The sequence below is a fragment of the Streptomyces lacaronensis genome, assembly GCF_047337785.1.
In the GTDB taxonomy this organism is placed as follows: Bacteria; Actinomycetota; Actinomycetes; order Streptomycetales; family Streptomycetaceae; genus Streptomyces; species Streptomyces lycopersici.
The window spans coordinates 3,297,732-3,354,382 of sequence record NZ_JBLHDK010000003.1; the positions used below are offsets into that span (position 1 = coordinate 3,297,732).

At 72.3% G+C, this 56,651-nt stretch carries 49 protein-coding genes (2 of these 49 cut by a window edge); 23 read left to right on the top strand and 26 right to left on the bottom strand.

Going from position 1 to position 56,651, the window contains the following annotated elements; translation table 11 throughout:
• Positions 1–323, top strand: partial view of an SIR2 family NAD-dependent protein deacylase gene (locus tag ACMTAK_RS13960; RefSeq protein ID WP_413806539.1) — the final stretch only. The gene continues 430 nt to the left of window position 1, outside the view; 323 of the gene's 753 nt are visible here — the last part of the coding sequence; the start codon falls outside the window, past its left edge; the stop codon is at positions 321–323.
• Positions 324–338: 15 nt separating this feature from the next.
• On the opposite strand, the gene ACMTAK_RS13965 is transcribed toward ACMTAK_RS13960, so the two are convergent.
• Complete coding sequence (locus tag ACMTAK_RS13965) at positions 339–842, bottom strand: methylated-DNA--[protein]-cysteine S-methyltransferase (protein ID WP_413806540.1); 504 nt, start codon at positions 840–842, stop codon at positions 339–341.
• Positions 843–961: 119 nt separating this feature from the next.
• Positions 962–2,437: an AlkA N-terminal domain-containing protein gene (locus tag ACMTAK_RS13970; protein WP_413806541.1), complete on the bottom strand. Its 1,476-nt coding sequence runs from the start codon at positions 2,435–2,437 to the stop codon at positions 962–964.
• Positions 2,438–2,619: 182 nt separating this feature from the next.
• Between ACMTAK_RS13970 and ACMTAK_RS13975 the strand changes: the two genes are divergently transcribed.
• From ACMTAK_RS13975 to hemC, 5 genes are read left to right on the top strand one after another with little or no spacing between them, the layout of a single operon-like run.
• A complete protein-coding gene (locus tag ACMTAK_RS13975; RefSeq protein WP_413806542.1) occupies positions 2,620–3,039 on the top strand; it encodes a CU044_2847 family protein in 420 nt (139 codons plus the stop codon).
• Between the two features lie 5 nt (positions 3,040–3,044).
• On the top strand, positions 3,045–5,270 hold the full coding sequence (locus ACMTAK_RS13980) for a VMAP-C domain-containing protein (RefSeq protein WP_413806543.1): 2,226 nt from the start codon (positions 3,045–3,047) through the stop codon (positions 5,268–5,270).
• 46 nt (positions 5,271–5,316) lie between these two features.
• The gene (locus tag ACMTAK_RS13985) at positions 5,317–6,357 is read left to right on the top strand and encodes an AAA family ATPase (protein ID WP_413806544.1); all 1,041 of its coding nucleotides are present in this window, start codon (positions 5,317–5,319) and stop codon (positions 6,355–6,357) included.
• A 3-nt stretch (positions 6,358–6,360) separates the two neighbouring features.
• Complete coding sequence (locus ACMTAK_RS13990) at positions 6,361–10,710, top strand: SAV_2336 N-terminal domain-related protein (RefSeq protein WP_413806545.1); 4,350 nt, start codon at positions 6,361–6,363, stop codon at positions 10,708–10,710.
• A 30-nt stretch (positions 10,711–10,740) separates the two neighbouring features.
• Positions 10,741–11,673, top strand: coding sequence for a hydroxymethylbilane synthase (hemC, locus tag ACMTAK_RS13995; RefSeq protein ID WP_413806546.1), 933 nt, complete (start codon positions 10,741–10,743; stop codon positions 11,671–11,673).
• Between the two features lie 40 nt (positions 11,674–11,713).
• Here the strand turns inward: hemC and ACMTAK_RS14000 are convergent, their stop codons facing one another.
• Both ACMTAK_RS14000 and ACMTAK_RS14005 read right to left on the bottom strand, forming a co-directional pair.
• A complete protein-coding gene (locus tag ACMTAK_RS14000) occupies positions 11,714–13,126 on the bottom strand; it encodes a phytoene desaturase family protein (protein WP_413812878.1) in 1,413 nt (470 codons plus the stop codon).
• 47 nt (positions 13,127–13,173) lie between these two features.
• The gene (locus tag ACMTAK_RS14005; protein ID WP_413806547.1) at positions 13,174–14,001 is read right to left on the bottom strand and encodes an inositol monophosphatase family protein; all 828 of its coding nucleotides are present in this window, start codon (positions 13,999–14,001) and stop codon (positions 13,174–13,176) included.
• 299 nt (positions 14,002–14,300) lie between these two features.
• Here ACMTAK_RS14005 and ACMTAK_RS14010 point away from each other — a divergent pair, with 299 nt between their 5' ends.
• The 9 genes from ACMTAK_RS14010 (at position 14,301) to ACMTAK_RS14050 (ending at position 24,080) form a co-directional block, all read left to right on the top strand.
• Complete coding sequence (locus ACMTAK_RS14010; protein ID WP_413806548.1) at positions 14,301–15,182, top strand: transketolase; 882 nt, start codon at positions 14,301–14,303, stop codon at positions 15,180–15,182.
• Positions 15,179–16,150 carry a transketolase family protein gene (locus tag ACMTAK_RS14015; RefSeq protein WP_413806549.1) on the top strand — a complete coding sequence of 324 codons (972 nt, stop codon included), beginning with the start codon at positions 15,179–15,181 and terminating at the stop codon, positions 16,148–16,150. Before ACMTAK_RS14010 ends, ACMTAK_RS14015 begins: the two co-directional genes overlap by 4 nt.
• Positions 16,137–17,774, top strand: a complete 1,638-nt coding sequence (locus ACMTAK_RS14020) for an FGGY-family carbohydrate kinase (protein ID WP_413806550.1) — start codon at positions 16,137–16,139, stop codon at positions 17,772–17,774. The genes ACMTAK_RS14015 and ACMTAK_RS14020 overlap by 14 nt, the downstream gene beginning before the upstream one ends.
• Positions 17,771–18,559 (top strand): SDR family oxidoreductase, encoded by a 789-nt coding sequence (locus ACMTAK_RS14025; protein WP_413806551.1) that lies wholly within the window; start codon positions 17,771–17,773, stop codon positions 18,557–18,559. The genes ACMTAK_RS14020 and ACMTAK_RS14025 overlap by 4 nt, the downstream gene beginning before the upstream one ends.
• 43 nt (positions 18,560–18,602) lie before the next feature.
• On the top strand, positions 18,603–19,616 hold the full coding sequence (locus ACMTAK_RS14030; RefSeq protein ID WP_413806552.1) for an ABC transporter permease: 1,014 nt from the start codon (positions 18,603–18,605) through the stop codon (positions 19,614–19,616).
• Positions 19,617–19,669: 53 nt separating this feature from the next.
• Positions 19,670–20,635 carry a sugar ABC transporter substrate-binding protein gene (locus ACMTAK_RS14035; protein ID WP_413806553.1) on the top strand — a complete coding sequence of 322 codons (966 nt, stop codon included), beginning with the start codon at positions 19,670–19,672 and terminating at the stop codon, positions 20,633–20,635.
• A gap of 25 nt (positions 20,636–20,660) precedes the next feature.
• Positions 20,661–22,166, top strand: a complete 1,506-nt coding sequence (locus ACMTAK_RS14040) for a sugar ABC transporter ATP-binding protein (RefSeq protein ID WP_413806554.1) — start codon at positions 20,661–20,663, stop codon at positions 22,164–22,166.
• Positions 22,167–22,235: 69 nt separating this feature from the next.
• A complete protein-coding gene (locus tag ACMTAK_RS14045) occupies positions 22,236–23,261 on the top strand; it encodes a sugar-binding transcriptional regulator (protein WP_413806555.1) in 1,026 nt (341 codons plus the stop codon).
• A gap of 51 nt (positions 23,262–23,312) precedes the next feature.
• Positions 23,313–24,080, top strand: coding sequence for an SDR family oxidoreductase (locus ACMTAK_RS14050; protein WP_413806556.1), 768 nt, complete (start codon positions 23,313–23,315; stop codon positions 24,078–24,080).
• Positions 24,081–24,108: 28 nt separating this feature from the next.
• On the opposite strand, the gene ACMTAK_RS14055 is transcribed toward ACMTAK_RS14050, so the two are convergent.
• The 7 genes from ACMTAK_RS14055 to ACMTAK_RS14085 all read right to left on the bottom strand — a co-directional run bounded on the left by ACMTAK_RS14055 (position 24,109) and on the right by ACMTAK_RS14085 (position 33,843).
• Positions 24,109–25,599, bottom strand: coding sequence for an MFS transporter (locus ACMTAK_RS14055; protein WP_413806557.1), 1,491 nt, complete (start codon positions 25,597–25,599; stop codon positions 24,109–24,111).
• Positions 25,600–25,703: 104 nt separating this feature from the next.
• Positions 25,704–26,741 carry a methyltransferase gene (locus ACMTAK_RS14060; protein WP_413806558.1) on the bottom strand — a complete coding sequence of 346 codons (1,038 nt, stop codon included), beginning with the start codon at positions 26,739–26,741 and terminating at the stop codon, positions 25,704–25,706.
• 217 nt (positions 26,742–26,958) lie between these two features.
• The gene (locus tag ACMTAK_RS14065) at positions 26,959–27,960 is read right to left on the bottom strand and encodes a TIGR03842 family LLM class F420-dependent oxidoreductase (protein WP_413806559.1); all 1,002 of its coding nucleotides are present in this window, start codon (positions 27,958–27,960) and stop codon (positions 26,959–26,961) included.
• Between the two features lie 14 nt (positions 27,961–27,974).
• Positions 27,975–29,378 carry a dihydropyrimidinase gene (hydA, locus tag ACMTAK_RS14070; protein ID WP_413812879.1) on the bottom strand — a complete coding sequence of 468 codons (1,404 nt, stop codon included), beginning with the start codon at positions 29,376–29,378 and terminating at the stop codon, positions 27,975–27,977.
• On the bottom strand, positions 29,375–30,754 hold the full coding sequence (locus ACMTAK_RS14075) for an aspartate aminotransferase family protein (RefSeq protein WP_413806560.1): 1,380 nt from the start codon (positions 30,752–30,754) through the stop codon (positions 29,375–29,377). The genes hydA and ACMTAK_RS14075 overlap by 4 nt, the downstream gene beginning before the upstream one ends.
• Complete coding sequence (locus ACMTAK_RS14080; protein WP_413806561.1) at positions 30,751–31,593, bottom strand: nitrilase-related carbon-nitrogen hydrolase; 843 nt, start codon at positions 31,591–31,593, stop codon at positions 30,751–30,753. The genes ACMTAK_RS14075 and ACMTAK_RS14080 overlap by 4 nt, the downstream gene beginning before the upstream one ends.
• A 609-nt stretch (positions 31,594–32,202) precedes the next feature.
• The gene (locus tag ACMTAK_RS14085; RefSeq protein WP_413806562.1) at positions 32,203–33,843 is read right to left on the bottom strand and encodes a serine/threonine-protein kinase; all 1,641 of its coding nucleotides are present in this window, start codon (positions 33,841–33,843) and stop codon (positions 32,203–32,205) included.
• A gap of 165 nt (positions 33,844–34,008) precedes the next feature.
• Here ACMTAK_RS14085 and ACMTAK_RS14090 point away from each other — a divergent pair, with 165 nt between their 5' ends.
• The 3 genes from ACMTAK_RS14090 to ACMTAK_RS14100 are packed head-to-tail and all read left to right on the top strand — an operon-like array spanning position 34,009 to position 36,513.
• A complete protein-coding gene (locus ACMTAK_RS14090; protein WP_413806563.1) occupies positions 34,009–34,440 on the top strand; it encodes a MarR family winged helix-turn-helix transcriptional regulator in 432 nt (143 codons plus the stop codon).
• Positions 34,437–35,906, top strand: a complete 1,470-nt coding sequence (locus ACMTAK_RS14095) for an MFS transporter (RefSeq protein ID WP_413806564.1) — start codon at positions 34,437–34,439, stop codon at positions 35,904–35,906. The genes ACMTAK_RS14090 and ACMTAK_RS14095 overlap by 4 nt, the downstream gene beginning before the upstream one ends.
• 49 nt (positions 35,907–35,955) lie before the next feature.
• Complete coding sequence (locus tag ACMTAK_RS14100) at positions 35,956–36,513, top strand: isochorismatase family protein (RefSeq protein WP_413806565.1); 558 nt, start codon at positions 35,956–35,958, stop codon at positions 36,511–36,513.
• Between the two features lie 96 nt (positions 36,514–36,609).
• On the opposite strand, the gene ggt is transcribed toward ACMTAK_RS14100, so the two are convergent.
• Entirely contained in the window at positions 36,610–38,502 is a 1,893-nt protein-coding gene (ggt, locus tag ACMTAK_RS14105; protein WP_413806566.1) for a gamma-glutamyltransferase, read from the bottom strand.
• A 160-nt stretch (positions 38,503–38,662) separates the two neighbouring features.
• Here ggt and ACMTAK_RS14110 point away from each other — a divergent pair, with 160 nt between their 5' ends.
• The gene (locus tag ACMTAK_RS14110) at positions 38,663–39,418 is read left to right on the top strand and encodes a hypothetical protein (RefSeq protein WP_413806567.1); all 756 of its coding nucleotides are present in this window, start codon (positions 38,663–38,665) and stop codon (positions 39,416–39,418) included.
• Between the two features lie 91 nt (positions 39,419–39,509).
• Here ACMTAK_RS14110 and ACMTAK_RS14115 read toward each other — a convergent pair whose 3' ends face one another.
• On the bottom strand, positions 39,510–40,262 hold the full coding sequence (locus ACMTAK_RS14115; RefSeq protein ID WP_413806568.1) for an ABC transporter permease: 753 nt from the start codon (positions 40,260–40,262) through the stop codon (positions 39,510–39,512).
• A gap of 373 nt (positions 40,263–40,635) precedes the next feature.
• On the bottom strand, positions 40,636–41,415 hold the full coding sequence (locus ACMTAK_RS14120; protein ID WP_413806569.1) for an ABC transporter ATP-binding protein: 780 nt from the start codon (positions 41,413–41,415) through the stop codon (positions 40,636–40,638).
• Between the two features lie 90 nt (positions 41,416–41,505).
• Here ACMTAK_RS14120 and ACMTAK_RS14125 point away from each other — a divergent pair, with 90 nt between their 5' ends.
• From ACMTAK_RS14125 to ACMTAK_RS14135, 3 genes are all read left to right on the top strand, one after another.
• The gene (locus ACMTAK_RS14125) at positions 41,506–42,168 is read left to right on the top strand and encodes a TetR/AcrR family transcriptional regulator (protein ID WP_413806570.1); all 663 of its coding nucleotides are present in this window, start codon (positions 41,506–41,508) and stop codon (positions 42,166–42,168) included.
• Positions 42,156–42,461, top strand: coding sequence for a DUF6204 family protein (locus ACMTAK_RS14130; RefSeq protein WP_413806571.1), 306 nt, complete (start codon positions 42,156–42,158; stop codon positions 42,459–42,461). The genes ACMTAK_RS14125 and ACMTAK_RS14130 overlap by 13 nt, the downstream gene beginning before the upstream one ends.
• A 521-nt stretch (positions 42,462–42,982) precedes the next feature.
• Positions 42,983–44,608, top strand: coding sequence for a CocE/NonD family hydrolase (locus ACMTAK_RS14135; RefSeq protein WP_413806572.1), 1,626 nt, complete (start codon positions 42,983–42,985; stop codon positions 44,606–44,608).
• Between the two features lie 49 nt (positions 44,609–44,657).
• Here the strand turns inward: ACMTAK_RS14135 and ACMTAK_RS14140 are convergent, their stop codons facing one another.
• The 5 genes from ACMTAK_RS14140 to ACMTAK_RS14160 all read right to left on the bottom strand — a co-directional run bounded on the left by ACMTAK_RS14140 (position 44,658) and on the right by ACMTAK_RS14160 (position 48,689).
• Positions 44,658–45,530 carry an amino acid ABC transporter permease gene (locus tag ACMTAK_RS14140; RefSeq protein ID WP_413806573.1) on the bottom strand — a complete coding sequence of 291 codons (873 nt, stop codon included), beginning with the start codon at positions 45,528–45,530 and terminating at the stop codon, positions 44,658–44,660.
• Complete coding sequence (locus ACMTAK_RS14145; RefSeq protein ID WP_413806574.1) at positions 45,527–46,171, bottom strand: amino acid ABC transporter permease; 645 nt, start codon at positions 46,169–46,171, stop codon at positions 45,527–45,529. Before ACMTAK_RS14145 ends, ACMTAK_RS14140 begins: the two co-directional genes overlap by 4 nt.
• Positions 46,172–46,181: 10 nt before the next feature.
• The gene (locus ACMTAK_RS14150; RefSeq protein ID WP_413812880.1) at positions 46,182–47,096 is read right to left on the bottom strand and encodes a glutamate ABC transporter substrate-binding protein; all 915 of its coding nucleotides are present in this window, start codon (positions 47,094–47,096) and stop codon (positions 46,182–46,184) included.
• Positions 47,097–47,112: 16 nt separating this feature from the next.
• Positions 47,113–47,859, bottom strand: a complete 747-nt coding sequence (locus tag ACMTAK_RS14155) for an amino acid ABC transporter ATP-binding protein (protein WP_413806575.1) — start codon at positions 47,857–47,859, stop codon at positions 47,113–47,115.
• 389 nt (positions 47,860–48,248) lie between these two features.
• Positions 48,249–48,689, bottom strand: coding sequence for a DUF6278 family protein (locus tag ACMTAK_RS14160; protein ID WP_413806576.1), 441 nt, complete (start codon positions 48,687–48,689; stop codon positions 48,249–48,251).
• Positions 48,690–48,843: 154 nt separating this feature from the next.
• On the opposite strand from ACMTAK_RS14160, the gene ACMTAK_RS14165 reads away from it, so the two are divergent.
• The gene (locus ACMTAK_RS14165) at positions 48,844–50,655 is read left to right on the top strand and encodes an SGNH/GDSL hydrolase family protein (RefSeq protein ID WP_413806577.1); all 1,812 of its coding nucleotides are present in this window, start codon (positions 48,844–48,846) and stop codon (positions 50,653–50,655) included.
• A 55-nt stretch (positions 50,656–50,710) separates the two neighbouring features.
• Here the strand turns inward: ACMTAK_RS14165 and ACMTAK_RS14170 are convergent, their stop codons facing one another.
• From ACMTAK_RS14170 to ACMTAK_RS14200, 7 genes are all read right to left on the bottom strand, one after another.
• Entirely contained in the window at positions 50,711–51,490 is a 780-nt protein-coding gene (locus ACMTAK_RS14170; protein WP_262705343.1) for an exodeoxyribonuclease III, read from the bottom strand.
• Between the two features lie 42 nt (positions 51,491–51,532).
• The gene (locus ACMTAK_RS14175) at positions 51,533–52,180 is read right to left on the bottom strand and encodes an MBL fold metallo-hydrolase (protein ID WP_413806578.1); all 648 of its coding nucleotides are present in this window, start codon (positions 52,178–52,180) and stop codon (positions 51,533–51,535) included.
• Between the two features lie 134 nt (positions 52,181–52,314).
• On the bottom strand, positions 52,315–53,601 hold the full coding sequence (pcaDC, locus tag ACMTAK_RS14180) for a bifunctional 3-oxoadipate enol-lactonase/4-carboxymuconolactone decarboxylase PcaDC (protein ID WP_413806579.1): 1,287 nt from the start codon (positions 53,599–53,601) through the stop codon (positions 52,315–52,317).
• A gap of 65 nt (positions 53,602–53,666) precedes the next feature.
• Positions 53,667–54,293, bottom strand: a complete 627-nt coding sequence (locus ACMTAK_RS14185) for a hypothetical protein (RefSeq protein ID WP_413806580.1) — start codon at positions 54,291–54,293, stop codon at positions 53,667–53,669.
• Positions 54,290–55,444: an ROK family glucokinase gene (locus tag ACMTAK_RS14190; RefSeq protein ID WP_413806581.1), complete on the bottom strand. Its 1,155-nt coding sequence runs from the start codon at positions 55,442–55,444 to the stop codon at positions 54,290–54,292. The genes ACMTAK_RS14185 and ACMTAK_RS14190 overlap by 4 nt, the downstream gene beginning before the upstream one ends.
• A 297-nt stretch (positions 55,445–55,741) precedes the next feature.
• Positions 55,742–56,599: an ATP-binding cassette domain-containing protein gene (locus ACMTAK_RS14195; RefSeq protein WP_413806582.1), complete on the bottom strand. Its 858-nt coding sequence runs from the start codon at positions 56,597–56,599 to the stop codon at positions 55,742–55,744.
• Positions 56,596–56,651, bottom strand: the end of a protein-coding gene (locus ACMTAK_RS14200; RefSeq protein ID WP_413806583.1) for an ABC transporter permease. It continues 997 nt past the right edge of the window; 56 of the gene's 1,053 nt are visible here — the last part of the coding sequence; the start codon falls outside the window, past its right edge — the gene reads right to left on this strand; it ends in the stop codon at positions 56,596–56,598. Before ACMTAK_RS14200 ends, ACMTAK_RS14195 begins: the two co-directional genes overlap by 4 nt.

Consider the following 56,651-nt stretch of genomic DNA (forward strand, 5'->3'; position numbering starts at 1 on the left):
AGGCGGATCCGGCGTGCCGGGAGTGCGGCGGGATCCTGAAGTCGGCCACGGTGATGTTCGGGGAGAACCTCGATCCGGAGGTGCTGACGGAAGCGGTCGCGGTGGCGCGGGCGTGCGAGATCTTCATCGCCGTCGGTAGCAGCCTCCAGGTTCAGCCCGCGGCCTCGCTTGCCGGACTGGCCGCCGAGCATGGGGCCCGGCTGATCATCGTCAACGCCGAGCCGACGCCGTACGACGAGCTCGCGGACGAGGTCGTTCGCGAGCCCATCAGTGCGGCGCTGCCCGCTCTGCTGGATCGCATCGCGGTGGGTGACGGGGGCTGATCACCGAGTTCGGCGTCAGAAGAGGCCGGGCAGTTCTTGCCGGGCCTCGAACTCCAGCAGCCGCCGCTTGCGGTCCAGGCCACCGCCGTAGCCGGTGAGGCCGCCGGACGAGCCGACCACGCGGTGGCAGGGGACGATGATGCCGATCGGGTTCTTGCCGTTGGCCAGGCCCACCGCGCGGGAGGCGGTCGGCTGTCCGATGCGGTCGGCCAGCCGGCCGTACGACCAGGTCTCGCCGTACGGGATGGCCCGCAGCTCGGCCCAGACGCGGCGCTGGAAGGGCGTGCCGTCCAGATGCAGCGGCAGGTCGAAGTCGGTCAGCTCGCCCGCGAAGTACGCCGTGAGCTGGCGGATGGTTTCGGCGAAGGGGGTGTCGGCCGGGTCGCCGGGGGCACCGAAGGTCTCCTCGGGTGGGCGGTGGCGTTGCTCGACCATGTAGAGGCCGGACAGGTCGGTGCCGGTGGCTACGAGGGTCAGGGGGCCGTAGGGGCTGTCGATGGTGGTGTGGGTGCGGTTCATGGTGTTCCTCGGCGGGGTGTGGGGTGGGCGGCTTCCCGGGGTAACGGGCCGCCGTTTCCTTGCCGGGTGCGGCCCGGTGGCCGGTTCGTGCCCCCCGCGGGACGATCGCCCACAAACGGTCATGCTGCCGGCAGGCGGTTGATGGCGTGGGCCGCATCCGTGGCCCATAGGTATTGGACGGCGTAGGCGCGCCAGGGGCGCCAGTGGGTCGAGTGGCGGGTGAGGGCGCCGGGTGTGGCGGGCAGGCCCAGTTCGGCGGCGGCGCGGCGCACTCCGAGGTCGGTGGGGAGGAAGGCGTCCGGGTCGCCGAGGGCGCGCATCGCGATCACCTCGACGGTCCAGGGGCCGAGCCCCGGCAGCGTGCCGAGGCTCGCGCGGGCCTCGTCCCAGTCGCTGCCGACGCCGAGCGCGACCCGGCCCTCGGCGAGCGCGCCGATCAGCCCGGTGAGGGTGGTGCGGCGGGTGCGGGGCATGGCCAGCTTCTCGGGGTCGAGCCCGGCGAGGGCCTGGACGGTCGGGAAGAGGTGGGTCAGGCCGCCCGCCGGGTCCTCCACGGGCTCGCCGTGCGCCGTCACCAGGCGCCCGGCATGGGTGCGGGCGGCCGCCGTGGACACCTGCTGGCCGAGCACCGCGCGCACCGCGAACTCGTCCGCGTCCACCGCGCGCGGCACCCGCCGCCCCGGGGCCTTGTCGACCAGTGGGGCCAGCTGGAGGTCCGTACGGAGCAGGTCGTCCACGGCGGCCGGGTCCGCGTCGAGGTCCAGCAGCCGCCGGCAGCGGCTGATCGCCCCGGCCAGGTCGCGCAGATCGGCGAGGGAGAGCCGGCAGGCGATGTGGTCCGGCCGGGGGCTGAGGGCGACCACCCCGGGCCCGTACGGCAGCCGCAGGGTGCGCCGGTACGCGCCGTCGCGCCACTCCTCGACGCCGGGGACTGCGGTGGCGGCGAGGTGGCCGAAGAGGTTGTCCGGGCACAGCGGCGCCCGGAACGGCAGCCGCAGGGTGAGCGCGCCGGGCACGCCGGCCCGCGGCCCTCGGCCGGCCCGCTGCCGCAGCTCGGTCGGGGAGAGCGCGAAGATCTCCCGTACGGTCTCGTTGAACGCGCGGACGCTGGCGAACCCGGCCGCGAAGGCGATGTCCGCCATCGGCAGCGCGCTGGTCTCGATCAGCAGCCGCGCGGTCTGCGCCCGCTGGGCCCTGGCGAGCGCGAGCGGGCCCGCGCCGAGTTCGGCGAGCAGCTGCCGCTCGATCTGCCGGGTGCTGTATCCCAGCCGGGCCGCGAGGCCCGGCACCCCGTCCCGGTCCACCACACCGTCGGCGATCAGCCGCATGGCGCGGGCCACCAGGTCCGCCCGTTCGTTCCACTGCGGCGAGCCGGGGCTGGCGTCCGGGCGGCACCGCTTGCAGGCCCGGAACCCGGCCTGCTGGGCGGCCGCGGCGCTGGGGTAGAACCGCATGTTCTCGGGCTTGGGCCCGACGACCGGGCAGCTCGGCCGGCAGTAGATCCCGGTGGTCACGACGGCGATGAAGAACCACCCGTCGAAGCGGGCGTCCTTCGCCTGTGCGGCGCGGAGGCACCGGTCGGTGTCGGTGTGCATGGGTCCAGCATCCGCCAGCGGGGTGGGGGCGGGCTCGCGGGAATCCGACATCGACCTTACGCGGTGGGGCGCGCCCCGTCGCCCCGCGCCCCATGGCCGCGCCCCGTCCCCCGCCCGTCGTTCCGGCGGCGTTTGGTGCGAAGGGGCAGACCGGACGCCTGATGATCGGCATGATGAGGAATGTGACGGAACACCGTGAGATCCCCCTGGCGGACGGCACGACCGTACGGCTGGAACTGGCTCCCGTAGGAGACGCCTCCCCCGAGGAGGCGTACGGCGGCGTCGGTGGCGTCGGCGGCGTGACCCCGGTGGGGCGCGGCGCGCGGGCCGCGGCCACGCTCGCCAACGCCGGTCTGGGCGTCATCCTGCAAGGGCTGGGGCCGGTGCTCCAGGACGTCCACGACGCCGTCAGCTCGGCTCCGCGTCCGCCCCAGGAGTTCACCGTGCAGTTCGGGGTGCAGGTCGGCCAGGACCTCAAACTCGGCATCGTGGGCGCCAACGGGAACGCCAACCTGACCATTTCGGCCACCTGGCGGCCGTCCGAGCGGTCCGAGCCGACAGTACCGGCGGTGCCGCCGTCCCGGCCCGGCCCCGCGGCCTGAAGCCCATGGGGTGGTTCCACGCACCCGGGGTCTCGTCACGGCCCGCGGTGTCCATTCTCGCCAAGGCCGACGGAAGACCGGCGGGCGCGGGCGTCCTGCTGCCGCGCCGCCATCTGCTGACATGCGCTCATGTGGTCAACAGCGCACTGGGAAAGGACATGCTGGCCCCGGACCACCCGGGCCCGATCGCCGTGTCCGTACGGCTCCACGGACCTGAGCACACCGTCGAGGCACACGCCGAGCTGGCGGTCTGGATACCGCCCCGGCCCGACGACGGCGGCCTGGGCGCCTTCGAGTGGAACGGCGACCTCGCCGTCCTGCGGCTGAACGTAAGCCCGCCGCCCGCGATCGAGCCGCCGCGCTGGCACCCGATGGCCAAGCGGCAGCTCGTACGGGCCTGGCACGGCAGCGGTGAGCCCGGGGTGTTCGCGGACGCCGAAGTGAGCGCGTGCGACGGGCGGTTCGGCTACTTCGACGGGGCCGAGCGCGCCCTGGACATCGAACCCGCCTACAGCGGCGGCCCGTTGTGGTCCAACGAGGAGGGCGCCGTCGTCGGGCTCGTCACGGCCAAGCTCCGCGTCCAGGGGACGCTGCGCCGCGCCTGGGGGATCCCCTGGCAGCGCGTGGCGCGGGAGCTGGACGACGCCGGGGCGGGCCACTTGCTGCCCCGGCAGCCCGCGGAGGACATGCGCGACCACCCCGCCTACGCCGAGCTCGTCGCCCTGCTGGACGGGCCGCTGCCGCTGTCCGAGGGGTGGGTCCGCTGCTGCCGTACGGTCGCCCGGCAGTGTGGCCTCGGCCATCGCGCCGACGGCGTGCCCACCGCCGAGGAGTTCGCCCATCTGCTGCTCACCCGGGGGCGTGCGCTGCCCGCGCTGGTCGAGGCGGTGCGCGGCACGGCGGGCCCGGTGGCCGACGACCTCCTCGCCATAGGGCGCCGGTGCGGGCTGCCCAAGCTGCTCTCGCCGGGTGAGCACGAGCGGCTGCTGGTCCAGCTGCGCGCCCTGCCCGCGGCCGCCGCGGCCGGTGTCCCCGGTGCCGTACGGGCGGCGCTGCCCCTGGCGGCCCTGCCCGCGGCCCTGCTCACCGGCGGTGACGGTCACCATGAGGGTCACCACGACGGGGACAGCGGGGACGGCACCGGCCGCGGCGGGCGGTTCGAGGCGCTGATCTCCCATGTGGAAGGGCTGCACGGGGACAGCTCCGCGGGCGACGACGGAGTCATGCCCGCCGTGCCGGGCCTGCTGCGGGCCGTGGAGTTCGTGGCCGCCGGATGCTGCCCGGCGGAGCAGCGTGCCGCGCTGCGGCGATGGAACGCGGCGGTCGCCCGCCGTCTCGGTGTCCATGACGCCGCCCTGATGGACCGCCGCCACGACGCCGAGCAGTGGGCCCGGAACGCCTCCCGGGGCGCCGCGCCCCGCGTCGTGGCCGAGCTGGACCGCTGCGGGGCCGCACCGGGCGGTGCGCCGGGCGGTGCGCCGGGCGGTGCGCCGGTGGCGGCGCGCGAGGACGACCCGGAACGCTACCGGCTGCGGCTGTGGTGCGACGACGGGGACGGGCTGCGCCAGGTGTCGGACGACACCGAACGGCCGCGCGGCGCGCAGGAGGTGGCCCAGGAGATCTTCGCCGCCGTGGGCTCGCTGCGCCGCCCCGATCCCTCGGGGCCGCGGCCCGTCATCGAACTGATCGTGGACCGGGACGCCCTGGAGGTGCCCGTGGACCGCTGGAAGGCCGCAGGGCCGGGAGCGGTGCTCCCCATCCGGCTCGGCACCCCGTACCCCCTGGTCGTCAACTGCCCCGAGCTGCGGGAGCTGAACGGCGGCACGATGCTGGACCAGTGGCGGGAGCGCTGGGCCCGGCTGGATGCCGAGGAGCCCGTGCACATCGACGACGCCACGGCCCCGGACCCGGAGGCGGTGTGCGGTCTGCTCATGGAGCGGCTCACCGCCCGGGTCACCGTCGACGTGGCGGCCCACCGGCGCACCGGTGTGGTGCAGATGTGTCTGGCCGCGGGCGTTCCGGTGGTGCTGTGGGACCGCAGCGGGGAGCAGGGGTCCCCGGCCGTGCACTACGCGGAGGGGGCGAGCGCCGGTCAACTGCCCGAGGCGGTACGGATCTACCGCACGAAGACCCTGCAACGGCCCGAGGAGTACACCGGACGGCCGGTGCTCGCCTGGGCCGATGCCGGGCGGGCGCTGCCACGGCTGGACCTTGTGGACCCCACGGAGTGACCGTGAGACCCGCGGCAGTGGTGAGAGAGACGGCAGGAGGCGCGCGATGTCCGCTGAGGCGGGCCGAGAGGGAGGTTCCCCGATGAATCCGCTTGGAGAGCCCGACTGGCGGCTGTTCCGGGGGGACGGCGTGCCCCGGCACATGGAGATGCCACCCGCCCCGCCGTGGCGCCGCTTCGGCGCCGGGGAACGGGCGGCGCCTGACGGGGCGATCCCCGGCGGGGAGCGGGCGCCGTCCGCTTCCGGTCCGGCGCGCCCGGCGCCGTATCTGATCGAGCCCGAACACGCGGACGTGGTCAACGCGGCCCTCCATCTGCGGCGTCCGCTGCTCGTCACCGGCAGCCCCGGAACCGGCAAGTCCTCGCTCGCGCGGGCGATCGCGCATGAGATGGACCTGGGCGAGGTGCTGCGCTGGCCGGTCAACAGCCGTTCCACCGTGCAGGACGCGCTCTACCGCTACGACGCGATCGGTCGGCTGCGCGAGACGGCCCTGACGCGCGACCGTGGCGAGGCCGAGCCCGACATCGGCAGCTTCGTACGGCTCGGGCCGCTGGGCACCGCGCTGGTGCCGGGCGAACGCCCCCGGGTGCTGCTCGTCGACGAGCTCGACAAGGGCGATGTCGACCTGCCGAACGATCTGCTGACCGTCTTCGAGGAGGGCGAGTTCGAGATCCCCGAGCTTGCCCGGCTGCCGGAGGAGCAGTCGGTGGTGGAGGTGCTCACCGAGCGGGCGGGCGAGCGGGCCACGGTGCGGCGGGGCCGGCTGGTGTGCGAGGAGTTCCCGGTCGTGGTGATCACCAGCAACGGTGAGCGCGACTTCCCGCCCGCCTTCCTCCGCCGCTGTGTCCGGCTGGAGCTGCCCACCCCCGACGAGGCGCGGCTCCGGGCGATCGTCACCGCGCATCTGGGAGACGACGCGCTGGAGGACGTCGATCAGCTGCTGGACGCCTTCCTCCGTCGCCGGGCGGCCCGCGAGCTGGCGACCGACCAGCTGCTGAACGCCGTGTTCCTGCGGGCGGGCGGCATGGATGTGACGGCGGACGGGCTGCTGGAAGCGGTGCTGCACCGGCTGGGCGGGGCGGTGTGACACATGGAGCGGGGCGGCGCCGGGCGGCTCGGGCGGCTTGATGAGGCGGTCGCGGTACTCGCCGCCGGCGGTCTCGAGCTGTCCAGGGAGGAGCTGCTCGACGCGCTCTGGCTGGCCGGACGGCTGCCCGAGGACGGCGCGGAGCGGGCGCCCCTGGCCCGCGCGGTGACCCGCGGCGGGACGGCGCTGCCCGCCACGCGCCCCGGGCCCTCGCCCCGCACCGCGACCACGGCCTCCCCGGCCGCGTCCGCTCAGCGGACCGACCAGCCGACCGACCAGCCGACCGCGCCCGCCCGTACCGCGCGGGCCAACGGCGGCGAGCCCGGCGCCCGGCCGTCCGCCCCCGCCGAAACGCGGCCGGACGACCCGCCGGAGCAGCGCCCGACCCGGACCCCGCCCGGTGACGACCAGCGGCTGCGCGGTCTGTACGGCGGCAGCCAGGGGCCCGGTGCGGAGGGCGCGGTGGGCACATCCGCGGAGGCGCGGCGCGCGCTGCCGCTGCGCGTGCCCGAGGACAAGGCGCTGCATCAGGAGCTCTCCATCGGCCGCGCCCTGCGCCCGCTCAAACAGCACCGCCCCAATCCGCTCAAGCGGGAGTTCGACGAGGCCGCCACGGCCACGGCGCTCGCCGAGACCGGTCTGCCGGACGTGGTGACCCGCCCCGCCCGCGAACGCTGGCTCGATCTCGCGCTCGTCATCGACGACGGGATGTCGATGCTGCTGTGGCGGCGGCTCGCCGTCGAGCTGCACACCGTACTGCGGCGCTCGGGCGCCTTCCGGGTCGTCCGGGTGCTGGGCCTGCGTACGCGCGGCGGCGGCGCACCCGCGCTGCGCACCCGCCCCTACGCCCCGGAGGCGCCCCTACTGCCCACGACGGCGCTCTCGGACCCCTCCGGGCACACGCTGGTGCTCGTGGTGAGCGACGGGGTGGGCGCGGCGTGGCGGAACGGGCGGATGGGCCAGGTGCTGGCGCGCTGGGCGGGGCTGGGCCCCACGGCGGTGGTACACGCGCTGCCGCCCCGGCTGTGGGAGGGTTCCGGGATCCGGACGCGGCGCTGGCAGGTGCGCACCCGCAGACCGGGTTCGGCCAACGCGGACTGGACGGTCGCGGATCCGGTGCTGCCCGCCGCCCTGGCGCGTTTCACGGGGGTGCCGGTTCCGGTGCTGGAGCCGGACGCCGGGCCGCTGGCCGACTGGGCCCGGCTGATCGCCTCCGCGAGCGGTACGGCGGTCCTCCCGCTGCTGGTCCCGCCGCGCGACGGCCCGCGCAATGGCCCGCACGACGGCCCCCGCGCCGCCCCGGCCACCGCCGCCCCCGGCCCAGCCGCCGCCCCGGGCCCCGCCGCCGTCCCCGGCCCCGGCCCCGCCGATGAGCTCGGCCGCCTCCAGCGCTTCCGCGACGCGGCGTCCCCGGAGGCGTACCGGCTGGCGGCCCATCTCGCCGCCGTGGCCCCGCTGCCGGTGCCGGTGATGCGGATGGTGCAGAAAGCGGTGGACGGCCGGAGCGACACCGGACGGCTGGCCGAGGTGTTCCTGGGCGGGCTGATGCGCCCCGTCGAACCGCCCGCCTCGGCGGGTTCGGACCCGCTGCCGCCCGAACACCGCCCCTTCACCTTCACCGACGCGTCCCAGCGGGCGCTGCTGGGCGCGGTGCCGCTGGCGGAGCTGGTCGCGACCAGCCGGCTCATCGGCCGTCGTCTTGAGCAACTGGCGGGCCGCTCCCCCGACTTCCCGGCCTGGCTGGCCGACTCGGGCGGCAGCGACCGGCTCCCGCCCGGCGCCCGGCCCTTCAGCACGGTGGAGCGACGGCTGGCGGCCCGGCTGGGGGCGCCGCCGCGGCCATCGGTGTTCACATCTCCGACGGCGGCGCTGCGGTGGCATCCTCTGGCATCCCGCGATCCGCGGACGCTCGGCCCGTACCGGCTGCGGAGGGCCGGACCGCGGGGCGCGCGCGTGGTGCCCTATCTGGGCCAGGACGCCTACGGCGAGGAGGCCGTCGTCACCGTCGTCCCCGAGCTTCCCGCACCGCAGGCCGCGGCCCTGCTCGGAGTACAGGCGGAGGCACTGCGCCGGATGGACGGCCGCCATGCGCCCCGCCTGCTGCGTGAGGGGCTGGACGAGGACGTTCCCTGGGTGGCGGAAGAGGCGTTCCTCGGCCATCGGCTGCACGACGTCCTTTTCGAGCGCGCCCATGAATGGGACGGGCATACCGCCCTCGCGATCGCCCGGCGGATCGCGGACGCGGTGCGCGTGTGCGCGGCCGAGGGGATGGCGCACGGCGACCTCACCCTCAACACCGTGCACATCGCCGGTGAGGACATCTTCGTGACCGGATGGTCCTCGGCCCGCATCGACGGTGTGCCGTCCCCGACGACCCTCGCGGGCGGCCCGCCCACTCCCGAGGAGAATGTCGGAGAGCTGGGCGACATCCTGCGGTGTCTCGGCGGCGGGGGGCAGTTGTACGCGTACGGCCGGGACAGCTATGACATGCCGCGCTGGAGCGGTGACGCGTGGCAGCCGGTCCGGGACATGGTGATGGCATGCCTGGAGCGGCAGGGCCGCCCGACGGCCGCGCAGGTCTGGGAGTTCCTCACCGACTTCCGACCGGACGCCGGGGCTCCGTCCACGACGCCGCCCCGGTCGGCGTCCTCCGACTCCGATGGCGCTCCCCGGGGCAGCACGGAGCCGGAGAGCGGCCTGCCGTCGTTCGACCGGTACCGGGCCTACCGGAGGCTGGGCGGCAGCCGGGGGCAGGACGTCTATCTGGCCCGTCGATCGGGCACGTCGAACGATGTGGTGGTACGCGTCGCCCCGGGCGCCAGTGGGAAACTGCGGGCCGAGGCGGAGGCACTGCGGCGGATGTCCGGGCACTACACGCCCCGGCTCCTCATCGACGCGTCCTCCGGCAACCCTCCGTGGCTCGTCATGGAATGCGTCCGGCTCCCCGACGGCTCACCGGCCCCACCGCTGTCCACGCTCCTGGGCCGCGGGCCCGACGGCTCGCCCCAGTTGGACCCCGTGCGCGCCGCCACCATCGGCCTCCGTATCGCCGAGGCGGTGAACATGTGCGCGCTCAAGGGCGTCGCGCCCGGGGCCCTTACGGCGGACACCGTGCTCGTCGTCGGCCATACGGTGAAACTCATCGGCTGGACCGGCACGAGCCTCAACGACCGCCGTCCGAATGCCCCCACCGCCGCGGACGACGTCCACGCCCTGGGCGAAATCCTCCGTGCCCTGAGCGACGCACAGCCGACCGCTCAGCTCTTCCAGTCGGAAGCCATATGGCGCGAGCCCCGGCTGATCTCGATCATCTCCGCCTGTCTGGACGACCGGCCGAGCAGACGGCCGTCCGCGGGCCGGGTGGCGGACGTCCTCGTCGAGTGCCTGGCTGCCGCGCCGTCCTCGGCCCCCACCCCACCGCCGGACGGGACACCGGACGCCGGGCCCGCCCCCACGGCGGCTCCCGAGCAGCCGGAGCCCCCTCGCTCCGCCCGCTCCCGCCTGGCCGCGCTCGTGGGGCTCGGCGGGCGGTCGGCCAGGGCGGAGCAGCGACAGCGCAAGCTGGACCTCATCCGTACGCCGCTGCCGTCCTGCCACCGCATCGCGGTGATCAGTCGCCCCGTGAGTGCCGGGCGCACCGTCACGACCCTCGCCCTGGGCGCGGTCCTCGCGGGCGAGCGCCAGGACGGGGTCATCGCGGTGGACGCGATGCCCGGCGGCGACACCCTCAGCCGACGGGTCGGAGGACGGTCCGAGGGGACCGTCCACGATCTGGCCCGCGCAGGTCTTCCCGGCGACGACGCGGACTCCATCCGGCGCTTCACCTCGCGGCTGCCCTCCGGGCTCGAGGTCCTCCTCGGAGACACCGCCCCGATGAGTCTCGTGGGCCGGGCGGCCCCGATTGACGACATCGAGTACCGCCGCGTCATGGCCCTTCTGGCGAGCCACTATCCGATCGTCCTCAGCGACTCGGACACCGCCGCACTCCATGGCAGCATGCGGGGGATCCTCGATCTCGCCGACCAGCTGATCGTCGTCACCACGCCCTCGGTGGAGCACATGAGGAGCGCGCACACGGCCCTGGACCGGATGGCCGAGGACGGTCACGCGGACCTGGTGCGACGCGCCGTCACGGTGGTCAACATGTCGCACGACGTGCCGTGGACCGATCACTACGAGGGCCTCGCGGCGACGTTCCGGGATCGCTGCCGCGGCGTGGTCGTGGTGCCGTACGACGAGCATCTGGCGTCCCGGGGCGAGATCGACCCCCAGCGGCTCGCGTCCAGGACCCTCGACGCCTACATCGACCTCGCCGCCCTGGTCGCGGAGGGGTTCCCCGGGGCCGGGACATAGCGCCCGCCGCGAGGGCCTATCCTCTAGGCCATGTCCGCCGATTTGATCCGCGTCGTCTCCCGTTCCTCCCCCATGGCCCTCGCCCAGGTCGAACGGGTCCGTACCGAACTCGCCGCGCTGCGGCCGGGGATCCGTACGGAGGTCGTACCGGTCACCACCTCCGGCGACCGGTGGATGGGCGATCTGTCGAAGCTGGGCGGGAAGGGCGCGTTCACCAAGGAGGTGGACGCCGCGCTGCTGGCGGGTGAGGCGGATCTCGCGGTGCACTGCATCAAGGACGTGCCCGCCGACCGTCCACTGCCCGCGGGCACGGTCTTCGCCGCCTACCTCAAGCGGGACGACATCCGCGACGCCGTGATCCACCCCGGCGGGCTGACCCTCGACGAGATGCCCGCGGGGACCCGGATCGGCACCTCCTCGGTCCGCCGCGTCGCCCAGCTGGCCATCACCCACCCGCAGCTGGAGTGCGTGCCGATGCGCGGCAACGCCAACCGCCGGCTGGAGAAGCTGGAGGCGGGCGACTGCGACGCGCTGCTGCTGGCCGTCTCGGGTCTGGAGCGGATCGGCCGTACGGACCGGATCAGCGAGATCCTGCCGGTGGACGCCATGTGCCCGCCGATCGGAGCCGGGGTGCTGGGGCTCCAGTGCCGGGAGGACGACACCGAGACGATCGAGGCCGTTGCCGGGCTCGGCGACGCCGACGTCTGGAAGGAAATCACCGCGGAGCGCATGCTGCTGCATGTGCTCCAGGGCCACTGCAACTCCCCCATCGCGGGCTACGCCAGGGCCGAGCGCGACGGTCGGCTCTCGCTGCGCGCCCGGGTCTTCAGCCCCGACGGCAAGACGGTCCTGGACGCCCACGAATGGGCGGGCCCCCTGGACCCGGCCACCCTGGGCACGTCGGTCGCGGTGGCGCTGCTCCGGCAGGGCGCCCGCGAGGTCATCGACACCATCCCGCACTGAGGCGGCCTCAGATGGGGGCCCGGCGCCCCACTGCCGGTCCCTACCGCGCCCGTAGCCTCCGCCACACCGCACGCGCCGCGTGGTGGCCCGACATGCCGTGGACGCCGGGGCCCGGTGGGGTGGCGGAGGAGCAGAGGTAGACCGCCGGATGGGCGGTGGCGTAGGGGACCCGGGCGAGCTTGGGGCGTATGACGGCCTGGAGGCCCTCGAAGGCGCCACAGGCGATGTCGCCGTCGATGTAGTTGGCGTTGCGGGCGGCGAGTTCGGGCGGGCCGGCCACCGCGCGGGCCAGGACCAGGTCGCGGAAGCCGGGGGCGAAGCGCTCGATTTGACGCTCGATCACCTCCGTGGCGTCGCCCTTCCAGCCGCTGGGCACATGGCCGTAGGCCCAGAAGGTGTGCTTGCCCTCCGGGGCTCGGGAGGGGTCCAGGAGGCTGGGCTGGGCGGTGATCAGGAACGGGACGGAGGGGTCGCGGCCCTCGACGGCGGCCCGCAGCGCCGCGCCGATCTCGCCCGAGGTGGGGCCGACATGGACGGTGCCCGCGCGGCGGGCGTCGGGCGCGGTCCAGGGGACCGGGCCGGACAGCGCGTAGTCGATTTTGAAGGCGCTGGCCCCGTAGCGGTAGCGCCGGTAGGCGTTGCCGAGACCGGCGATACGGGCCAGGGCGCGCGGCGAGGTGTCGAAGATGTAGGCGCGGGCGGGCGGCAGTTCGTCGAGCCGCTTGACCTCGGTGGAGACGTGGATCGTCCCGCCGTGTGCGCGCAAGTACGCCCCCAGCGCGTCCACGATCGACTGGGAGCCGCCGCGCGGGATCGGCCAGCCGACCTCATGGGCGGCGACGGCGAACATCAGGGCGGGGCCGCCGGTGGCCGGTGCGCTGGTGGGCGCGATGGCGTGCCCGGCCAGTCCGGCGAACAGGGCGCGCGCCTTCTCGTCGCGGAAGCGGAGCGGGCCGGCGAGCAGCGAGACCGGCTGGAGCGCGTGCAGCCCGAAGCGGGCCCAGGTGATCGGGTCGCGGGGCACGCCGTCCCAGTGGGCGCGCAGCAGATCGGGGGCGAGGGTGGCCCAGCGGCCGAGGTAGGGCGCCAGCAGCCGACGGTAGGTGCCGGCGTCGCGGGGGCCGAGCGACATGGCGGTCTCGCCGACCGAGCGGGCCAGCACCGCGGCCGTACCGTCCGGGAAGGGGTGGGCCAGCGGCAGCTCGGGGTGGAGCCACTCCAGGCCGTACCGGGCCAGCGGCATCCGCTCGAAGGCCGGGGAGCCGATGGCGAGTGGGTGCACGGCGGAGCAGGGGTCGTGCCGGAAGCCGGGGAGGGTCAGCTCTTCGGTGCGTGAGCCCCCGCCGATGGTGTCCGCGGCCTCGAAGATCTCCACCGCGCAGCCGCGGCGGGCGAGTTCGACGGCCGCGGTCAGCCCGTTCGGTCCGGCACCCACAACGACCGCGTCGAGCATGGACGGCACGTCGGCTCCCCCTCGTCCTCGAGGTATCAGTGGAACGATCAGCCGGCGTCGGCCAGCAGGCCCAGGATATGCCGAACGGCCCCCTCGTCCCTGGCCGCCGTGAAAGGAAGGGCGTTGCCCCCGCTGATCCGGAACGGCTTGCCGTCGAGCGTGCTGTGGGCGCCGCCCGCCTCGTCGACCAGCAGCAGACCGGCGGCGTGATCCCAGGCGTTCTCCCAGGTGAAGGCGACGGCGTCGAGCAGCCCCCGGGCCACGTTCAGATACTCCAGACCGGCCGAACCGCAGGGGCGCGCCTCGGCCCCCGGCGCCCGCAGGCCCGACAGGGTGCGCTTCTCCGCGTCGGTGGTGAAGTCGAAGTGGGAGATGGCGACGTGGAGGGCCGCGCCGGGCTCCGGGGAGCCGCTGTGGATCGGCTCGCCGTTCAGCAGCGCGCCCCCGCCACGGCGGGCGATGGCCATCAGGTCGAGCACCGGGGCGTACGTCCAGGACGCGAGCAGCTCTTCCCGGTGGGCGAGGGTGACCAGCGTCGAGAAGCCGGGGTCGCCGTGGACGAACTGCCGGGTGCCGTCGACCGGGTCGACGATCCATACGGGCGCGTCGCCGCCGAGGGCGGTGAGCACGGCCGGGTCGGCGTGCACCGCCTCCTCGCCCACCACCACGGAGCCGGGCAGCAGCTTGGTGAGGGCGTCGGTCAGATGCTCCTCGGCCAGCCGGTCGGCGGTGGTGACCAGGTCGTGCGGGCCCTGCTTCTCGACGATCTCATGAGCGGCGAGCTGCCGGAAGCGCGGCATGACCTCTTCGGCGACCGCCGCGCGGACCGCCTTCTCCACCGCGCCAAGATCACCGGCGAGAAATTCATCGATCATGCGTTCATCGAACCACGGCTCGGCGACCACCGGTGGCATGGCGGCTGCCGGACGGTGTCATCGAGGTGAAGGCATCGGAGCGCGGCGGAACGCGCGAGTCCTTATCTGCCCGACCCCGGTTCATCCCATTGACACATGACTGAAACCCGTCTTACGTTGCGGGCACCACAATTCACTAGTGAATAGATATTCACTCCTTCTTCCCCGAATCGCCCTCCTCACCGCCCCCTTGAGTGGCCCCGGCGGTGCGGCACCAGACCTGCCGGACCTCACCAAAGTCAGCGACTAAGGACGTTCAGATGCTCAAGCCAGACCCCGACGGCGCCGAACGGTTCCAGGCGCGACGCCGCCGCATCGCCGACGAAGGCAGCCCCACCGACACCCACGACCTACAACTTCTGGCCACTGAAGTGCGGCGCAGCGTGGTGCGCATGATCGACGAGGCCCAACTCGGCCACATAGGCGGCGATCTGTCGGTGACCGACATCCTCGCCACCCTCTTCGGACGGGTCCTCGACGTGGACCCCGGCGAGCCCCGCAGACCGGACCGCGACCGATTCATCCTCAGCAAGGGCCACTGCTCGGCGGCCCTGTACGCCACGCTCGCCCACTGCGGCTACTTCCCCCTGTCCGAGTTGTCCATGTTTATGGCCCCGCTGTCCGCGCTCAACGGCCATCCGAACCGGACCAAGGTGCCGGGTGTGGAGACGAACACCGGGCCACTTGGGCACGGATTCCCCGTCGCGGTCGGCTGCGCCCTGGCCGCCAAGCTCTCGGGCCGGTCCTACCGCACCTATGTCGTCCTCGGCGACGGCGAGTTGCAGGAGGGCAGCAACTGGGAGGCGGCGATGACCGCCTCCCACTACGACCTCGACTCCCTCACCGCGATCGTCGACCGCAACCGCCTCCAGCAGGGCGCCCGCACCGAGGACACCAAGCGTCTGGAGCCGCTGGCGGACAAGTGGACCAGTTTCGGGTGGGAGGTACGCGAGGCCGACGGACACGACCACGCCCAGTTGCTGTCCGCGCTGCGGCCCTCCACCACGGGCCGGCCGGTCGCCGTGGTGGCCCACACCGTCAAGGGCAAGGGCGTGTCGTTCATCGAGGACCGCGTGGAGTGGCACCACAAGGTGCCCGACGCCCGCCAGGTCCACGCCGCACTGGAAGAGCTGAGCCGATGACCGCCGATCTGATACCCGACAACGCCACTTGGACCTATGACTGCCGGCAGGCCTTCGCCGAGGAGCTCATCGCCCTGGCCGCCGAGGACCCGCGGATCGTCGCCGTCTGCAATGACTCGGTGGGATCGAGCAACCTCGTCCACTTCCGGGAGCTGTACCCCGACCGGCTGATCAATGTGGGCATAGCCGAGCAGGACCTCGTCGGGGTGGGCGCGGGGCTGGCGAACGGCGGGCTGATCCCCTTCGTGAGCGCGGCCGGCCCGTTCCTCACCGGCCGGGCCACCGAGCAGATCAAGACGGATGCCGCGTACAACGGTCTGCCCGTCGTGCTGTGCGGCCAGAGCCCCGGCCTGGCGTACGGCGAACTGGGACCGACCCATCACTCGATCGAGGATCTGTCGTGGATGCGAGCCATCGCCGATCTGGCCGTCGCGGTCCCGGCCGACCCGGCTCAGACCCGCGCCGCCGTACGCTGGGCTGCCGCCCATGAGGGCCCGGTCTATCTGCGCATCCCGCGCTTCAAGATCCCTTCCGTCACTCCGGAGGGCGCGCCCTTCGAACCCGGGCGGGCCATCCAGCTCACCGAGGGCGATGACATCACGGTGCTGGCCATCGGCACCCTGGTCTCCCGTGCGCTGGCCGCGGCCCGGACGCTGCGCGCCGAGGGCATCGGCGTACGCGTGCTGAACATGACCTTCGTCGAACCGATGGACGAGGAAGCGGTGCTGCGCGCGGCCCGTGAGACCACGGGCCTCATCACGGCCGAGGAGGCCACCACCACGGGCGGGCTGGGCGCGGCGGTGGCCGGCCTGGTGGCCCAGAACCATCCGGTCCCCATGCGAATCCTGGGGGTGCCCCGGCAGTTCGCGCCCACCGGCAGCACCTCTTTCCTGCTGGAACACTTCGGCCTGACCGCGGACGGCATCGCCGTCGCCGCCCGGGAGCTGCTGTCCCATGAGCACGGCTGAACCGCTCGTCCTGGCCGTGGACCAGGGCACCAGCGCGACCAAGGCGATCCTGGTCGACCGGCGCGGGGACATCGTCGCCCGTGCGTCCGCCCCGGTGACCCTCGCCACCCCGGCCCCCGGATGGGTCGAACAGTCGGCGGAGGAGATCTGGGACAGCTGCCGCCGCGTCGTCGCCGCATGCCTCGACGGGCAGGACGTCTCGCGCGTGGCCACCATCGGCCTGAGCACACAGCGCGAGTCGCTGCTGCTGTGGGACCGGGCGACCGGGGCGCCGCTGAGCCCACTGCTCGGCTGGCTGGACAAGCGCACGGCGGGCGATCCCGCGCTCCTGCGCGCCGAGCCCGATGCGGAGCTGATCCGCGAGGTCAGCGGTCTGCCACTGGACCCGATGTTCTCGGCGCCCAAGGCCGCCTGGCTGCTGGACCGGCACGACCCCGACCGGCGCCGCAGCCGCGCGGGCGAACTGTGCCTGGGCACGGTCGACTCGTGGCTGCTGTTCAAGCTCAGCGGGGCCCATCTCATCGAGGTCGGCAACGCCACCCGCACCCAACTGCTCGATGTCCGCCGGTGCGTATGGGACGAGCGGCTCACCCGGATCTTCGACGTGCCGCATGAGGTGCTGCCACAGGTCGTACCGTCACAGGGCCCGTTCCCCGGGACGCGCGGTCTCGCGCCCCTGCCGGACGGGGTGCCCGTGACGGCCGTGCTCGGTGACTCCCACGCGGCGCTGTTCGCCCATGCGGGCTGGCAGCGGGGGACGGTCAAGGCGACGTACGGAACCGGTTCGTCGGTGATGGCGGTGATACCCGCCGCGACCAGGGTGTCCTCCGGGCTGTGCCTGACCGTCGCCTGGCAGACCGGCGGCTGCCCGACCTGGGCGGTGGAAGGCAACATCCGCTCCACCGGGGCCACCGTCAACTGGCTGGCGGGTCTGCTCGGGCGTCCCCCGTCCGAACTGGCGGAGCTGGCCGCCGACAGCAGCGAGGGCGTGACCATTGTCCCGGCGTTCGGGGGTCTGGGCGCTCCGTGGTGGGACGAGAACGCGGTCGGCCTGATCAGCGGGATCACCCTCGGCACCGAGACCGGGCATATCGCGCGGGCCGCGCTGGAATCGATCGCGTTCCAGGTCGAGGACGTGGTGGCGGCGGTCGAGCGGGAGACCGGCCCGGTGGCCCGGCTGCTCGCGGACGGTGGAGCGAGCTCCAACCCGGTGCTGATGCAGTTGCAGGCCGACACCAGCGGACGCGTCGTGGAGCGGGCCCTGGCCCGCGATCTGTCGGCCCTGGGCGCCGCCCACCTCGCGGGGCTGACCCGGGGAGTGTGGGACCAGACCGCCCTGGACCAGCTGAACCGGCCCTGCGAGATCTCCACGCCGGTCGGCGACGAGGCCACCCGCACCCGGAGGCTCGCGTCCTGGCATACGGCGGTGCGGCGCGCCCGCCTCCAAGCACCCACCGAGCAGGACGGCCCCGCGCCCACCGAGCAGGACGGCCCCGAGCCGGCCGTCCCCGTGGTGTCCCCGCCCGTCGGCACCGGGACGACCGCCGAACCGGCACCCGCGCCGCGGGCGCCCGCCGCCGCTCGTCGGGCACCCGAGCCCTCGGCCACCGGAGGAACGTCATGACGGGGAGATACGCGGGACGGGCCGTCGTCGTCACCGGAGCCGCGCGCGGGATCGGCCTGGGAATCGCCTCCCGGTTCGCCGGGGAGGGCGCCGACGTCCTGATGGTCGACGCGGACGGTTCCGTGGTGGACACGGCAAGGGACCTGGCCACGACAAGCGGCACCGGAACCCTCGGCCTCCGGGCCGACGTGACCTCGCCCGAGGATGTGGCCCGTGCCTTCGCCCTCGCCGAGGACACCTGGGGCCGGCTCGACGTCCTGGTCAACAACGCGGGCGTCATCACCATCAGCCGGCTCGAAGACCTCACCCACGACGACTGGCAGAAGGTCCTGTCGGTCAACACCACCGGCACCTTTCTGTGCGCCCAGGCCGCGGCCGCGGCGATGCGCCGGCACGGTCGCGGCGGGCGCATCCTCAACGCCGCCTCGGGACAGGCACGGCAGGGGTTCATCTACACGCCGCACTACGCGGCCAGCAAGTTCGGGGTCGTCGGCCTCACCCAGAGCCTGGCCAAGGAGCTCGCCAAGGACCGGATCACGGTGAACGCCTACGCCCCCGGCATCGTCGGCAGCGACATGTGGGACTACAACGACCGCGTCTGGGGCGGGCTCCTCGGCACCTACGAGCCCGGGGAACTGATGGCCGAGTGGATCGCGGGAATCCCGCTCGGGCGCGCCGGAACCCATGACGACATCGCCCATCTGCTGCTCTTCCTCGCCTCACCGGAGGCGGAGTACATCACCGGCCAGACGATCAACGTCGACGGCGGGATGTTCATGAACTAGCGCCGACCGACGTCGGCAACCGAAAGCCATTCGGAGGATTTCCATGAGCACGACCGGCAACGCCGCGACAGCTGTTGACGCACCACCGGACACCCACCGCATACGGCTACCGTCCTGGCTGACGGGCATGCTCACGGGATCGCGCGGGCCCGCCCTCGGGCTGGTCGCCATGTGCGTCGTCTTCTTCATCGCGACGCCGTACTTCCTCACCCAGAGCAATCTGCTCAACATCGTCGACCAGACCGCCGTCCTGGGTCTGCTCGCCCTGGGCATGACCGCCGTGATCGTCATGGGCGGCATCGATCTCTCGGTCGGCGCCGTGCTCGCCCTGGCGACCATGGTGGTCGGCTGGCTCTCCCACAACGAGGGATGGCCGCTGTGGCTGAGCGCGGTGGCCGCGATCGGCGTCGCGGGGGCGTGCGGCCTGGCCAACGGGCTGGGCATCACGTACACCAAACTGCCGCCCTTCATCGCGACGTTGGCGATGATGTCGATCGCACGCGGGCTGGCCAACGTCATCACGGACGGACAGCAGATCGTCGGGTTCCCCGACTGGTTCGACAATCTGTCCACCTCCCGGTACCTCGGCATCTTCACCGCGTCGACCGCCGTGCTGGCGGCGCTGTACGTGGCCGGCTGGGCCTATATGCGTTACCGGTCCGGCGGGCGCGCCCTGTACGCCATCGGCGGCAGCGCCGAGGTGGCCCGACTCGCCGGTATCAATGTGAAGCGGCGGACGGTGCTGGTCTACACCGTGACCGGGCTGTTGGCGGGTCTCGCCGGGGTGTTCCTGACGATGCGCCTGGACTCCTCCCAGCCGAGCGCCGGCACCGGCTATGAGCTCGACACCATCGCCGCCGTGGTGATCGGCGGAGCGAGCCTCAGCGGGGGTGTCGGCTCGGTCAGCGGCACGCTGTTCGGCGTGCTGATCATCGGAGTCCTGCGCAATGGACTCAACCTGCTGGGCGTGTCCCCGTTCATCCAGCAGATCGTCATCGGTCTGGTGATCGCGCTGGCCGTCATGCTCGACGTCCTCCGTCGACGGGAAACGCGCTGACCACCCCGGCCCCTCCCCCTTTGAGCACCTCGGCACGACCAAGGAGTAGTTCCATGACAACGCGACGAGTGATAGCCACCGGGATCGCGGCCGCCATGCTGGTCGGCGTCGCCGCCTGCGGGCGGGGCGGCGACGGCGCCAAGACGGCCGACGGCAAGCAGATCACGATCGGCCTGGCCGTGGCCAACCTCCAGGCCGACTTCTTCAATCAGATCAAGCAGTCCGTGACGGCCGAGGCCAAGAAGAAGGGCATCAAGGTCGTCGTCTCCGACGCCCATGGCGACGCGGCCACCCAGGTCAACCAGATCCAGGACTTCGTCAGCCGCCAGGTGAGCGCCATCATCTACATCCCGGCGGGCGCCACGGCCGCCGGAGTACCGGTGAAGGCGGCGAACCGCGCGCACATCCCGGTCGTCACGGTCGATCGCAACCCACCCGGCCAGCCCGGCAAGTCCTTCATCGCCAGCGACAGCGTCGCGGCTGCCCGGACTCTCGGCGACTGGGTCGTCAAGCAGTCCGGCGGCAAGGGACAACTCGCGGTCCTCCAGGGCCAGATCGGCACCACTCCGCAGGTTGACCGGCAGAAGGGTTTCGGCCAGGCGCTCAAGAAGGCGCCGGGCATCAAGGTGGTGTCCCAGCAGCCCGCCGACTGGGCGCAGGACAAGGCCTACTCGGTGGCCCAGGACATGCTCCAGGCACACCCCGGAATCGACATCCTGTGGGGGCAGGCGGACGCGATGGCGCTGGGCGCCGCCCAGGCCGTCAAGGCTTCGGGTACGCACAAGAAGCATCTGATCGTCGGCTTCGACGGGGACATCGCCGGGCTGAAGGCCGTCCGCAAGGGCACCGTCGACGCCACGATGGTCCAGCAGACGCGGAAGATGGGCCGGATGTCCGTGAACACCGCCCTGGACATCATCAAGGGCAAGAAGGTCCCCGCCGTACAGCTGCAGCCCGCGTTCCTGCTGACCAGCAAGGACCAGAAGAAGGCCACCGAGTTCATCAAGACCCACCCGTGAGCGGCGGCATGGAGGAGAAGCGGCGATGACAGACATCGGCCATCACCCGGCGGCGGGGTCCTCCCAGGGCCTGGCCGTACGGGGGATATCCAAGCGCTTCGGGGCCACTCAGGCGCTCGACCGGTTCGACCTGGACGTGCGCCCCGGTGAAGTGGTGGCGCTGCTCGGCGAGAACGGCGCCGGAAAGTCGACGGTGTCCAACATCGTCGCGGGCACCTTCCCCTCCGACACCGGCCGGATGACCTGGCAGGGGCGGCCCTACGAGCCCAAGTCCCCCGGGGACGCCATCCAGCACGGCATCGGCCTCATCCACCAGGAGATGCGCCTGCTCCCGGACCTGTCCGTGGCCGAGAACGTCTTTCTCGGGCGGCTTCCGCGCCGCCGGGGGCGGATCGACCGTGCCGAGATGAACCGGCGGGCGCGGGAACAGCTGCGGCGGCTGGGGCTCGACATCTCCCCCACCCGGCTGGTCCGCACGCTGCGCGTGGCCCAGCAGCAGCAGGTCGAGATCGCCAAGGCGCTGACCCTCGACGCACGCCTGCTGATCCTCGACGAGCCGACGGCCGCTCTCGGCGGCGAGGAGACCGATCACCTCTTCGGCCGGATCGACGCGCTGCGGAAGGACGGCATGTCCTTCATCTATGTGAGCCACCGGCTGGAGGAGATCGCCCGGATCTGCGACCGGGTGGTGGTGATGCGCGACGGACAGTGCGTCGCCACACACGCGACCGCCCACGTGCCCGTGACCCAGTTGGTGGAGGAAATGGTCGGGCGCAGCATCGAGCGCATCTTCCCCGACACCGGCGCTCCCCGGCCGCGGGAGGTGCTCCAGGTGCGCGACCTGGCGAACCCCTCCTTCCAGGACGTCTCGTTCACGGTTCACGAAGGCGAGGTGCTCGGCATCGCGGGGATCGTCGGGGCGGGCCGTACCGAGCTGGTGCGGGCGATCGCGGGTGTCGACCCGGTGACCGAGGGGTCGGTGGCCGTCGACGGCCGGGTGCTGCGGCTGCGCGGGCCCCGCGACGCCATCGAGGCGGGCATGGTGCTGGTTCCCGAGGACCGCAAGGCCCAGGGGGCCGTACTCGACCTGTCGATCGGGGACAACGTGGCCCTGCCGAACCTCGACCGGATCGCCCGCCGGGGCTGGCTGAGCCCGCGGCGGGTGGCATCGGTGGCCGACGGCGCCATCAAGGTCATGACCGTCAAGGGGCGGGCGGGCCAGCCGGTGCGCACGCTCTCCGGCGGCAACCAGCAGAAGGTCGTCATCGCCAAGTGGCTGGAGCGCAAGCCGAAGGTCGTCATCCTCGACGAGCCGACCCGCGGCATCGACGTCGGTGCCCGTGCCGCGATCTATGAGGTGATCGCGGACCTGGCCCGGTCCGGTATGGCGGTCATCGTGGTCAGTTCCGACCTCGACGAGGTCCTGGGGCTGTCCCACCGTGTGCTCGTCCTCAGCCGGGGACGGCCGCGGGGAATCCTTCAGGCGGCCGAGGCCACCGACGCCGCGGTCATGCGTCTCGCCACGGCATGATGCACTTCGGCGGCCCGCCTTCGCCCAGGCGCCGTCGCCCGAGCGCTTGGGCCTGCCTGAAAGGACGACATGAATCCCCATAGCCGGACCGGTCAGCCGATGACCCGCCGCACCACCCGCATGGCGACCAGCGACGAACAACTGCGTCTGATGACCCGTATCGCCCGCCTCTACCACGAGCAGGGCATGCGGCAGCCGCGGATCGCCGAGGAGCTGCACATCTCCCAGGCGCGCGTCTCCAGGCTGCTCACCCAGGCCGCCAAGCTCGGCATCGTCCGCACCATCGTGGTACCCCCCGACGGTGTCTTCGCCGATCTGGAAGAGGAGATCGCGGCGGCTTACGGGCTTCGCGATGTGGTCGTGGTCGACGTCGAGGGAGAGGCCGACTCGGTCATCCCGGCGCTCGGCGCGGCGGCCGCCGTCTATCTGGAGACGACGCTCATGGAGGGCGACCGGCTGGGAATCTCCTCGTGGAGCGCCACACTGCTGGCGGCCGTCGAGGCCATGCGGTCCCGCCCCGGCGGGCGGTTCCTGGAGGAGGTCGTCCAGCTGATGGGCGGGGTGGGCGAGCCGCAGGTCCAGGTCCAGGCGACCCGGCTGATGGGGCGGCTCGCCGAGATGACCGGTGCGGAACCGGTTTTCATGTCGGCCCCGGGCCTGGTCGCCGGCGCCACCGTCCGGGACGCGATCCTCGCCGACCCCAAGGTGAGCAGCGTGGCCGCGGCCTGGAAGAACCTCACCCTCGCCATCGTGGGCATCGGCAGTCTCGAACCCTCACCGCTGCTGCGCCGCAGCGGCAATATCTTCGCCCTCGACGACCAGGAGAAGCTGCGCAGTCTCGGCGCGGTGGGCGATATCTGTCTGCACTTCTTCGACGAAAACGGCACCCTGCTCGACACCGATCTCAACGACCGCGTCATCGGCATCACCCCGGACGTCTACCGAGCCGTCCCGCGCCGTATCGGAGTGGCCGGCGGAGACCGCAAGTACGCCGCGATACGGGCGGCGCTGCTGGGCGGCTGGGTCGATGTCCTGATCACCGATCTCGGGGTCGCCGGCCGACTGGCCGGCAGGCCCGACCGACCCGCGCCGTAAATCCGGCCGACACACGCCGGGGAACCGGCCGAACGAACCTTGGAGGAACCCATGGCCGTCCCCTCGTTCCGACTCGATGACAGCGTCGCCCTCGTCACGGGAGCCGGCAGCGGCATCGGCCGACGCCTGGCGACAGGGCTCGCGGAGATGGGGGCCGATATCGGGTGCCTCGATCTGCCGCAGAGCGATCTGGCGGGCACGGCCGAGGCGATCGGGGAGACCGGGCGACGAGCGGTCGCGCTCCCCGCCGATGTGACGCGGGCCGAGGATCTCGAGGAGGCCGTGGCCCGGGTCGAACGCGAGCTGGGTCCGCTCCGGCTGGCGGTCAACGCCGCCGGGATCGCCAACGCCGCCCCGGCCGAGGACATGCCGGTCGAGCAGTGGAACAAGGTGATCGAGGTGAACCTGAACGGTGTGTTCCTCTCCTGTCAGGCCGAAGGCCGGGCGCTGTTGCGCAACGGCGGTGGTTCCATCGTCAACATCGCCTCCATGTCGGGCACCATCGCCAACCGGGGGCTGACCCAGGCCCACTACAACGCGTCGAAGGCCGCCGTGATGCAGCTGACCAAGAGCCTGGCCACGGAATGGTGTGACCGGGGCATCCGGGTCAACAGCGTAAGCCCCGGCTATACGGCCACCCCCATGAATCGCCGCCCCGAAGTGGCCGAACGCGTCGCGCGGTTCGAAGCGGACACCCCACTGGGCCGTATGGCGACGGTGGACGAGATGGTCGGGCCGACGGTGTTCCTGCTGAGCGACGCGGCGAGCTTTGTCACGGGGGTGGACCTGCTGGTCGACGGGGGCGTCACCTGCTGGTAGCGGCCCTTTGTCGAGGGCGCGGCACGGGTCAGGGCACGCGTTCGGCGGGCTGGTCGGAGGCCGGTTCGGGGCTGGGCCCCGCCGGGCGGCGGCCCCGGGCGCCGGTGGTGAGCAGGCCCAGTGTCACGATGGCGAGCCCGCACCCGGCCATGATCGCCCAGCCCAGATGGCTGGCTCCGGGGAACCCGGAGCTGAAGGGGCCGTGCACCCGTGCGGTGGAGACCGACCCGAGGACGGCGACGCCGAGCGCCGCCCCCACCTGGCGGCCGGTGGAGGTGACCGCGGCGGCCACTCCGGCCTGGGAGCGCGGCATCCCGGAGACGGCCGAGTAGGTCAGCGGGGCGTCGAGCATGCCGAAGCCGATGCCGAACGCCACATAGGCGATGACGAGGTACCAGATCGGGGTGTCCGCCCGCACCTGGGTCAGCAGCAGTCCGCACGCCGCCGTTCCGGCCCCGGCGATCACCATCGGGATGCGCGGGCCGCGGGCGCCGACGATACGGCCCGCGAGCGGCGAGGAGACCAGGGTCATGGCCGCCATCGGCAGCGTGAGCAGCCCGGTGTGCAGCGGGGAGAATTCCTTGACGTCCTGGAGGTACAGGGCGTTGAGGAAGAGGAACCCGGCGAGCGCGGCGAAGCCGCACACCGCCGAGGCGATGGCGCCGCTGAAGGAGGGGCTGCGGAAGAAGCGGACGTCCAGCAGCGGTTCGACGCGGCGGAGTTCATAGCGGATGAGGGAGACGGCGGCGGCCACGGCGACCGTGAAGCAGCCGACGATCGGGGCCGAGTCCCAGCCCTTGACCGGGCCCTCGATGATGCCGAACGTGAGCGTCGCCAGCGCCACGATCACCAGCAGCTGCCCCACCGGATCGAGCCTGCGCGGCCGCGGCGCCTTGGACTCGGGGACGAACAGCGCGGTGAGGACCAGGGCGAGGGCGGCGACCGGGAGGTTGACCCAGAAGACGGCCTGCCAGCCGGTGGAGTCCACCAGCGCACCGCCGACGACGGGCCCCAGCGCGATGCTCACGCCCGCGACCGCGCCCCACATCCCGATCGCCCTGGCCCGCTCCCTCAGGTCGGTGAAGGTGTTGGCGATGATCGAGACCGCGACCGGGTTGAGCATGGCGCCGCCCATGGCCTGCACCATCCGGAAGGCGATCAGCGAACCGGTGTCGGAGGCCAGCCCGCACAGCAGTGACCCCAGGCTGAACAGCAGCAGCCCGGTCTGGAACGTTCTGCGCCTGCCGAACCGGTCGGCCATGGAGCCGGAGAGCATCAGCAGGCTGGCGAGCACCACGGTGTAGGCGTCCACCGTCCACTGGAGCCCCGAGGGCGTGGCGTCCAGATCCTCCTGGATGGACGGCAGGGCGAGGTTCACGATGGTGGTGTCGAGGCCCACCATGAACAGGCTGATGCAGCAGATCCCCAGGATCAGCCACTTGTGGCGGTGGTGCGGCGACGGGCGGTCGCCCTCGCTGTCCGCGTGGTCCGGGGTGGCTGGGCTCGTGGCGCCGGCCATGGTTCGCCTCCCGATCGGGGCGGGTCATGCCCCCGGCACACGGGCCGCTGCGACCTCCGCATCGCACGGCGCGCCCGCCGGGGGTGTCCTCGCCTGGTTCCGGACTATGCCTTGCGGCCGGTGATCACGACGGTGTCCGCGCCGAGGGGCACCCGTCCGGTGGGCTCGATGCCCACCGCGCGGAACCACTCCTCGTACTCGGCACCCGTGTAGACCATGCCCTCGCCGGAGGCGATGGTGTGGAAGTACGCGGACAGCAGCGCCGCCCGCTCCGGTCCGGTGCCGTCGTCGTCCTGGCGCGGGGTGACCACGTAGACCGCGCCGCCGGGAGGGAGGGCGCGGGCGGCCTTGGCGAGGAGTTCCTGGACCCGCTCGGGGGACCAGATCTCCAGGAAGTGCGCGAAGAGCACTCCGTCGCAGCCGGTCGGGAACTCGTCGTGGAAGGCGTCGAGGCTCACCGCCCGCACCCGGTCGGCCAGCCCCAGCTTCTCGATCTTCTCGTTGGCGGCCGCCGCGATGGAGGGCAGATCGCCGATGGTGATGCGCAGATCCGGCCGGCGGGCGGCGAAGTTGGAGGCGTTGATGGCCGTTCCGCCGCCGATGTCCAGGAGGTGGGTGCACTCGGAGAGGTCGAGCTTCTCTCCCAGTTCGGCACCCACGAGCCTGCTCACCGAGGACATCATGGTGTGGAATGTGGCTTCCAGATCGGGATTTTCGGCGAGTCGCCCGTAGAGGGTGGACGCCGTTCCCGGAATCTCACGCCGCAGACCGACGTTGGTGTCTTCCCTGAGGGATTCACAGAACCAGGACATCGCCCGGTAGATACCGTCTTGTTCCCAGGGAATGTTGGAGGCGGGCGCCTCGTCGAAGTTGGCGGTCAGCGGCTTCGAGAGCGGGGTGGTGTGGTAGCCGTCGCCCTGCTTGTCCAAAAGCCCGAATACCGTACAGCCGAGAAGGAGGATACGGGTGGGCTGCTCCTTGAGGCCCAGCCGGGTGGCTATCTCACCCACGGCCAGGCCGGGTTCCTTCTCCGCGAGCGCGAAGAGCCCTAACTGGAATGCCGCGCTCAGGAACTGAAACCGATAGTGGGCCTTGTAGAGCCCCCGGAGCTCCACATCTATCGGTACCTCGGTTTGTGTCATGCCCAACCCTTCTGTGACAAGGAGTCGTTCGGCCGACCGGACATCAGAGCACAAAAACCGAGGTGATTGTAACCATGTTCGAAGGTTTTCGGGGGTCCGCTTTGTGTTCTCCGCGGCCGCCCGCCGATAGTCGACGGGCGGCCGGGGAAACGGAATTAACCCCTCCTTAGGAAAAGGGGCCATGCCTCGCCGGTGCGCGGCTGAGCCGGTGAGGCGATCAGCCGCTGAACGCGGGAATGACGCGCTCGCCATACGCGTCGAGCGTGCGCTCCTTCGCGTCATGCATCGCGTAGACCGCGAACTGGCCGACCCCCAGCTCGCGCAGCCGCTCCAGCTTCTCGATATGCGCCTCGGCCGGGCCGAGCAGACAAAACCGGTCCACGATCTCGTCGGGCACGAACGCCGTGTCCGGGTTGCCGGCCCGGCCGTGGTGGGCGTAGTCGTACCCCTGCCGCTCCTTGATGTACGCGGTCAGGGACTCGGGCACGGCCCCGGAGTGCTCCCCGTAGCGGGAGATCAGGTCGGCCACGTGGTTGCCGACCATGCCGCCGAACCAGCGGCACTGCTCACGGGCGTGGGCCAGATCGTCCCCGACATACGCGGGGGCGGCGACGCAGATGGTGACCGCGTCCGGATCGCGCCCGGCCTCGGCGGCGGCGGAGCGCACCGCCTTGACCATCCACTCCGTCAGGAACGGGTCGGCGAGCTGGAGGATGAAGCCGTCGGCCTTCCGCCCGGCCAGCGCGAGCGCCTTGGGGCCGTACGCCGCCATCCACACCGGCAGCCTGCTGTCCTCGATCCAGGGGATCCGCATCGGGCTGCCGTCCACGACGGCCTCCCGGCCCTCCGCCAGATCGCGGATGGCGTCGATGGCGTTCTCGAGGCGGGCGAGGGTGTTGGGCTTGCGCCCCGCCACCCGCAGCGCGGAGTCGCCACGACCGATCCCGCAGACCGTGCGGTTGCCGTACATCTCGTTGAGCGTGGCGAAGGTGGAGGCGGTCACCTCCCAGGTGCGGGTCCCGGGGTTGGTGACCATGGGGCCGACGATCAGCCGCTCGGTCCTGGCCAGGATCTGGCTGTAGATGACGAACGGCTCCTGCCACAGCACGGCGGAGTCGAACGTCCAGCCGTAGCCGAAGCCATTGCGCTCGGCACGGCGCATCAGCTCGACGACGGCCGAGGCGGGTGGATCGGTCTGCAGCACGAGTCCGAAGTCCATGCTCGCTCCCTGGGTCAGCTCAGATACTGACAGGTGTCGCGGATGAGGAACTGGCCGTGGCCGGCACGTCCGGTGTACTCCCGCTGGTCGATGACGGGCAGACCGCGCGAGAGCACGGTCTCGACCTGCCCGGTGATCTGCTTGCCCTCGTACGCCGAGTAGTCGACGTTCATGTGGTGGGTCTCGGCGGACAGGGTCTGCTGGGCCCCCGGGTCGTAGACGACGATGTCGGCGTCGGAGCCGGGCGCGATGGTGCCCTTGCGCGGGTAGAGGCCGAACATCCTGGCCGGGGTGGCACAGGCGATCTCGATCCAGCGGCGGCGGGAGATATGGCCGTCCACCACGGCCTGGTGGAGCAGGTCCATCCGGTGCTCCACGCCCGGCATACCGTTGGGGATCTTGGAGAAGTCGCCCCGGCCCAGCTCCTTCTGCCCGGTGAAGCAGAACGGGCAGTGGTCGGTGGAGACCACCTGGAGGTCGCCTGTCCGCAGCCCCCGCCACAGGGCGGCCTGGTGCGGGGCGGGCCGCAGCGGGGTGGAGCAGACGTACTTGGCGCCCTCGAAGTCCGGTTCGGCGAGGTTGTCCGTGGACAGGAACAGATACTGCGGACAGGTCTCGCCGAAGACCGGAAGCCCCAGGTCACGGGCGTGGGTCAGCTCCGCGACGGCCTCCTCGGCCGACACGTGGACCACATACAGCGGCGCGCCGGCCACCCGGGCGAGCTGGATGGCGCGATGGGTCGCCTCCGACTCCAGCAGCGCCTTGCGGACCTCACCGTGGTAGCGGGGGTCGGTCCTGCCCTCGGCCAGGGCCTGCTCCACCAGGACGTCGATGGCGATGCCGTTCTCGGCATGCATCATGATCAGCCCGCCGTTGCCGGAGGCGCGCTGCATGGCCCGCAGGATCTGGCCGTCGTCGCTGTAGAAGACCCCCGGATAGGCCATGAACAGCTTGAAGCTGCTCACGCCCTCCCCCACCAGGAGATCCATCTCCTTGAGGGTGCTCTCGTTCACATCGGAGAGGATCATGTGGAAGCCGTAGTCGATGGCGCAGTTGCCGCGCGCCTTGAGATGCCAGGCGTCCAGCCCCTCGCGCAGGGCGTGCCCCACCGTCTGGACGGCGAAGTCCACGATGGTGGTGGTGCCGCCCCAGGCCGCCGCCCGGGTGCCGGTCTCGAAGGTGTCGGAGGCGAACGTGCCGCCGAACGGCATCTCCATATGGGTGTGCCCGTCGACCCCGCCCGGGATGACGTACTTGCCGGTGGCGTCGATCGTGCGGTCGGCGGTCCAGCCCTGGGCCCACTCGCTGCCGGGCGCGGCGAGGGCGGCGACCTTGCCGTCCTCGATCAGCACATCGGCCGGGGTCTCCTCGGCGGCGGTGACGACCAGCCCGCCGCGGATCACGGTACGGGACATCAGCTCGCGCTCCTTCCGGTCCGGGTGGTCTCCAGGGCGGACGTGAGGGCGGCCTCGAGGATCTCCGCGCCCTCCTCGGCCTCGGCGACGGTGAGGCTGAGCGGCGGGGCGATCCGCAGCACGCTGCTGTTGTGCCCGCCGCCCTTGCCGATGAGCAGCCCGCCCTCCCGGGCGGCTTCCAGCACGGCGGACGCGCCCTCGGGGGACGGTTCGCCGGTGCCCGGGTCCACCAGCTCGATGCCGATCATCAGCCCCCGGCCGCGGACCTCGCGCACACCGTCCAGACCGGCGCAGGCCGCGCGCAGCCGCTCGATCAGCAGCCCGCCGACCCGGCGGGCGTTGCCCTGGAGATCGTGTTCGACCAGATGGCTGAGGTTGGCCAGACCGGCGGCCATGGTGATCGGGCTGCCGCCGAAGGTGGAGATGGAGTTGGCGCCCAGGCAGTTCATGACGTCGGCGCGGGCGACCACACCGCCGATCGACATGCCGTTGCCGATGCCCTTGGCGAAGGTGAGGATGTCGGGCGGCCCGGAGCCGTCGTGCGCCTGCCAGCCCCAGAAGTGGTCGCCGGTGCGGCCCCAGCCGGTCTGCACCTCATCGGTGATCCACAGGATGCCGTGCCGGTCGAGCACCTCACGGAAGGCGGCGAACAGCCCGTCGGGCGGGGAGGTGAAGCCGCCCACGCCCTGGATCGGCTCGGCGATCAGCGCGGCGACATTGCCGTGCGCCTGGCCGAGCACGTCCTCCAGGTCGGCCACGCACGCCTTGATGAACTCGCCGTCGGACAGCCCGGCGAACGGACCCCGGGTGCGCACCGCGCCGTGCACGTACAGCGTCTGCAACGGGGACAGGCTGGTCGGCGACCAGCCGCGGTTGCCGGTGATGCCGACGGCCGAGAAGGAGCGGCCGTGGTAGCTGTTGCGCATCGCCAGGATCTGGTTGGAGCGGCGGTAGGTCGTGGCGAGCAGCAGGGCCGTGTCATTGGCCTCGGTGCCGGAGGTGGTGAAGAAGACCCGCGCGTCCGGGATGCCGGACAGCGCGGCGACCCGCTCGGCCAGGTCGACCATGGGCCGGTCGAGGTAGAGCGTGGAGGTGTGCAGGATCCGTCCGGCCTGCTCACTGATCGCCTTGGTGACCTCGGGGAGGGCGTGGGCGGTCATCGTGGTGAGGATGCCGCCGAAGAAGTCGAGGTAGCGGTTGCCCTCGGCGTCCCAGACATGGCGTCCCTCGCCGTGGGTGATCTCGATGGGGCGCTGGTAGTAGACGGCGAGCCAGTCGGGGAGTACGGCCTGGTGGCGGGCGTGGAGGGTGGCGTGGGGGCCGCTTTTGACGTCGTTGACGTCGTTGATGTCGTTGATGTCGTTGATGTCGCTGCTCATGGCTGCACCAGCCCCTCGTAGGCGTCGGGCCGGCGGTCGCGGTAGAACGCCCACTGCTGGCGCACCTCGTCGATCAGGCCGAGGTCGAGGTCGCGGACGATCAGCTCCTCCTTCCTGTCACTGGCCACATCGCCGACGAACTGGCCGCGCGGATCGACGAAGTAGCTGGTGCCGTAGAAGTCGTTGTCGCCGTACTCCTCGGTGCCGACGCGGTTGATCGCGGCGATGAAGTACTCGTTGGCGACGGCCGCGGCGGGCTGCTCCAGCTGCCAGAGGTGGGCCGACAGGCCACGGGAGGTGGCCGAGGGGTTGTAGACCAGCTGCGCCCCCGCCAGGCCCAGCTCGCGCCAGCCCTCGGGGAAGTGGCGGTCGTAGCAGATGTACACCCCGACCTTGCCGACGGCGGTGTCGAACACCGGCCAGCCCAGGTTCCCCGGCTTGAAGTAGTACTTCTCCCAGAACCCCTTGACCTGCGGGATGTGGTGCTTGCGGTACTTGCCGAGATAGCTGCCGTCCGCGTCGATCACAGCCGCGGTGTTGTAGTAGAAGCCCGACTGCTCGAGCTCGAAGACGGGGACGACGATCACCATCCCGGTCTCCCGGGCCAGCTCCCGCATCCGCCCCACGGTCGGCCCGTCCGGCACCGCCTCCGCCCACCGGTAGTGTTCCGCCTCCTGCACCTGGCAGAAGTACGGCGCGTTGAACACCTCCTGGAAGCCGATCACCTTGGCGCCCTGAGCGGCCGCCTGCCGGGCGTATTCCTCATGCTTCGCGATCATCGATTCGGTATCGCCGGTCCAGGTGGCCTGGACGAGAGCGGCACGTACGAGGTTGGCCATGATCAGCTCCTGAACCTGTGTCTACGCACGTAGAATCCGGGCTGTGAAGAACGTAAGAGCGCACTGACCACTCTGGCAATACCGCCGCCGTTACTCAACGAAGACGATCACGTTTCGTGTTTTGTCGGGTCCGTGTTCAGGCGAGATGGGCTTCTCGGCTCGCCTCGGTGCGGGTTTCGTCTCGCGCCTTCGGCGCATTTGAGCAGCGGGGCAGCGGAGTGGGGGGCGCGCGCCGCGTCGCCGGGCGCCGGGCCGGTGGGTACGGGCGCCGGTGGCGGCATCCGCACCCGGGGGCTGGGGCCGATGCCGGACGGACGGCCCCTCCGGGTACCCCTCGAAAAAGCACTTGATCTGAAGCAACTAATTTGTCAAACGTTTTCGGGAGGGGTACCCCAACCCCTCCCGCTGTCCGGCACCGCCCCAGCCCTCGACCGGGGAAGCCGCCACGGGCGGCCACACCCACCGGCCCGGCGCCCGGCGGCGGCGCCGCGCCCCCACCCCCGCCGCCGCTGCTCAAATGCGCCGAAGGCGCGAGACGGCGCCGCACCCGACCGGGCCGACCAGCCCGAACGCCCTCGCCTCGCCCTCGCCCTCGCCCTCACGCGAGCGTCAGACGAGGCCGGGGACACCAGGCAGGCGCGCGGCGCGTAGGGCGTGGGCCAGGTCGTGGTGGGTGCTGGAGGAGACCTCGGCGGCCGCGTCGAGCAGCAGGGGCACCAGCGTGGTGGGATCCTCGGCCGCCGCTCGCGCCGCGTCCTCCGGTGTACGGGCCCGTACGAGCGCTTCCAGCAGGAACGCGGCTCTGCTCGGGGCGCCCGCCGCGAGGAGCGCCTTCACGGTGTGGGCCACCTCGGGGACGGGGCGCGAAACGCTCTGCCGCAGCAGCCCCTCGCCGTCGGCCTCGCGGTCCGCCGCGACCAGCGCCTCGGCGGCCGCGGCGAGCTGTGCGGGCGGCAGACACGCCGTCTCCCACAGCAGCGTGGACACATCGGCCCCGAGTCCGGCTCGCTCCAGCTCCTCCGCGAGCACCGGCAGCCGCGCGGCGGGCCAGACGGCGGCCTCGTACAGCACGACATGGGCCTCGCCGGAGCGGCCCTCCGCCCGGAGCCGGCCCAGCCGCGCGACCGCCTCCTGGGCGGCACGCCGCGCCGCCGCGCGCTCCGCCGCCTCGCGGGCAAGCCGCCGCCCGTCGTCCGCCACCCTGTCCCGCTTACGGCGCTTGCCACCGTCCTCGCCCTCATACGCCCCCGCGAACCGCGCCCCACGCGGGGTCGCACGGGCCTCGGCTCCGCTCTCCACCGAGGGAGGCGCGGGCGGGACCAGCGTCGGCGCCGCTGCGGCGTCCTCGCCTCCCGCCCCGGCGAACCGCGCCCCGCGAGGTCGCGGAGCCTCCTCCGCCCCGGCGAACCGCGCCCCGCGCGGCCGAGGTCGCGCGGGTGCAGGAGCATGCTGGGCCGGGACGGGGGACGCCGCCGAGAGTTGGGACTCATCGCGCCCGGCGGCTGCTCGTTCGCCGCCGGGCCCGGCCGACTCCGGGTCGCGCGCGGCGTGTCCGAATGGCGCGGCACCGGGGCCGGTGGCCGCCTCTGCGGCGTCACCGCCCTGGGCTTCGTACGCCACCGCGAACTCCGCCCCCTGCGGATGCCCTGCCCGACCGACCCCGTCCCAGGTGGGCCCGGCGGCACTCGTGAGGGTGCCCGGGGGCCTCGCCACCGCGGCATCCGCGGGCAGCGCGGGACGGGACGCACCCGGAAGCGCGGCCAGGCGGGCGTGGAGTTCTTCCGCGCGGGCGGTGGCGCGCTGGTAGTCGTCGTGGGCCCAGGCCAGTTCCGCGGCGAGGCGGTGCCGGGCGGCCGGGTCCTCGGCGGTGGACAGGGCCGACCGGAGGTCGGCCGCGCGTTGGGCGGCGCCGCCGCGTTGGCGGAGCATGCCGTCCAGGCGGTCCCGGAGGGCCTCGCCGCGGCCGGGTCCGGCGTCGTGGGCCGCTACCGAGGCGCGGTAGAGGGTCGCCGCGCGGGACGCCGCCTCCTGGGCGGCACCGGGGCCGTGCTGGACGGAGAGGTCCTGCAGCAGGGACTGGACGAGGTCCCACGGCGGCACCTCGAGGCCGTCGAGGCAGGCCCGCAGCCCGTCCGGGTCGCGCAGGGCGAAGACGCCGTACCAGCCCGCCCCCGCGTCCAGCCGTCTTGTCAGCCCCCGCAGATATGTCGCGAACTCCTCGACCTCGGCCGGGAGTTGCCCGCTCGCCATGGCCACCCCTCCCCCTCGGACGATGGACGATGCACAACCCGAGGCCACGCATTCGACACCCTGCGTGTTACGGGACCGGTTACGGCTGTGCTACGGGCGCTTTTCCGGCTCCGCACACGACAGGCAAACTTGCAAGTTTGCCTGTCGATTTCCTATGCTTCAGCCATGGCCCCGCATGATCAAACGCACCTCGCCGTCGACCTCGCCGGCGTCGTCACCCAGCTGATGCGCCGTATGCGGGCGGCCTCCTCGCAGGGGGCGCTCACCCCGTCCCAGCGCGCCGTGCTCAGCCGGCTCTGCAACGAAGGGCCGGCCACCACCGCCGCGCTGGCCCGTGCCGAGCTGGTCCGGCCGCAGTCGATGCGCATGATCCTGGCGGCGCTGGAGGAGCAGGAGCTGGTGGAGCGGGCCCCGCACCCCACCGACGGGCGGCAGGTGGTCTTCTCGAGCACCGAGCGGGGGCGGCAGGCGATCACCTCCGTACGGCAGGCCAAGCAGAGCTGGCTGCTGGAAGCGATCGACACCCGTCTCGACGCCGAAGAGCGCCGCACCCTCGCCGAGGCCACCGACCTGCTGAAGCGACTGGTCCAGGAATGACCGACACCGCGGGAAAGCCCGCCATACCGGCGGCCGGGACGGCGGGCGAGGGCCACGCCCCCGCCGATCCCTTCGGCCCCCGGCTGATGGCCCCGCTGCTCATCGGCTCGGTCCTCAACCCCGTCAACTCCACGATGATCGCCACCGGTCTGGTGGCCATCGGCCATGACTTCGGGGTCGGGGCCGCCCGGACGGCCTGGCTGGTGGCCTCCCTCTACCTCGCCAGCGCCGTGGCGCAGCCCGCGATGGGGCGGCTCGCGGATCTGCTCGGTCCGCGCCGGGTCTTCCTCTCCGGGCTGCTCGTGGTGTGCGCCGCCGGGCTGGTGGGCGCGCTGGCGCCCGCGTTCGGCTGGCTGATCGCCTCGCGGGTGCTGCTCGGCATCGGTACCTCCGCGGCGTACCCGGCGGCGATGGCGCTGCTGCGGGCCCAGTCCTTCGCCACCGGCCGGGAGACGCCGCGCCCCGTGCTCGGCCGGCTCTCGCTCGCCGCGCTCGGCAGCGCGGCGGTCGGTCCGGTGCTGGGCGGGGTGCTCACCGCGACCGCCGGATGGCGGGCGATCTTCGCGGTCAATGTGCCGCTGGCGCTCATCGGCATCACGCTCGCACTGCTCTGGCTCCCCAGGACCCGTATCACGGGCGCGGAGGACGGCGCGGGCTCCGGGGGCCGGACGGCGGACACGGCCGGGGACCGGAAGGCGGGCACGGCGTTCGATCCGCTCGGGATCGCGCTGTTCACCGCCACCCTCACCACCCTCATGATCTTCCTGATGGACCTGGCGCGGCCCAACTGGGCTCTGCTGCCCGTCGTCCTGGTGCTCGCGGGCATCCTGACCTGGTGGCAGCTGCGCCGCCCCCGCCCCTTCATCGATCTGCGGATGATCGGCCGCAACCGCTCCCTCGCCCTCACCTACCTCCGCCACGGCACGGCGTACCTGGTCATCTACATGGTCATGTACGGATACGCGCAGTGGCTGGAGGAGGGGCACGGCTACTCCGCCTCCCGCGCGGGCCTGATCATGCTGCCCATGTCGGGCGCGGCCGCCGTGTGCTCCCTGCTCGGCGCCCGTACGAAGGGCATCTACGCACCGCTCGTCCTCGCGGCCGTCCTGCTCGCCGCCGGGAGCGGGGTGCTGCTGCTCGCCGACGAGTCCACCCCGCTCGTCGCGCTGCTGCTGGCCGCGGTCCTCTTCGGGCTGCCGCAAGGGCTGTCCTCGACCGGCAACCAGGCCGCCGTCTACACCCAGGCCCCGCCGACGGGCGTCGGCGCGGCGGCCGGGCTCCAGCGCACCTCGCAGTACCTGGGCGCGATCACCGCCGCCGGGCTGATCGGACTCTTCTACGGGCAGCGGGCGACCGCCGCCGGGCTGCACGGCATCGCCATGGTGGCGGGTGCGCTCAGCCTCGCGGTGCTGGTGCTCACCGCCACCGACCGGGCCCTGCGCGGCCGCGCCCGTACCCGCACCTGACCACCTTCCGTTCCCTCATACGCCCCGCAGACCCGCCTCAGGAGGCACCGTGCCCGCCACCACGCTCGACCCGAACACCGCCCTGGTCCTCGTCGACCTCCAGAAGGGCATCACCGGACTGCCCACCGTCCACCCCACCGCCGACGTCGTCGAGCGCGGCGCCCGGCTGGCCGCCGCCTTCCGCGAGCGCGGGCTGCCCGTCGTCCTGGTCCGGGTAGTGGCCGGGGCCCCGGGCCGCACCGAGGCGCAGCGGGGCGGGGGCGGCGGGGAGTTCCCGGCCGACTTCGCCGACCTCGCGCCGGAACTCGGCCGCGAAGACGGCGACATCGTGGTCACCAAGCACACCTGGGGCGCCTTCCACGGCACCGACCTCGACCTCCAGCTGCGCCGCCGCGGGGTGACGCAGGTGGTGCTCGGCGGCATCGCCACCAGCGTCGGAGTGGAGTCCACGGCCCGTGCGGCGTACGCGCACGGGTATCACGTGACCCTCGCGACCGACGCCATGACCGACATGGACACCGAGGCGCACCGCAACAGCGTCGAGAAGATCTTCCCCCGGCTCGGGGAGACGGACTCCACGGGCGCGATCATCGGCCTGCTGGGCTGACGGCCTGCTCGGCTGACGGACGGCTGATGGGCAGGAGTACGGCGGGCAGGAGTACGGCGGGCTCCGGAACCGGAGCCCGCCGTACCTGGTCAGCGGTCAGCGCTTCGGGCTCACCACCATCGCCGAGCCGCCGCCCCGCCGTTCCGTCTCGGCCGCCGCCAGCCACCGTCCGCCGGACAGCCGCTGCACCCCGGTGGCCGCCCCGATCTCGGGGTTCTGCTTGAAGGAGTGGCCGAGCGCCTCGAGCTTGGCGCGCTCCGGGCCGTTCCAGAGCCCCGGTTCCAGCTCCGTCTGGGCGGCGTTGCGCTGGCTGGCGCGCGGTGCGGCGATCGCGTCGACCAGCGGCATGCCCCGGTCGAGATGGTTCAGCAGGGTCTGGAGCACGGTGGTGATGATGGTCGCCCCGCCCGGGGAGCCCAGCGCCAGCACCGGCTTGTGGCCGTCCAGCACGATCGTCGGCGACATGGACGAGCGCGGCCGCTTCCCCGGGCCCGGCAGGTTCGGGTCGTGGACGGCGGGGTCGGCGGGCGCGAAGGAGAAGTCGGTCAGCTCGTTGTTGAGCAGGAAGCCACGGCCGGGGACGGTGATCCCGCTGCCGCCGGTCTGCTCGATGGTGAGGGTGTAGGCCACGACGTTGCCCCACTTGTCCGCGACCGTGAGATGCGTGGTGTTCTCGCCCTCGTACGTGGTCGGGGCGGCGTGGCCCCGGGTGTCGCAGGAGCCCGGCCCGGACGGGTTGTTCGGGTCACCGGGCGGTACGGGGCTCTTGAGCACCGCGTCGTCCTTGATCAGGCAGGCCCGGGAGTCGGCGAACCGCTGTGAGGTGAGCCCCTCGGTGGGGACGTCCTCGGCGGCGGGGTCGCCGACCCAGCGGCCCCGGTCGGCGAAGGCTATCCGGCTGGCCTCGATATAGCGGTGCAGATAGTCGACGTCGCTGAGCTTGGAGAGGTCGGTCTTCTCCAGGATGTTGAGCGCCTCGGCGACGCTCGTGCCGCCGGAGGACGAGGGCGCCATGCCGTACACGTCCAGACCGCGGTAGTCGGTCCTGGTCGGGGCCTGCCGCTTCGTTCCGTAGGACCGCAGGTCCTCGTCGGTCAGATCGCCCGCGCGCACGACGCGCTGCGACTTCGGGTCGACGGGCGGCTTGCGCACGGTGTCGACGATGTCGCGGCCCAGCTCGCCCTTGTAGATGGCGCCGACGCCCTTCTTGGCCAGCAGCGCGTACGTACGGGCGAGGTCGGGGTTGTGGAAGGTCGAGCCGACCGCCGGGGGCTCGCCGCCGGGCAGGAAGAGCTTGGCGGTGGCCGGGAAGTCCTTGAAGCGGGCCTGGTTGTCGGCGGTCTGCTGCCGGAAGGTGGAGTCGACGGTGAACCCGTCACGGGCCAGTCGCTCGGCGGGCCTCAGCACCTGCCCCAGCGAACGGGTGCCCCAGTCCTTCAGGGCGTCGTTCCAGGTGGCGGGGGTGCCGGGGGTGCCGACGCTCAGCCCGCTGGTGACGGCGTCGGCGAACGGCAGGGGTTTGCCGTCTTTGCCGAGGAAGAGCTTCTGGTCCGCGCTGCGGGGCGCGGTCTCACGGCCGTCGAGCGTATGGACCTTGTGCTGCTTGGCGTTGTAGTAGACGAAGTATCCGCCGCCGCCGACACCCGCCGAGTACGGCTCGGTGACCCCGAGCGCGGCGGCGGTCGCCACCGCCGCGTCCACCGCGTTGCCCCCGTGCCGCAGTACGTCGATCCCGGCCGCCGAGGCGTCGGGGTCCACGCTGGAGACCGCGCCGCCGTAGCCGACGGCCACGGGCGTCTTGGCCGGAGCGCCCTTGTCGGCGCTCTCGTGCCCGGCGGCACCGGCCGGGACGACGCCCAGTACCGCGACCATTCCGGTGGCGGCCGCGAGCGCGGGCAACCGGCGCCGGGCGGCCGCCGCGGCGGACCCGGCGGACCCGGCGGTGGTGGACCTGGTTGACGATGCGGCTGGTCGTACGGCGTGCCCCATCCGTGACCTCCAAGCGAAACGACAGGGGCCGGAGCCTACCCGCGAGCCACGCACCCCCAACAGGGGTGGATCGGTCCCCCATCCGTTCATGTGTCCGTTTCGGTGTCCGTTCATCCGTACGCTCGAACGTGTACCCGGTCGGCCGCTACGATGCGCGGCCATGACAGACACCCTGCAGGACCTGATCGCCTCCGCGGCCGCCCTGATCCTGGGCCTGGCCGCCGGCTGGGCCGTGCACTCCGCGTTCGCGCGCCGCAGGCGCGCCCGCGAGCAGCGCTTCTTCGGTCTGCCGGACGGTTCGGAGTGTGTGATGGTCACCCATCGGGACAGCACCTCGGCCCACTGGAGCATCCCCCGCCATGACGCGCTGGCGCTGCTGGGGCTGGCGTCGGTCGTGGAGAACTGCGGGGCGCACGCCGAGGTGGCCCCGCATGACACGGGGCTGCAGGGCTTCGGGGCACGCACCGAGTTCTGCGTCGGCGATCCGACCGCGCACCGCAGGCTCGCCGCCCATATGGCCAATCTACTGCCGGGCGTCACCGTGCACGCGGGGGACGACTCCGGTGCGGACCGGGGAATGTTCACCATCGCCGGTACCCACTACCGCCCGGACCCGGGCGCGGTCGAGCATGTGCTGCTGGCCCGGCTGACGGCGGGCGACGACAGCCGCCCGGTCTTCCTCGCCGCCGGTCAGCGCCCGGTCACCCATCGCGCCGCCGTCCGCCACCTCGTCCGCAACCGCGCCCGGCTGGCCCGGAAGTACGGCGCGCAGGGCTCCTTCTGCCTGCTGCTGAAGGTGGTCAACTCGCAGGCGTACGGCCCGGATCTGGTCGAGGTGGTCGCGGATGTGACCAAGCCCGCGACCACCTCGGCCGGGCCCCGCGCCGCCGCGAAGGCGGCCGCGAAGGACGACTGAGGCGATCAGGACGACTGGCAATCAGGACGACTCAGCCAACAAGGACGGCTGAGCCGGCCACGGACGACTGAGTCGGCCACGGACGGCTGAGTCAGCCACGGACCCGGGCGAACAGCCGCGCCCCGCCCATCAGGCACAGCGCCGCCAGGGCCAGGGTGACGGCCGCACCGACGGCGACCGTGGTGTTGGCATAGTGCCCCAGGAACACCTGGCGCACCGCGTCGACCGTGTAGCGGAACGGCACGGCGCGCGAGGCGCCCGCGAGCCATCCGGGGGCCAGGGTCATCGGCAGCAGCAGCCCGGAGAGCAGCATCAGCGGCATGCCAGCCGTATTGGCGATGGCGGCGAACTCCGGGGGCGTACGGACGTTCATGGCCAGCCCGTAGGAGAGCGCGGACAGGGCCGCCGCGAGCACGGCCACGAACAGCAGCCCGAGCAGCACGCCGAGGAGCGGCGCGCGCAACCCGAAGGCCAGACCGAGCAGCACCAGCAGGACGGACTGGGCCACCAGCTGGACGACATCGCGCAGGGTGCGGCCGAGCAGCAGCGCCAGCGGGCTGACCGGAGTGACCCGCATCCGGTCCAGAACCCCGAGGTTACGGTCCATCAGCAGGCCGAGCCCGACGTAAGACCCGCCGAGCAGGGCGAGCTGGACGAGCACACCGGGGACCAGCGTCTGCCAGGACGATCCGCTGACGCCCATGTCGAGTTCGGTCAGCAATGGGCCGAAGAGGGCGAGGAAGAGCAGCGGCTGGAGCATTCCGAAGAAGAGATTGGTCTTCGAGCGAAGCGTTGAGCGCAGACAGCGGCCGAAGATGATGCCGGTGTGGGCGAGAAGAGTCATAAGAGGCCCTTGGGTGGGTCGGGTGTTTCTGGATGGTGGAGGGTGCTGGGGGTGTCCGCGGGTCCTTCCCCTCCCCGCCCCTTCCCGCTACCAGGGGCTTCGCCCCTGGACCCCAAGCTCCGTTGGCCGAGCCCCGCCATGGGCGGCGGAGCCGCATTTCGACGCCGCGCGAAGGGACGGAGCCCCGTTCCGGGGTCAGGGGCGGAGCCCGTCCCGGGGCCGGACGCAAAGCCTTCGCCCGGGGGCGGGCGCAGGGCCCTCATCCGGGGTCAGGGGCAGAGGCCGGTCCGGGGGCTGGGGCGGAGTCCCGGTTTCGGGAAGGGGCGGGGAGGGGAACAGCCCGCCGCAGGCGGCACGATCCGCCGGACACCCCCTAGACGGCGAGGGGTTGCTCGGCCGTGCCCCGGCCGGTGATGGCCAGGAAGGCGTCCTGGAGGCTGGCGGCCGTATCGCCCGCATAGCGGGCCTTGAGCTCGGCGGCGGTGCCCTCGGCGACGATCCGCCCGCCGTCCACGACCACGATCCGGTCGGCGAGCGCATCGGCCTCGTCCAGGTAGTGGGTGGTGAGAAAGACCGTGGTGCCGTGCTCGGCGCGGACGCGCCGCACCAAGTCCCACAGCTCGGCCCGGCTTCCCGGGTCCAGACCGGTCGTGGGCTCGTCGAGGAAGAGCACCTCGGGCCCGTTGACCAGGCCCAGCGCGATCTCCACCCGGCGGCGCTGGCCGCCGGACAGGGCAGCGGTCGGGCGGTCCATGAGCCCCGACAGGCCGAGCTCACCGGCGAGTTCCTCGGCACGCCCGGCCGCCGCGCCCTTGGACATCAGATGCAGCCGCCCCTGGGTGACCAGCTCCTCGCGTACGGAGCACCCGGGGTCCAGGCCGCCGGACTGGGCCACATAGCCGATCCGCCGACGCACGCCCGCCGGATCGCGGAGCAGATCGCGCCCGGCGATCTCGGCCTCGCCCCCACTGGGCGGCAGCAGGGTGGTGAGCATGCGCAGGGTCGTGGTCTTACCGGCCCCGTTGGGGCCCAGGAAGCCGAGGATCTCGCCGCGGCCGACGGTCAGATCGATCCCGCGGACGGCGTGCACGGGACCGCTGCCCAGCGAGAACGTCCGGGTGAGGCCGCGAACGCGGATGACGGATGAGGACATGCCCCGATCAGAGCACAACGCGCCCCAAACTTGCAATCGACTTAAGAATTTGAGGCAAGCGCAAGTTTGCAACGGGCTACACTTACGGCCATGAGCGAAGGACTGCGGGAGAAGCACAAGCGCCGTACGCGCCGACGGATCGCGGACGTGGCCACCGGCCTGTTCCTGGAGCGCGGCTTCGACCGGGTCACGGTCGCCGAGGTCGCCGAGGCCGCGGAGGTGTCCGTCAACACGGTCTACAACTACTTCCCGGCCAAGGAGGACCTGGTCCTGCCGCCCGACCAGGCGTCCCCGCGCCGACTCGCCGACATCGTGCGCGAGCGCCCGCCCGGCCGGTCCGCCGCCCAGGCGGTGCTGGACCGGCTGCGCGAAGAGGTGGAGCGGCGCGACCGCTCGCTGGGGCTGACCGAGGGCTTCGGCCCGTTCTTCGCGATGATGCGGGCCGCCCCCACGCTGCTGGCCCGGCTGGAGAAGCTCGGCCACCGGATGAACGACGAACTGGCCGCCGTGCTCGCCGAGGAGACCGGCGCGGCGCCGGAGGATCCGCTGCCGCGCGTGGTGGCCGCCCAGATCAGCGGCTATCACTCACTGATCTTCGGCGAGATCGGACGGCGCGTCACGGCGGGCGAGCACCCCGACGCCATCGCCAAGGCCGTGACGGAACTCCTCGACGCCATCGGGGAGATGCTCGGCGCGCCGATGCTCGGCTACGCCGTACGGGAGGGACGGGAGGAGCGATCGTGTTCCGAGTGACGATCCGGGGCGCCTTCGAGGAGTTGGGCGAGGACGATCGCGAGGCGCTGCGCGGTGCGGCCGACTCCCTCCGGGTGGCCTTCACCGAGGCGGGCAACTTCACCTGCGACCGGAGCCTTTCGGCGTTCACCTTCCGCTGCGAGGTTCCGGCGGAGCCGGATGACGGCGAGCAGGAGGCGACCGAGCGGGCCATCGCGGCGCTGACCGCGCACGGATACCCCCATCGGATCCTGCGGATCGGCGTGACGGACATGCGGACCATCAAGATCCGCCGCAAGGGCGCCCGGCGCTGAACGCCCACGAGGCGAGCGGCACACAGCGCGGTCCCGGGCCCGGCCCTGGGCCGATCCTGGGCCACCCCGGGACCTGGGGCCGGGACTTGGGGCCGGGACTTGGCGCAGGGACACGGCTCGGCGGGCGGCGGGCCTCAGCGCGGGCGGTGCTCGACGGCGGGCGAGCCCCAGCGGCAGGCGGCGCTTCAGGGGCGTACGGGACCCCGCACGGCGGGCCGGATTCCGCGCGAGCGGCACCAAACCCCAAGGGGGCCCAGCCCGGGATCGAGCTCGTCCTGGAGGCAAGGCTCAGTGATCGGCGAACCTTCCGCACCAGCGGAATTGAGCGGGGCCGGACCCTGGCGGATCCGGCCCCCGGATAGCGCCCCGGGCCGGGCCGGCCCCGGCAGCCGACCACGGCCCTCTATCGTTACCCATGCGTAACTTACCGCACTATTACCGCCGGTAAACACCCGAGTTACCGTCAGGTCACAAGCACCGGTGCTCCCCTGCCCCCACGGCATCCCCCACCAGGAGCCATCGTGACCCCTGCCCGAAAAACCCTCCGCCCCACGACCGCCGCCGCCCTCTCCGTCACCGTCATGGCCGGTGCGGCCTTCGGCCTCGCCCCCTCCACCGCCGCCGCGGCACCGGCCCCGACCACAGCCACCACCGCGGCCGCCTCCACCGGCACCTCCTCCGGCGTCTCCATCCGCTTCGTCGACATCCCCGGCGACGGCGGCGTCAACCTGGCCGCAAACGTCGTGGCCCCCGCGAACGCCGACGCCTCGCACCGCCTCCCCCTGGTCGTCCTGCCCACCAGCTGGTCCCTGCCCCAGGTCGAATATCTCGCCCAGGCCAAGAAGCTCGCCGAAACCGGCTATGTGGTGCTGACCTACAACACCCGCGGCTTCTGGCAGTCCGGCGGGAAGATCGAGACGGCCGGGCCGCCGGATATCGCCGACGCGTCCAAGGTCATCGACTGGGCGCTCGCCAACACCCCCACCGACCCCGACCACATCGGCATGGCCGGGCTCTCCTACGGCGCCGGGATCAGCCTGCTCGCGGCCGGTGCCGACCCGCGGATCAAGGCAGTGGTGGCCATGAGCGGCTGGGCGGACCTGGTCGGCTCGATCTACAGCGGCCGCACCCAGCACGCCCAGGCCGCCGGGCTGCTCGCCGGGGCCGGGGCGCTGACCGGCCGGCCCAGCGAGGAGTTCCAGCAGATCCTCGATGACTTCTTCTCCTCCAACCTCGCCAAGGAGAAGGATCTGATCGCCTGGGGCAAGAAGCGCTCCGCCGCCACCTACCTCGACCGGATCAACGCCAATGGCGCGGCCATCATGCTGGGCAACTCCTGGGGCGACTCGATCTTCCCGCCCAACAGCTACGCCGACTTCTTCGAGAAGCTGACCGGCCCCAAGCGGCTGGAGCTGCGGCCCGGCGACCACGCCACCGCCGAGGTCACCGGGCTGCTCGGACTGCCCAACACCACTTGGACCCACGCCCGGCAGTGGCTCGACCGCTACCTCAAGGGCGAGCGCAACGGCATCGACAGCGAGCAGCCGGTGCAGCTGACGTCCCGTACGGCGGACGGTGCCGGCTACGAGGGCTACCCCAGCTGGTCGGCCGTCCCCTCCGAGCAGCGCCGCGTCCCGCTCGCCGCCACCGAGAAGGTCACCGCCAACCACGACTCCGGCGCCAATGCCGGAACGGTGCTGCTCGGCGGCGCCCTCGACCAGTTCCTGAAGCTTCCGCCGCTCGCCTCGATCCCGCTGCTGCCCCGGTCCTACGCGGCCGTCTGGCAGACCGGGGCCCACCATCGCGAACAGCGCGTCCGCGGCACCGTGAAGCTCCACACCACCGTGACCAGCGACCGCTCCGACGGTACGGCGGTGGCGTATCTGTACGACGTGGGCCCGCTGGGCGTCGGCAAGCTCATCACCCACGCCCCGTTCACCTTCCACGACCGCACCCCGGGCACGCCCTTCGGAGTGGACCTGGAGCTGTTCTCCACCGCGTACGACGTCCCGGCAGGTCACCGGCTGGCGCTGGTGATGGACACCGTCGACCCGCTCTACATCGAGCACAACCCCGACGGCACCCATCTCACCTTCTCGTCCCCGGACGCCGACCCGTCCCACCTCACGATCCCGGTCCGCGACTGAGGCGACCGGAGCCACTGAAGCGACTGGGACACCCTCCGGCCGCCCCGGCTCAGCCGCGGGTGTCCCCCGGCATCGGGGCGGCCGGTTCCGGGGCGGCGACCTCGACCTGACGGGTCTTCATGCTGCGCCGCTCCCGCTTGGCCACCCAGTTGGCGAACCACGACAGCAGCATGCACATCCCGATGTAGATGGGAGAGATCACCATGACCACCGGGATGAACGGCAGGTCGTAGTCGAGATTGGACGCGATCAGCTTTCCGGCGTGCAGAAACTCCTCATAGGTGATGAGGAAGCCGAGCGAGGTGTCCTTCAGGGCCACCACCAGCTGGCTGATGATGGCCGGGAGCATCGCCCGCACCCCCTGCGGCACCAGCACGGACATCATGACCTGGGTCTTCCGCAGGCCGAGCGAGTACGCCGCCTCACGCTGGCCGCGGTCCACCGAGTTCACCCCGGCCCGGAACACCTCGGCCAGCACCGAGCCGTTGTAGAGCGTCAGCCCGGTGACGAGCGCGGGCAGCGGCTGGACCCGCAGCGCCACGAAGACGAAGAAGATCATCACCAGTACGGGCATCGCCCGGAAGAACTCGACCACCAGCGTGGCCACCCAGCGCAGCGGGCGGTGCTCGGAGAGCCGCCCGGCGGCGAGCACCCCGCCGAGGGCGAGCGAGAGGACCGCGGCCATGCCGAACGCCTTGAGGGTGCCCGCGAGCCCGTTCAGCAGCAGCTCCTGGATGCCCTTGTACTCGAACGGCATCCACTTGCGGTAGGCGAACTGGCCGGTGTGGATGAGGAGATAGACGATCCAGCCGAGCAGGGCCAGCAGCACGGCCGTCCCGGCCAGCGCGTACATCCGGTGCCGCCGCCGGGTGAGTGGCCCGGGGACGTCGTAGAGGGCGCTGGTGGTCGGGGAAGCGGTCATCGCGGCACTCCCCAGCGCCGCTCCAGCAGGGTGAAGATCGCGCTGATGGCGAGGGTGATGATCAGGTATCCGACGGCGATCCAGACGAAGGACCAGATGACGCTGTAGCCCCGCTCGTTGAGGGGCTTGTAGGTGCCGAGCAGTTCGGTGACGCTGAACGACCCGGCGATGGCCGAGTTCTTGGCGAGCGCGATCAGGGTCGAGCCGATGGGCGGGATGACCGTGCGGAACGCCTGCGGCAGCACCACCGCGCTCAGCGTCTGGTCGAACGTCATGCCCAGGCTGCGGGCCGCCTCGCCCTGCCCCACCGGCACCGTGTTGATGCCCGCTCGCACCGCCTCGCAGATGAAGGCCGAGGTGTAGCAGCCGAGCGCGATCACCGCGAAGACCGTGAACGGCAGCACAAGACCGAAGCGCGGCAGCCCCAGCATCACCGCGAAGAACAGCAGCGTCAGCGGGGTGTTGCGGAGCACCGACACCCAGACGGTGCCGAACGCGCGCAGCGAGGCGACCGGCGCCACCCGGAAGGCGGCCATGAGGATGCCGAGCGCGAGGGCGAGCAGCGAGGCGTAGACGGTCAGTTGCACGGTGCCGAGGAAGCCCTTGCCGTAGAGCGAGAAGTTCTGGGTGAGCACGTCCATGGGATGGCCTTCAGCCGGTGCGGTAGCGGTCGATGGGCGGCGGCTTGGGGGCGGGCACACCCGAGAGGCCGAGGGTCGCGTCGTACGCCTTCTCCCAGTCGCCGTTGCGCTCGTGGAAGAGGATCGCGTCGTCCAGCGCGAAGCGCAGCGCGTTGTCCCGCTTCGGCACGCCGATGCCGTACGGCTCCTTGGAGAAGGGCCGGCCCACCACCTTCAGCTCCTCGGGGATCTTGGCCGCGTAGCCGAGCAGAATGGTGTTGTCGGTGGTCACCGCGTCCACCTGGAAGCTGAGCAGGTTGTCCACGCACACCGAGTAGGTGTCGTAAGCGACCGCGTGGGCCTTGGGGTAGTCGGCCTGGACGCGCTGGAGCGGAGTGGAGCCGGCCACCGAGCAGACGGTCCTGCCCGCGAGGTCTTCCGGGCCGTGGATGTCGTCCTCGTCGGTGCGCACCAGCAGCGACTGACCGGCCATGAAGTACGGCCCGGCGAAGCCGACCAGCCGCCTTCGCAGCGGATTGATGGTGTAGGTGCCGACGTAGTAGTCGATCTGGCCGCTCTGGAGGGCGGTCTCGCGGTTGGCGGAGGCGATGGTCTGGTAGCGGATGGTGCCCGGCGCGAAGCCGAGGGAAGCGGACATCATGCGGGCGATCTCGATGTCGAAGCCCGAGTAGCGGCCGGTGGCCGGGTCCCGCTCGCCGAGGTAGGGCTGGTCCTCCTTGACCCCTACCGTGAGATGACCACGGCGCTCGGCCCGGCGCCAGGTGGGCGAGGAGGGCAGCCGGAACTCGGTGTCCACCTTGTAGGCGGGCAGCTTCTCGGCCCGGGGGCCCTTCGCGGGCGGGCTGCCCTCCTTGCCGCAGCCGGGCACGAGCAGCAGGACCAGGGCCGTGGTGAGGGCGGCGGTCGCGCGGCGCAGACGCCTCATGTCCGTCATCACCCGCTCAGTGCTTGAGGATCTTGGACAGGAAGTCCCGGGCGCGCTCGCTCTCCGGGGATCGGAAGAACTCCTCCGGAGTACGGTCCTCGACGATCCCGCCGTCGGCCATGAAGACCACCCGGTTCGCGGCGGAGCGGGCGAAGCCCATCTCATGGGTGACCACGACCATCGTCATCCCCTCCTGGGCGAGCTGACGCATCACCTCCAGCACCTCGTTGATCATCTCGGGGTCGAGGGCGGAGGTCGGCTCGTCGAAGAGCATCACCTGAGGGTCCATCGCCAGCGCGCGGGCGATGGCCACCCGCTGCTGCTGGCCGCCGGAGAGCTGGGCGGGGAACTTCCCGGCCTGGTCGGCGAGTCCGACCCGGCCCAGCAGCTCGCGGGCGCGCCGCTCGGCGTCCTGCTTGGCGCGGCGGCGGACCTTGGTCTGACCGAGCATCACATTGGCCAGTACGGTGCGGTGGGCGAAGAGGTTGAACGACTGGAAGACCATGCCGACCTCGGCCCGCAGCCGCGCCAGCTCCTTGCCCTCTTCGGGCAGCGGACGGCCGTCGACCACGATGGAGCCGGACTGGACGGTCTCCAGCCGGTTGATGGTCCGGATCAGGGTGGACTTGCCGCCGCCGGAGGGGCCGATGATCACGACGACTTCGCCACGGCCGACGGTGAGCTCGATGTCCCGTAGAACGTGCAGCGCGCCGAAGTGCTTGTTGACGCCGCTCAGCTCGATCAACGGCTCACCGACGGCCATACCCGGCCCCACCCACCTTCCGCTGTGTCCCCGGGTCAGCTGTCTCCCGGTCAGCGCAAGCTATCCGGACAGCCGCGGAGCTTCGGGTACGGACACGCATCGATGGGCGGATACCGCCCGACAGGGCTTACGGGGCGTCCGGCTGTTCTTTCCCCTCCCCGCCCCCGCCCCTTCCCGTAACAAGGGGCTTCGCCCCTGGACCCCCGGGGGCCGATGTGAACACCTGCACCAGCCGACTGAGCGCGGTCGGCACGCTGGCATGGCGGATGACCGGGCGGACACCGCATACAGCCGGTCGCCCGGCCGGGGGCTGGGGCGGAGCCCCTGGTAGCGGGAAGGGGCGGGGAGGGGAGCAGCCCGCCGCAGGCGTCACCATCCGCCGGACGCCCCTAGGCCTCGGCGACCTCCGCGTAGCGCTGGCAGAGTTCGGGGGCGCCGTCGGCCGCCCACTGCTGACCGGCCTCCACGACGTCGACCTCGCGGCCGGACGCCAGCCTGACGACGGGTCGGCCGTCGGGCCACACCTGCCAGACGGCCCCGGGGACGGTGCGGACGATGACCGTGCCCAGGTAGAGACCGGCGTCGTTACCGAGCCAGGGGAGTTCGTCCGGGTCGTCGCGCCAGCGCGGCGCCATCTGGTCCAGCGCCTCCAGGGAGGCCGTGGAGTCATCGAGCCCGATGCCCGCGTCGGAGGCCCGCGCGCGCAGGAGTTCGCATTCGGAGAGCAGTTGGGCGACGCCCTGGGTGTCCTCCTCCTGGGCACCCATCAGGGCCACGCCCGAGGCGGGGCCACGTCGCTTGCGCCAGTTGCCCAAGAAGGAGATGTTCATACCGCTCAGCGTGGCATCCAGGCCACCGGCGCACCACAGGGCGCGCGGTATGAGCTGTGACCCGATGCTTGTCTTGACGACACCCACCTGCCTCCATACGTTCTCCGGGCACCTGTCGAATCGCCGGTCGGGTTGGTTGCGAGAGGGGACACATATGCGCGTCGCAAGACCGTGGACGACCGCCGGGATCGTCGCGGGAGGTGTCACCCTCGCACTGATCGCACCACCCTCCTCCGCCGCACCGGCGGGCGTGCCGACTCACAAGCCGCTCCCTCTGGAGCGGCTTTTCGACAACCGGGCGGTCAGCGATGACACCCGCCCGGGTGACGCCGACTTCGACGGCGCGGGCGCCTCGCTCTCCGCGCAGGATCTGCGGGCCGCCGGCTGGACGCCGGGGCGCGATATCGCCCTGGACTCGGCGCGGCTGACCTGGCCGAGGAGCGCGGGGGCACGGCCGGACAATGTGATCGCCGACGGCCAGGCGGTGCGGCTGCGCGGCCGGGGCGAGGCGTTGACCTTCCTGGTGGCGAGCAGTTCGCCGAACGGGCCCGGCGCCGGGGCGAGCGGTGTCGGAACGGTGCGCTACCGCGACGGGTCGAGCCATCCGTACACGCTGAGCGCGCCGGACTGGCGGGCGGGCCCCGCCGCCACCAAGGCCGTGGGCCTCCCCCATCTCAACACCACCGCCGGGCAGCGGCAGGAGACGGCCCGGCTGTACGCGGTGACGGTGCCGTTGAAGCGCGGCCACGAGGTCGCGTCGGTGGTGCTGCCGAGGGACCCGGGCCCGGCGGCCGATCTCCATGTCTTCGCCGCGTCGCTGCGGCAGCCCGCGTACGGCTGGACCGGGAGCTGGGCGGCGAGCACCGCCGGGTACACCAAGGTGGGGCCGTGGACCGATCAGACGCTGCGGCTGGTGGTGCACACCAGCGCGGGCGGGCCGAGGGCCCGGGTCCGGCTGGACAACACCTTCGCCGCGTCCCCCGTGGAGATAGGCCATGCGACGGTCGCGCTCCAGGCGAGCGGCGCGGCGGCGCAGGGGGCACCGGTGCCGCTGACGTTCGGCGGACGTCCGGGGGCCTCGATCCCCGCGGGCGCGCAGCTGTTCAGCGATCCGGTGGACTTCCCGGTTCCGGCGGACGCCAATCTGCTGGTGAGCTTCCATCTGCCGGGGCCGGTCGCGGCGGTGCCGGTGCACAGCCAGGCCACCCAGCGGTCGTATCTGAGCGCGGCGGGCAGCGGTGACCGGACCGCGGAGCCGGGGGCTGAGTCCTACACCGGCACCCTCACCACCTGGCCGTTCCTGACCGGGGTCGATGTGCGGGGCGGGCCGGGTTCGGTGGTGGCGCTCGGCGACTCGATCACCGACGGCACCAAGTCCACCAATGACGCCAACCGCCGCTGGCCCGATGTGCTCGCGCGGCGGCTGCGCGGCCAGTCCGAGGTCCCGGCGTACGGGGTGCTCAACGCGGGGATCTCCGCCAACCGCGTGGTGGCCGACCGCTATCCGGGCGAGGGCGTCTCCACGGACACCGGCGGGGTCAGCACCCAGCACCGGCTGGAGCGGGATGTGCTCGCCCAGACGGGGGCCCGTACGGTCGTCGTCTTCCAGGGCATCAACGATCTGCGGTGGGGCAGTTCGGCCGAGGAGCTGATCGCGGGTCTGCGGTCGGTCGCGGCGCGGATGCGGGAGCGCGGGCTGCGGGTGGTCGGGGCGACCATCGCCCCGTGCGAGGGCGAGTCGCTGTGTACGGCGGACGCGGACGCACGGCGCTCGGCCGTCAACGCCTTCATCCGGGACAGCGGCGGGGTATTCGACGCCGTGGTGGACTTCGACGCGGTGGTACGGGACCCCGAGCACCCGGCGCGGATCCTGCCCGCCTATGACAGCGGGGACCATCTGCACCCGGGCGACGCGGGGTTGCGGGCGATGGCGGAATCGATCGACCTGCGGAAGCTGATCGGGTAAGGGGAGCCCAGGGGCTCGGGGCTCCCCCTCCTCGCCAGGACATCCCGCCGCCGGGTCACACCTCCAGGTCGACGACGACCGGGGCGTGGTCGGAGGCGCCCTTGCCCTTGCGCTCCTCGCGGTCCACATACGCGTCGCCGACCGCCTTGGCGAACGTCTCGTTCCCGTAGACCAGGTCGATGCGCATGCCGCGGTTCTTGGGGAAGCCCAGCTCGCGGTAGTCCCAGTAGGTGAAGGGGCGGTCGTACTTCAGCGGCCGGGGCACCACGTCCGAGAGACCCGACTCGCGCAGCGCCGTCAGGGCCTCGCGCTCCAGGTCCGTCACATGGGTCAGCCCGTCGAAGGCGGAGCGGTCCCAGACGTCCTCGTCGGTCGGCGCGACATTGAAGTCGCCGAGGACCGCGAAGGGGCGCTCGCCGGCCGCGTCCCCGGCGACGGCCGTGCGCAGCGCCTCCAGCCAACGCAGCTTGTAGTCGTAGTGGGGGTGGCCGATCTCCCGGCCGTTGGGCACATAGACCGACCAGAGGCGGACCGGGCCGCAGGTGGCGCCTATCGCCCGCGGCTCCTGGCCGCCGTCGTAGTCCGGGCCGCCGGGGAGGCCCACGGTGACGTCGGTGAGCCCGGCCTTGGAGAGCAGCGCCACTCCGTTCCACCGGCCGGTGGCGTTGACCGCGGCCTCGTAGCCGAGCTCACGCAGCGGCTCGTGCGGAAAGGCGGACTCGGCGCACTTGGTCTCCTGGACGCACAGGACGTCCGTGCCGCTGCTCTCCAGCCAGGCCAGCAGCCGGGGCAGCCGGGCGGTGATCGAATTGACGTTCCAGGTCGCGATGCGCATAGGGCACAACCTACATCCCGGCTCCGACAGCCGGCCCGGCCCTCAGAGGGTGAGGGATTCGCCCGGGGTCAGCCGCAGGTGCTCGGCGCCTTCCGTGCCGGGTCCCTCGGGGCCGAGCATCCGGCCGTAGACCATGTGCGCGACGTCGGACAGCAGGGCGTCGTGGATGTCGACGGCCCGGCGCGGGCCGACCGCGCGGACGTAGTCGAGGATCTCGGCGAACTTGTTCCAGGGGGCGTGCACCGGCAGCATCAGCGTGTCCACCCGCCGCCCGGCGGGCACGGTAAGGGCGTCGCCGGGGTGGAAGAGCACGCCGTCCAGCAGATAGCCCACATTGGTGATCCGGGGCATGTCGGGGTGGATGACGGCGTGCAGCTGGCCGTGGACCTCGATGTCGAATCCCGCCGCGTTGAAGCTGTCGCCCTCCCCGATGGTGTTCACCCGCCCGGGGAACGCCGAGGAGATGTGGTGGGCGACGCTGCGGAGCGTCCAGATCTGGGCGGCGGGGTTGGCGTCGAGCGCCGTGCGCAGCCGCTCCTCGTTGAAGTGGTCGAAGTGCTCGTGGGTGACCAGGATCGCGTCCGCGCCGACCGCGGCGTCCTCTTCGCTGAAGGCCCCGGGGTCGATGACGAGCGTCTGCCCGTCCTTCTCGATCCGGACGCAGGCATGGCCCTTCTTGGTGAGCTTCATGGAGATCATTGTGCTACCAAGCGCCCCGAAGGGGCGCGGGGCTGTATCGATATGCGGCTCCGCCGCGGGGCGCGACCAGCCACAACGGCGCCGCGGATGGCCAACAACGCATCGCGGCACTTCCAGCGGAGCGCTCAGCCCTCCGGGCTTGTCTCCTCGCGGATGATCCGCTGGGCCACGGCGAAGGCGGAGTTGGCCGTCGGCACCCCGCAGTAGACGCCGGTGTGCAGCAGCACCTCCTTGATCTCGGTGGGGGTGAGCCCGTTGCGCAGCGCGGCCCGGGTGTGGAAGGCGAGTTCGTCGAGGTGGCCGCGGGCGGCGAGGGCGGTGAGGGTGACCACGCTGCGGATCCGCCGGTCGATTCCGGGCCGGGTCCACACCTCGCCCCACGCGTAGCGGGTGATGAAGTCCTGGAAGTCGCCGGTGAACTCGTCGGCCAGGGACTGCGCCCGGTCCACATGGGCGTCGCCGAGCACCTCGCGGCGCACCTTGATGCCCTGGTCGTACGCGTCGGCGCGGGTGTCCAGCAGCGGTTCGGGCACGTTGTGACCGTATTCGACGACCTCGGCGCCGGGCGGCACGGGCGAGAGCACGGGCTTGGGCGGGGGCGCGGGGATCGCGGTCATCCCGGTCGGGTGGTCCGGGCTCTGCCAGGAGCTGGAGAAGTGCCGCACCAGCAGATCGGTGACGGCCATCGGCTGTTCGACGGGGGTGAGATGGGAGGCGCCGGGGACCAGCGCGAGCCGTGCGTCGGCTATCCCGGCGACCAGGACGCGGGCGTCGGCGGCCGGGGTGACCTGGTCGTCGGCGCCGGCCACCACGAGGGTGGGGACGCCGATCCGGCTGAGCTCGGCGCGGATGTCGAACGCGGCGAGGGCCTCGCAGGCGGCGATGTAGCAGCCGGGGTCGGTGGTGCGGACCATCTGGACGGCCCACTCGACGATGGCGGGCTGGGCGGCGGCGAAGCCGGGGGTGAACCAGCGCTCGGGGGTGGCGCGGGCGATCGGGTCGAGGCCGTTGGTGCGGACCACGACGCCGCGCTGCCGGAAGGAGTCGGCGGTGCCGAAGCGCGGGGAGGCGGAGACGAGGGCGAGTGAGCCCACTCTATGGGGATGTCGCAGGGCGAGTTCGGCGCCGATGGCCCCGCCGATCGAGCAGCCCGCGTACCCGAAGCGCTCGACGCCGAGCTGGTCGAGGGTGGCCAGCAGCCGGGCGGCCAGCTCGGCCACGGAGGGGGCCGGATGGGCGGGGGCGCCGCCGTGGCCGGGGAGGTCGAAGCGGAGGACGCGCCAGTGGCGGGAGAGCTCGGGTATCTGGCGGTCCCACATGTGCCAGGTGGTGCCCAGCGACGGTCCGAGGACGAGCACGGGCCCGTCCTCGGGGCCGTCGGTCCGGTACTGAAGTGTCTTCGTCTCGCTCACCCGAAAACGGTATCCGACACGGGTGGCGGGGTTTTCGGGCGCGATGTACCCAGGATGTGAAGGCCTTACGGCGTGACCGTGGAGACGACGTAAACCTTCGGATGCGCGGGGTTGTCGAACTTGACCGTGATCCTCAGCTTGGGTTGTGGATCTTGTCGCTTGACGACCATCCCGGCCCAGTCGTGACCGGGCGCTCCGACCTGCCAACCGACCTTCCGCGCCTGCCCCTTGGTGATGGTCACCTCGCCCTTGTCCAGGGCGGAGCGGCGGGTGCCGAGCTTGGTCAGGAAGGAGTCCAGGCCGTCGCGGTCCGTGACGAACTGCACGTACAGCGAGCTGACCTTCCAGGAGTTGGTCTCGTAGAAGGCGACCTTCTTGGAGTACGGCGGCACCGGCACGTCGTATATGCGCCGCTGCACCCGGGTCGGATAGCCCGGCTCAAGGCCCTTGGCCGACGCCGCCTCCGCCTTGTCCTCACCGCCGTTGCGGCTCTGGAGGGCGGAGATCACCAGATAGCCCGCCGGGATCGTGATCAGCAGGAAGACGACCACCGCCTTGAGCCAGCGGCGGGGCGGACGGCCGCCACCGGGCACGGGCCCGCCGGACGTGGGGCCGCCCGGTGTGGGCCCGCCGGGGCGCATACCGTCGGCCGGGGGCATCGCGGCGCCGGGCCGCTGGTCGGCGGCGGTCATTCGCGGCCTGCCTGACTGCGCGGCGCCAGCCGCAGCGGGGAGGCGGACCCGGCGCGCTCGTACCGCTCGACGCGGCGGCGGTTGGCGCGGCGGAAGCGGCGGGCGACCAGCCGGGCGAGGTCGGCGGCGCCGACCATCCCCGCCTCGGGGCCCAGCTGCGCCTTGACGATCCGGGCCTCCGGCCGGTAGCCGCGGCCGGTGAGGGTGCGCCGGAAGGCGTTCCGGGCGGGGTCGATCAGCAGGTCGTCGGCGGCGCTGACGCCTCCGCCGATGACGAAGCAGGAGGGGTCGAGGGCGGCGGCGAGATTGGCGATGCCGACGCCGAGCCACTGGCCGATGTCCTGGAGCAGTTCGACGCACATGGCGTCGCCCTGCCGGGCCAGCTCGGTGATCAGCGGTCCGGTGATCTCCTGGATGTTGCCGCCGACCCGGTCGTTGATCCCGTACGCCACCGGCGATTCGGCGGCGGCCAGTTCACGGGCCTCGCGGACGAGGGCGTTGCCGGAGCTGTACTGCTCCCAGCAGCCGCGGTTGCCGCACGGGCAGCGGTGGCCGGCCGGGACGACCTGCATATGGCCGAACTCCCCGGCGACCCCGTACTTGCCGCGCTTGACCTGGCCGTCCTCCAGGATCGCGCCGCCGATCCCGGTGCCGAGGGTGATCATGACGAGGTGGTCCTCGTCGCGTCCGGCGCCGAACCGCCACTCCGCCCACGCGGCGGCGTTGGCGTCGTTGTCGACCAGGACCGGGACGGCGAGCCGCTCCGCGAGCCGGTCGCGCAGCGGTTCGTTGCGCCAGGACAGGTGCGGGGCGAACAGCACGCGGTTGCGGTCGGCGTCCACCCAGCCCGCGGCGCCGATGCCCACGGCGTGCACATCGTGCCGGTCGGAGAGGTCAAGCACCAGCTCGGTGATGGTGTCCTCGACGACCTTGGGGCTCTTGGACTTGTCCGGCGTCTCGGTGCGCAGCTTCTCGAGGATGTTGCCGTCGGCGTCGACGACCCCGGCCATCACCTTGGTGCCGCCGATGTCGATGCCGACCGTGGGCACCCGGGGCGCGCTGAGATGCGAGCGGCGCTCACGGGTGCCGACGGTCCGCAGCACGGTGGCCCGGGCCGAGCCCCGGTGCACTCGTTCGCGGTAGATGCTCATCCGCCGGCCCCCTCGCCGGTGTGGGGGGTGCGGTCGCTGCGGGTACGTGCTCGCAAGAGTTCGTCGTCCCTGCGGGGGTCTCGGGAGGCCGCGGGGCCTCGGGTGCGTCGGTCGTGGCGGGAGTGGCCCGCCGTGCGATTGTGCCTCACCCGCGCCTCATGCCGCATGGCGAGCCTACGGCGCGCGGCCCCCGGAAAACACCGGAACACGGCCGACGACCCGGCCGACGACCCGGCCGCGCAGCCTCGGCGACGTCGCTCAGCCCTCGGCGACGCCCTCAGCCCTCGGCGACACCGCTCAGCCCTTGGCGACCCCTCCCGACAGATCGGGGGCGGGGGTGCGGGCCAGCTCATGGCTGAGCTGCTCCAGCTCGCTGCCGCCCGCCATCTGCCGGGTGAGCTCCTCCAGGGCGATCCCGTCCTTGGCGTGGCTGCCCGCCATGGCGCCGCGTTTGAGCAGCACGAAGCGGTCGCCGACGAGATAGGCGTGGTGCGGGTTGTGGGTGATGAGGACCACGCCGAGGCCCGCGTCCCGGGCGGCCGCGACGTACTTGAGTACGACGCCGGACTGCTTGACGCCCAGCGCCGCCGTGGGCTCGTCCAGGATGAGCACCTTCGCGCCGAAGTGGACGGCGCGGGCGATGGCCACGCACTGGCGCTGACCGCCGGAGAGGGTGCCGATGGGCTGGTCGACATCGCGCAGATCGATGCCCATGCGCAGCAGTTCGCGGTGGGTCGTGGTGCGCATCGCCTCCACGTCGAGACGGCGGAGCGGTCCGCGGCCCTTGTGGATCTCCGAGCCCAGGAAGAAGTTCCGCCACACCGGCATCAGCGGGACCACGGCGAGATCCTGGTAGACCGTGGCGATCCCACGGTCGAGGGCCTCGCGCGGGGAGCCCAGCCGGGTCTCCTCCCCCTCGATGGCGAGGGTGCCGCCGTCGTGCTGGTGCAGCCCGGCGACGATCTTGATGAGGGTGGACTTGCCCGCGCCGTTGTCCCCGAGGACACAAGTGATCTCCCCGGCGTGCACCTCGAGGGAGACGCCCTCCAGGGCCTTGACGTTGCCGTAGTACTTGCTGATGTCGCTCAGCGCGACCAGAGCGCCCCGGGGCGCCGGAGATACCTGAGATGCCTTGGATGCCTGGGACGCACTCATTTGCTCTCCTCCGCCCGCTTGCGGACCCACCAGTTGAGCAGCGTGGCCAGCA

Bases quoted from the DNA above. Each gene is read 5' to 3' on its own strand.
- ACMTAK_RS13965 (WP_413806540.1), bottom strand. From the start codon at position 842: ATGAACCGCACCCACACCACCATCGACAGCCCCTACGGCCCCCTGACC.
- ACMTAK_RS13970 (WP_413806541.1), bottom strand. From the start codon at position 2,437: ATGCACACCGACACCGACCGGTGCCTCCGCGCCGCACAGGCGAAGGAC.
- ACMTAK_RS13980 (WP_413806543.1), top strand. From the start codon at position 3,045: ATGGGGTGGTTCCACGCACCCGGGGTCTCGTCACGGCCCGCGGTGTCC.
- ACMTAK_RS13985 (WP_413806544.1), top strand. From the start codon at position 5,317: ATGTCCGCTGAGGCGGGCCGAGAGGGAGGTTCCCCGATGAATCCGCTT.
- ACMTAK_RS13990 (WP_413806545.1), top strand. From the start codon at position 6,361: ATGGAGCGGGGCGGCGCCGGGCGGCTCGGGCGGCTTGATGAGGCGGTC.
- hemC (WP_413806546.1), top strand. From the start codon at position 10,741: ATGTCCGCCGATTTGATCCGCGTCGTCTCCCGTTCCTCCCCCATGGCC.
- ACMTAK_RS14000 (WP_413812878.1), bottom strand. From the start codon at position 13,126: ATGCTCGACGCGGTCGTTGTGGGTGCCGGACCGAACGGGCTGACCGCG.
- ACMTAK_RS14005 (WP_413806547.1), bottom strand. From the start codon at position 14,001: ATGATCGATGAATTTCTCGCCGGTGATCTTGGCGCGGTGGAGAAGGCG.
- ACMTAK_RS14010 (WP_413806548.1), top strand. From the start codon at position 14,301: ATGCTCAAGCCAGACCCCGACGGCGCCGAACGGTTCCAGGCGCGACGC.
- ACMTAK_RS14015 (WP_413806549.1), top strand. From the start codon at position 15,179: ATGACCGCCGATCTGATACCCGACAACGCCACTTGGACCTATGACTGC.
- ACMTAK_RS14020 (WP_413806550.1), top strand. From the start codon at position 16,137: ATGAGCACGGCTGAACCGCTCGTCCTGGCCGTGGACCAGGGCACCAGC.
- ACMTAK_RS14025 (WP_413806551.1), top strand. From the start codon at position 17,771: ATGACGGGGAGATACGCGGGACGGGCCGTCGTCGTCACCGGAGCCGCG.
- ACMTAK_RS14030 (WP_413806552.1), top strand. From the start codon at position 18,603: ATGAGCACGACCGGCAACGCCGCGACAGCTGTTGACGCACCACCGGAC.
- ACMTAK_RS14035 (WP_413806553.1), top strand. From the start codon at position 19,670: ATGACAACGCGACGAGTGATAGCCACCGGGATCGCGGCCGCCATGCTG.
- ACMTAK_RS14040 (WP_413806554.1), top strand. From the start codon at position 20,661: ATGACAGACATCGGCCATCACCCGGCGGCGGGGTCCTCCCAGGGCCTG.
- ACMTAK_RS14045 (WP_413806555.1), top strand. From the start codon at position 22,236: ATGAATCCCCATAGCCGGACCGGTCAGCCGATGACCCGCCGCACCACC.
- ACMTAK_RS14050 (WP_413806556.1), top strand. From the start codon at position 23,313: ATGGCCGTCCCCTCGTTCCGACTCGATGACAGCGTCGCCCTCGTCACG.
- ACMTAK_RS14055 (WP_413806557.1), bottom strand. From the start codon at position 25,599: ATGGCCGGCGCCACGAGCCCAGCCACCCCGGACCACGCGGACAGCGAG.
- ACMTAK_RS14060 (WP_413806558.1), bottom strand. From the start codon at position 26,741: ATGACACAAACCGAGGTACCGATAGATGTGGAGCTCCGGGGGCTCTAC.
- ACMTAK_RS14065 (WP_413806559.1), bottom strand. From the start codon at position 27,960: ATGGACTTCGGACTCGTGCTGCAGACCGATCCACCCGCCTCGGCCGTC.
- ACMTAK_RS14075 (WP_413806560.1), bottom strand. From the start codon at position 30,754: ATGAGCAGCGACATCAACGACATCAACGACATCAACGACGTCAACGAC.
- ACMTAK_RS14080 (WP_413806561.1), bottom strand. From the start codon at position 31,593: ATGGCCAACCTCGTACGTGCCGCTCTCGTCCAGGCCACCTGGACCGGC.
- ACMTAK_RS14085 (WP_413806562.1), bottom strand. From the start codon at position 33,843: ATGGCGAGCGGGCAACTCCCGGCCGAGGTCGAGGAGTTCGCGACATAT.
- ACMTAK_RS14090 (WP_413806563.1), top strand. From the start codon at position 34,009: ATGGCCCCGCATGATCAAACGCACCTCGCCGTCGACCTCGCCGGCGTC.
- ACMTAK_RS14095 (WP_413806564.1), top strand. From the start codon at position 34,437: ATGACCGACACCGCGGGAAAGCCCGCCATACCGGCGGCCGGGACGGCG.
- ggt (WP_413806566.1), bottom strand. From the start codon at position 38,502: ATGGGGCACGCCGTACGACCAGCCGCATCGTCAACCAGGTCCACCACC.
- ACMTAK_RS14110 (WP_413806567.1), top strand. From the start codon at position 38,663: ATGACAGACACCCTGCAGGACCTGATCGCCTCCGCGGCCGCCCTGATC.
- ACMTAK_RS14115 (WP_413806568.1), bottom strand. From the start codon at position 40,262: ATGACTCTTCTCGCCCACACCGGCATCATCTTCGGCCGCTGTCTGCGC.
- ACMTAK_RS14120 (WP_413806569.1), bottom strand. From the start codon at position 41,415: ATGTCCTCATCCGTCATCCGCGTTCGCGGCCTCACCCGGACGTTCTCG.
- ACMTAK_RS14125 (WP_413806570.1), top strand. From the start codon at position 41,506: ATGAGCGAAGGACTGCGGGAGAAGCACAAGCGCCGTACGCGCCGACGG.
- ACMTAK_RS14140 (WP_413806573.1), bottom strand. From the start codon at position 45,530: ATGACCGCTTCCCCGACCACCAGCGCCCTCTACGACGTCCCCGGGCCA.
- ACMTAK_RS14145 (WP_413806574.1), bottom strand. From the start codon at position 46,171: ATGGACGTGCTCACCCAGAACTTCTCGCTCTACGGCAAGGGCTTCCTC.
- ACMTAK_RS14150 (WP_413812880.1), bottom strand. From the start codon at position 47,096: ATGAGGCGTCTGCGCCGCGCGACCGCCGCCCTCACCACGGCCCTGGTC.
- ACMTAK_RS14155 (WP_413806575.1), bottom strand. From the start codon at position 47,859: ATGGCCGTCGGTGAGCCGTTGATCGAGCTGAGCGGCGTCAACAAGCAC.
- ACMTAK_RS14160 (WP_413806576.1), bottom strand. From the start codon at position 48,689: ATGAACATCTCCTTCTTGGGCAACTGGCGCAAGCGACGTGGCCCCGCC.
- ACMTAK_RS14165 (WP_413806577.1), top strand. From the start codon at position 48,844: ATGCGCGTCGCAAGACCGTGGACGACCGCCGGGATCGTCGCGGGAGGT.
- ACMTAK_RS14170 (WP_262705343.1), bottom strand. From the start codon at position 51,490: ATGCGCATCGCGACCTGGAACGTCAATTCGATCACCGCCCGGCTGCCC.
- ACMTAK_RS14175 (WP_413806578.1), bottom strand. From the start codon at position 52,180: ATGAAGCTCACCAAGAAGGGCCATGCCTGCGTCCGGATCGAGAAGGAC.
- ACMTAK_RS14185 (WP_413806580.1), bottom strand. From the start codon at position 54,293: ATGACCGCCGCCGACCAGCGGCCCGGCGCCGCGATGCCCCCGGCCGAC.
- ACMTAK_RS14190 (WP_413806581.1), bottom strand. From the start codon at position 55,444: ATGAGCATCTACCGCGAACGAGTGCACCGGGGCTCGGCCCGGGCCACC.
- ACMTAK_RS14195 (WP_413806582.1), bottom strand. From the start codon at position 56,599: ATGAGTGCGTCCCAGGCATCCAAGGCATCTCAGGTATCTCCGGCGCCC.